At 52.3% G+C, this 57671-nt stretch carries 42 protein-coding genes and 1 pseudogene (2 of these 43 only partly in view); 19 read left to right on the forward strand and 24 right to left on the reverse strand.

Translation table 11 applies throughout. The features are described 5' to 3' along the window. From rfbA to HC248_RS05300, 14 genes are all read left to right on the forward strand, one after another. Positions 1-400, forward strand: the final stretch of a protein-coding gene (gene rfbA / locus HC248_RS05235; protein ID WP_168921584.1) for a glucose-1-phosphate thymidylyltransferase RfbA. It extends 500 nt beyond the left edge of the window; 400 of the gene's 900 nt are visible here — the last part of the coding sequence; its start codon lies off the left edge, out of view; it ends in the stop codon at positions 398-400. After that, entirely contained in the window at positions 397-942 is a 546-nt protein-coding gene (gene rfbC / locus HC248_RS05240; RefSeq protein WP_168921585.1) for a dTDP-4-dehydrorhamnose 3,5-epimerase, read from the forward strand. The genes rfbA and rfbC overlap by 4 nt, the downstream gene beginning before the upstream one ends. Positions 943-1224: 282 nt before the next feature. Further along, positions 1225-2667, forward strand: coding sequence for a flippase (locus tag HC248_RS05245; RefSeq protein ID WP_272953639.1), 1443 nt, complete (start codon positions 1225-1227; stop codon positions 2665-2667). After that, complete coding sequence (locus tag HC248_RS17790; RefSeq protein ID WP_168921587.1) at positions 2664-3275, forward strand: CatB-related O-acetyltransferase; 612 nt, start codon at positions 2664-2666, stop codon at positions 3273-3275. Before HC248_RS05245 ends, HC248_RS17790 begins: the two co-directional genes overlap by 4 nt. A gap of 56 nt (positions 3276-3331) precedes the next feature. Further along, positions 3332-4420, forward strand: coding sequence for a class I SAM-dependent methyltransferase (locus tag HC248_RS05255; protein ID WP_168921588.1), 1089 nt, complete (start codon positions 3332-3334; stop codon positions 4418-4420). 22 nt (positions 4421-4442) lie between these two features. Then, positions 4443-5483, forward strand: coding sequence for a glycosyltransferase (locus tag HC248_RS05260; RefSeq protein WP_168921589.1), 1041 nt, complete (start codon positions 4443-4445; stop codon positions 5481-5483). 13 nt (positions 5484-5496) lie between these two features. Next, the gene (locus tag HC248_RS05265; protein WP_168921590.1) at positions 5497-6483 is read left to right on the forward strand and encodes a glycosyltransferase family 2 protein; all 987 of its coding nucleotides are present in this window, start codon (positions 5497-5499) and stop codon (positions 6481-6483) included. Positions 6484-6553: 70 nt separating this feature from the next. Beyond that, positions 6554-7693: a glycosyltransferase gene (locus HC248_RS05270; protein WP_168921591.1), complete on the forward strand. Its 1140-nt coding sequence runs from the start codon at positions 6554-6556 to the stop codon at positions 7691-7693. Beyond that, positions 7690-8883, forward strand: a complete 1194-nt coding sequence (locus HC248_RS05275) for a glycosyltransferase (RefSeq protein ID WP_168921592.1) — start codon at positions 7690-7692, stop codon at positions 8881-8883. The genes HC248_RS05270 and HC248_RS05275 overlap by 4 nt, the downstream gene beginning before the upstream one ends. Then, positions 8864-9715: a class I SAM-dependent methyltransferase gene (locus tag HC248_RS05280; protein ID WP_168921593.1), complete on the forward strand. Its 852-nt coding sequence runs from the start codon at positions 8864-8866 to the stop codon at positions 9713-9715. The genes HC248_RS05275 and HC248_RS05280 overlap by 20 nt, the downstream gene beginning before the upstream one ends. Continuing rightward, on the forward strand, positions 9712-10770 hold the full coding sequence (locus HC248_RS05285) for a glycosyltransferase (RefSeq protein ID WP_168921594.1): 1059 nt from the start codon (positions 9712-9714) through the stop codon (positions 10768-10770). Before HC248_RS05280 ends, HC248_RS05285 begins: the two co-directional genes overlap by 4 nt. A gap of 4 nt (positions 10771-10774) precedes the next feature. After that, positions 10775-12808 (forward strand): asparagine synthase (glutamine-hydrolyzing), encoded by a 2034-nt coding sequence (asnB, locus tag HC248_RS05290; protein WP_168921595.1) that lies wholly within the window; start codon positions 10775-10777, stop codon positions 12806-12808. A 1-nt stretch (position 12809) separates the two neighbouring features. Further along, positions 12810-13889, forward strand: a complete 1080-nt coding sequence (locus tag HC248_RS05295; protein WP_168921596.1) for an EpsG family protein — start codon at positions 12810-12812, stop codon at positions 13887-13889. A gap of 11 nt (positions 13890-13900) precedes the next feature. After that, positions 13901-15025 (forward strand): glycosyltransferase family 4 protein, encoded by a 1125-nt coding sequence (locus tag HC248_RS05300; RefSeq protein ID WP_168921597.1) that lies wholly within the window; start codon positions 13901-13903, stop codon positions 15023-15025. Positions 15026-15141: 116 nt separating this feature from the next. On the opposite strand, the gene HC248_RS05305 is transcribed toward HC248_RS05300, so the two are convergent. Further along, positions 15142-15735, reverse strand: a complete 594-nt coding sequence (locus HC248_RS05305) for a YdcF family protein (RefSeq protein WP_168921598.1) — start codon at positions 15733-15735, stop codon at positions 15142-15144. 327 nt (positions 15736-16062) lie between these two features. Here HC248_RS05305 and galE point away from each other — a divergent pair. The 4 genes and pseudogenes from galE to HC248_RS05325 all read left to right on the forward strand — a co-directional run bounded on the left by galE (position 16063) and on the right by HC248_RS05325 (position 21406). Next, positions 16063-17072 (forward strand): annotated as a pseudogene (galE, locus tag HC248_RS05310) (UDP-glucose 4-epimerase GalE). 112 nt (positions 17073-17184) lie between these two features. Continuing rightward, positions 17185-19335 carry a YjbH domain-containing protein gene (locus tag HC248_RS05315; RefSeq protein ID WP_168921599.1) on the forward strand — a complete coding sequence of 717 codons (2151 nt, stop codon included), beginning with the start codon at positions 17185-17187 and terminating at the stop codon, positions 19333-19335. A gap of 125 nt (positions 19336-19460) precedes the next feature. Then, complete coding sequence (locus tag HC248_RS05320; RefSeq protein WP_168921600.1) at positions 19461-20174, forward strand: hypothetical protein; 714 nt, start codon at positions 19461-19463, stop codon at positions 20172-20174. A 662-nt stretch (positions 20175-20836) separates the two neighbouring features. Continuing rightward, entirely contained in the window at positions 20837-21406 is a 570-nt protein-coding gene (locus HC248_RS05325; RefSeq protein WP_238342727.1) for an alkaline phosphatase D family protein, read from the forward strand. Between the two features lie 587 nt (positions 21407-21993). On the opposite strand, the gene HC248_RS05330 is transcribed toward HC248_RS05325, so the two are convergent. The 13 genes from HC248_RS05330 to HC248_RS05390 form a co-directional block, all read right to left on the reverse strand. Beyond that, positions 21994-23091 carry an RHS repeat-associated core domain-containing protein gene (locus tag HC248_RS05330; protein ID WP_168921602.1) on the reverse strand — a complete coding sequence of 366 codons (1098 nt, stop codon included), beginning with the start codon at positions 23089-23091 and terminating at the stop codon, positions 21994-21996. 98 nt (positions 23092-23189) lie between these two features. Continuing rightward, complete coding sequence (locus tag HC248_RS05335; protein WP_168921603.1) at positions 23190-23690, reverse strand: hypothetical protein; 501 nt, start codon at positions 23688-23690, stop codon at positions 23190-23192. Next, complete coding sequence (locus HC248_RS17635) at positions 23687-24520, reverse strand: RHS repeat-associated core domain-containing protein (protein ID WP_238342728.1); 834 nt, start codon at positions 24518-24520, stop codon at positions 23687-23689. Before HC248_RS17635 ends, HC248_RS05335 begins: the two co-directional genes overlap by 4 nt. Then, on the reverse strand, positions 24483-24983 hold the full coding sequence (locus HC248_RS05350; RefSeq protein ID WP_168921604.1) for a hypothetical protein: 501 nt from the start codon (positions 24981-24983) through the stop codon (positions 24483-24485). Before HC248_RS05350 ends, HC248_RS17635 begins: the two co-directional genes overlap by 38 nt. Positions 24984-25154: 171 nt before the next feature. Beyond that, positions 25155-25685 (reverse strand): hypothetical protein, encoded by a 531-nt coding sequence (locus HC248_RS05355; RefSeq protein WP_168921605.1) that lies wholly within the window; start codon positions 25683-25685, stop codon positions 25155-25157. Continuing rightward, positions 25686-33812: an RHS repeat-associated core domain-containing protein gene (locus HC248_RS05360; protein WP_168921606.1), complete on the reverse strand. Its 8127-nt coding sequence runs from the start codon at positions 33810-33812 to the stop codon at positions 25686-25688. 684 nt (positions 33813-34496) lie between these two features. Then, the gene (locus HC248_RS05365) at positions 34497-36065 is read right to left on the reverse strand and encodes a tripartite tricarboxylate transporter permease (RefSeq protein WP_168921607.1); all 1569 of its coding nucleotides are present in this window, start codon (positions 36063-36065) and stop codon (positions 34497-34499) included. Then, on the reverse strand, positions 36062-36499 hold the full coding sequence (locus HC248_RS05370; protein WP_168923684.1) for a tripartite tricarboxylate transporter TctB family protein: 438 nt from the start codon (positions 36497-36499) through the stop codon (positions 36062-36064). The genes HC248_RS05365 and HC248_RS05370 overlap by 4 nt, the downstream gene beginning before the upstream one ends. A 408-nt stretch (positions 36500-36907) precedes the next feature. Beyond that, positions 36908-37594 carry an ATP-binding protein gene (locus HC248_RS17465; protein WP_202882422.1) on the reverse strand — a complete coding sequence of 229 codons (687 nt, stop codon included), beginning with the start codon at positions 37592-37594 and terminating at the stop codon, positions 36908-36910. Positions 37595-37729: 135 nt separating this feature from the next. Continuing rightward, a complete protein-coding gene (locus HC248_RS17470) occupies positions 37730-38149 on the reverse strand; it encodes an AAA family ATPase (protein ID WP_202882423.1) in 420 nt (139 codons plus the stop codon). 286 nt (positions 38150-38435) lie between these two features. Then, positions 38436-40136, reverse strand: coding sequence for a sensor histidine kinase (locus HC248_RS05380; protein WP_168921608.1), 1701 nt, complete (start codon positions 40134-40136; stop codon positions 38436-38438). Between the two features lie 54 nt (positions 40137-40190). After that, positions 40191-40904: a response regulator gene (locus HC248_RS05385; protein WP_168921609.1), complete on the reverse strand. Its 714-nt coding sequence runs from the start codon at positions 40902-40904 to the stop codon at positions 40191-40193. Positions 40905-40935: 31 nt separating this feature from the next. Then, complete coding sequence (locus tag HC248_RS05390; RefSeq protein WP_168921610.1) at positions 40936-42414, reverse strand: NAD-dependent succinate-semialdehyde dehydrogenase; 1479 nt, start codon at positions 42412-42414, stop codon at positions 40936-40938. A 356-nt stretch (positions 42415-42770) separates the two neighbouring features. On the opposite strand from HC248_RS05390, the gene alaS reads away from it, so the two are divergent. After that, on the forward strand, positions 42771-45407 hold the full coding sequence (alaS, locus tag HC248_RS05395) for an alanine--tRNA ligase (protein ID WP_168921611.1): 2637 nt from the start codon (positions 42771-42773) through the stop codon (positions 45405-45407). Positions 45408-45494: 87 nt separating this feature from the next. Here alaS and HC248_RS05400 read toward each other — a convergent pair whose 3' ends face one another. The 10 genes from HC248_RS05400 to HC248_RS05445 all read right to left on the reverse strand — a co-directional run. After that, positions 45495-47282 carry a hypothetical protein gene (locus HC248_RS05400; RefSeq protein WP_168921612.1) on the reverse strand — a complete coding sequence of 596 codons (1788 nt, stop codon included), beginning with the start codon at positions 47280-47282 and terminating at the stop codon, positions 45495-45497. A gap of 1356 nt (positions 47283-48638) precedes the next feature. Continuing rightward, positions 48639-49577, reverse strand: a complete 939-nt coding sequence (locus tag HC248_RS05405; RefSeq protein ID WP_168921613.1) for a hypothetical protein — start codon at positions 49575-49577, stop codon at positions 48639-48641. Then, the gene (locus HC248_RS05410) at positions 49561-50541 is read right to left on the reverse strand and encodes an IS30 family transposase (protein ID WP_168920958.1); all 981 of its coding nucleotides are present in this window, start codon (positions 50539-50541) and stop codon (positions 49561-49563) included. Before HC248_RS05410 ends, HC248_RS05405 begins: the two co-directional genes overlap by 17 nt. Positions 50542-50759: 218 nt before the next feature. Continuing rightward, a complete protein-coding gene (locus tag HC248_RS05415) occupies positions 50760-51479 on the reverse strand; it encodes a hypothetical protein (RefSeq protein ID WP_168921614.1) in 720 nt (239 codons plus the stop codon). Positions 51480-52390: 911 nt separating this feature from the next. Beyond that, positions 52391-53116 (reverse strand): arsenical resistance protein ArsH, encoded by a 726-nt coding sequence (gene arsH / locus HC248_RS05420; RefSeq protein ID WP_168921615.1) that lies wholly within the window; start codon positions 53114-53116, stop codon positions 52391-52393. Between the two features lie 46 nt (positions 53117-53162). Next, the gene (egtD, locus tag HC248_RS05425; RefSeq protein WP_420372013.1) at positions 53163-54128 is read right to left on the reverse strand and encodes an L-histidine N(alpha)-methyltransferase; all 966 of its coding nucleotides are present in this window, start codon (positions 54126-54128) and stop codon (positions 53163-53165) included. A gap of 219 nt (positions 54129-54347) precedes the next feature. Beyond that, complete coding sequence (locus tag HC248_RS05430; protein WP_168921617.1) at positions 54348-55253, reverse strand: RluA family pseudouridine synthase; 906 nt, start codon at positions 55251-55253, stop codon at positions 54348-54350. Positions 55254-55301: 48 nt separating this feature from the next. Further along, a complete protein-coding gene (trmB, locus tag HC248_RS05435) occupies positions 55302-56006 on the reverse strand; it encodes a tRNA (guanosine(46)-N7)-methyltransferase TrmB (RefSeq protein ID WP_168921618.1) in 705 nt (234 codons plus the stop codon). Beyond that, positions 55990-56904 carry a tRNA glutamyl-Q(34) synthetase GluQRS gene (gene gluQRS / locus HC248_RS05440; RefSeq protein WP_168921619.1) on the reverse strand — a complete coding sequence of 305 codons (915 nt, stop codon included), beginning with the start codon at positions 56902-56904 and terminating at the stop codon, positions 55990-55992. Before gluQRS ends, trmB begins: the two co-directional genes overlap by 17 nt. A gap of 47 nt (positions 56905-56951) precedes the next feature. Then, positions 56952-57671, reverse strand: the 3' portion of a protein-coding gene (locus HC248_RS05445) for an NAD(P)/FAD-dependent oxidoreductase (RefSeq protein ID WP_168921620.1). It continues 360 nt past the right edge of the window; the window shows 720 of its 1080 coding nt (coding positions 361-1080); its start codon lies beyond the right edge, outside the window — the gene reads right to left on this strand; its stop codon occupies positions 56952-56954.

Raw genomic sequence — 57671 nt, forward strand, 5'->3', positions numbered from 1 at the left:
ACCCCTCTTACCAAAATCAAACTATGCCGTGACCGGCCTGTATTTTTACGATAGCCAAGTCTGCGACATCGCCGCCAGCATCAAACCCTCAAACCGAGGCGAGCTTGAAATCACCGATGTGAACCGGGTTTACCTAGAACAAGGCGAGCTCAATGTAGAAATCATGGGCCGCGGCTACGCTTGGCTAGATACCGGCACGCACGACAGCCTTTTAGAAGCGGCCAGTTTCATTGCTACGCTGCAAAAACGTCAGGGTTTGCAAGTTGCTTGCCCCGAAGAAATTGCCTTTGGTCAAAAGTGGATAGACGCCGCCCAAATCCAAAAACTTGCCGCTCCTCTGGCTAAAAACGGCTATGGCCAATACCTGCTGCGCTTGCTTAAAGAGGGTGCCCAGTCATGAAGGTAACCCCCACAGCCATCCCAGAAGTACTAGTCATCGAACCCAAAGTGTTTGGTGATAACCGTGGTTTTTTCTTTGAAAGTTTTAATCAAAAAGCATTTAACGAAGCTTGCGGCCTCGACGTCAATTTTGTGCAAGACAATCACAGCCGCAGCGCTAAGGGCGTGCTGCGCGGTCTGCATTACCAAGTCCAGCAGCCGCAAGGCAAACTGGTGCGCGTGGTGCGCGGTGCGGTGTTTGATGTGGCGGTGGACATCCGTAAAGGGTCGCCCACATTCGGCCAGTGGGTCGGTATTGAGTTGAGCGAAGAAAACCACAAACAGCTTTGGATACCCGCAGGCTTTGCGCATGGTTTTATGGTGACCAGCGATTCCGCAGAATTTTTGTACAAGACCACCGACTACTACGCGCCCGAGCATGAGCGCTGCATTGCTTGGAATGATCCGGCCATTTGCATCAAATGGCCATTGAATGATGAAAAGCCCAGCCTGTCTGCCAAAGATCAGCAGGGGTTGGCGCTGTGTGAGGCTGTGGCGTTTTGAAGGCCATACTCGCTATGCAGGGCACAAAAATAATGACAAAAATAGGCTTTAGCTCATACGTTGTGGGTGCAATCAGCTATGAAAAAAATAGTTCGTCCAAACTTTCCCATTCATACAAACAACCTTGACCATGGCGCTATCAAATTACCGCTCCGACACAGACGGATTACATGCCTTGGCCGTTTGGTACGCCACATCAAGAACAATTCGATTTGATTTTATTCAAACGTTCGACTCTACGAATTCGTCAGCAAAATTGAAAAAATTAAGTCTGTACCGAGTATGAGCGTAGGACGTCACACGCTCTACAACCTTGGGGCGGCAGTATTTCCTATGGTGATTGCGATTGTGACCGTACCACTTTATCTGGGCTACATCGGTGCAGAACGTTATGGCGTGCTTGCAGTGATCTGGGCTTTGTTGGGTTACTTTGGCTTCTTTGATCTTGGATTTGGACGCGCAGTCACGCAGCGCATGGCTCGAATTTCCGATAGCGATGATTCTGAACGCAGCAAGCTTTTATGGACTGCGTTGCTGACTACATTTGCGCTGGGTATGCTTGCGAGTGTTCTGTTATGGCTTTTTGCCGAGTACATCCTGCTGAACAAGATAGACATGTCGGTTCATAGCCGAGCCGAGGTCACTGCCGCAGTCGCCTGGATGTTGCTGGCGCTGCCCGTCTTACTACCCACAACGGTTTTGCAAGGCGCTCTTCAAGCCCGTCTGCGATTTGGTGAGGTAAATGTCATACAACTGGCCTGCGGCATCATCAGTCAGCTACTGCCTCTCGCCGTGGCTGCTTCCGGATATGTTGAGCTAAGGATGCTGGTTCCTGCTGCACTTGCATCACGGATCCTCCTGGCGGCATTGCTATTTCAACAGAGCCGGCAACATGTTCCATTGATTGGCCAACCGGAAATTGACAGCGTCCATCTCAAAGCTATGCTGACTTACGGCGGTTGGGTATCAGTGATGACATTCCTGGGGCCGATGCTGGTAACTATCGACCGACTCCTCATTGCTACCTTGGGTGGCGCCAAAGCGGTAGCTTCCTATACGGTGCCGTTTGACTTGGTTTCACGCACAATGGTCATTTCGGGTAGCTTGTCCAGTGCGCTTTTCCCCCGCCTTGCATCGGCGAGTCCCGAACAGGCATTGCATCTTGCTGAGCGAGCCACTGCGGTTTTGATTGCCGTGATCACACCCGTTGTTATTGTCGGAACATTTTTGGCAGCCCCTTTTTTGAATGTCTGGATTGGCGAGACATTTGCAAATGCCAGCGCTGGAGTTGCGGAACTAATTCTGCTGGGTGTATGGACCAATGCACTGGTAATTCCTTATCACGCAAGACTGATGGCGATAGGCAAGCCGAGAACAGTCGTCATAATTTATTTGGTTCAAATACCTATCTACCTCATGATGTTATGGGTTGGTATCCGATTTTGGGGCGTTGTTGGCGCAGCAGGCGCTTGGTCCCTGCGTGTCTTGTTGGACACCTGCATGTTGCTGTATGTGAATGGCTCGTTAGCGAAAACACTACGCCTCGCTGCGCCATCTTCAGCATTGGTAGCACTGTCTGCCGCTGTTGTAATGCTCTTTAACTTGCAACCTATGTTTCATTGGAGTGCTGGGGCGTTTCTGGTTACTTTGTCATTGTTTATGAATCGCGATCAGTTGATTAATGTCTTCAACACATTTAAGCAGAGAGCTGGTGCGCCAACATGATGATTAAGTTCTTCCGGCGAATGGTCGGCAAAGTTTGGCGGTGTATTCGCCCACCGCTTAGAAGCACACTTGTTGAACGCTACCCGCAGTACCAGATTGGCCGTGGGTCATATGGCGACCTTTCCGTACATTCATGGGGTGAAGATGCCACGTTAACTATTGGCAATTACACGTCCATAGCGGCGGGGGTAAAGGTTTTTTTGGGCGGGGAACATCGATACGACTGGGTAACCACTTTTCCGTTCAGTGTTCTATGGGAATCAGCTCGTCAGCATGAAGGGCATCCAAAAACCAAAGGCAATGTACATATCGGTAACGATGTATGGATTGGCACTGAAGCGTTAATTTCCTCGGGTGTCACCATTGGTGATGGCGCGGTGGTCGGCGCCCGCGCTATGGTGACGCGCGATGTAGCACCCTACGCGGTTGTTGCCGGCAACCCTGCAAGAGTTGTGAAGTTCCGTTTTGATGCGCAGGTTGTCTCAAGACTGATCGAGCTGAAATGGTGGGATTGGCACGAACGTGAAATTGAAAAAGCTATGCCGGAATTGCTCAACAATCAAATTCAACTTTTCATTGAGAAAGCCGAACGCGGCGACTACTTATGAATCTTCTATTTTGTGGGAAAAGTTATTCTGCTCTTTCAGAAAGCGCGAGTTAAAGCATGTCAAAATTTATTGTCGATAAAACATCAAAATCTACGCCTCCTTGGCACTCACCATGGCCTGCTAATGAGTTGGAGCGCGTACCGGTCTGCCCTGTCTGCGGGAGCATCGCACGTGAAGTGCTTCACCAAGGCTTGATCGACAATGTCTTCTACTGCGCGCCTGGCAAGTGGACATCATGGCGCTGTTCGGATTGCCAGTGTTCTTATTTAGACCCACGTCCATCGCAAGCGTCAATCCATTTGGCGTACGGCACGTATTACACCCATCAAAAAGTACCACCGTCTAAGGCCCCCTATGCGACGCTTGCTTCGCTGCGTAAGTTTCGCCGCAGCTTGGTCAATGGCTACACAAACTGGCGTTTCTCGACCCGTGAAGTACCAGCTAACCGTCTCGGAGTGCTTGCGTTTCTTGCCGCATGGCCTTTAAAGCAACGGATAGATCGGGAGTATCGCCATCTTCCACGCTTACCAAATGATGGGACGCTACTGGATGTGGGGTGTGGCAACGGCGGATTTATGCAAATTGCCAACGCTTGCGGATGGGATGTTGTCGGCGTAGACCCCGATCCAAAAGCCGTGATCAATGGCCGTTGCTTGGGTTTGATTGTTTTAGAGGGGGGTATCGAATCGTTCGAGGGCCAAGAATCCATGTTTGACGTGATCACGCTTAATCACGTTATTGAGCATGTTCATGATCCTGTTTCTGTATTGAAAGCTTGTTATCGTCTGCTCAAACCAGCAGGTCGACTTTGGCTCGAGACACCCAATATTGACAGCATGGGCCACAGTCGTTATTTGAAAAATTGGCGGGGAATTGAATCGCCGCGCCATCTTGTATTGTTTAATCGTCAGTCGCTAAACAGGGCACTTAATAATTCAGGATTCTCTTCCTTGCATTTGAAGCCGGGTTCCAATCCTTTGGTTTCCATGACTCAGGTAAGCGAGGCCATTGAGCAAGGGTTACCAATTGATCATGATATTCAAATTACCACGAGAATAAAGTTACAGCTGATTAAGCAAAGATTGCTACAGACCTTTTCCCCATCGTGTAAAGAGTTTCTAACAATAGTTGCTATTAAAGAATAACTTGAACTGAGTCCGTTAATTTATGAATATTAATATCTCTGTGGCAATGGCTACATTTAATGGCGAAAAATATCTCCGCGAGCAACTTGATAGTATTTTGAATCAGACCTTTTTACCCTACGAAATGGTAATTTGTGATGATGGTTCGACGGATGGGACTATTGATATAGTCAAAGAATTTTCGAGGTCAGCACCTTTTCCAGTTTTTTTATATTTGAATGAAAATAATCTGGGATACGCGGATAATTTTCTAAAGTGTGCAGCATTATGTAAAGGTGACTGGATTGCATTTTCTGATCAGGACGATATATGGTTGTCCAACAAGTTCCAGAAAATATGTTGTGTTATTGAGAGCCATCCCGATGACGAACTTGTTTTAATTGGCCACACGTCAAAAATGGCTGATGGCAATCTAGAGTTAACTAAACAGAAAATACCTAACTTCAAAAAAGATGCGTATATCAAACGAGGTAGTAATTTTGGTTTTTACTGCATTGTCGGATTTTCGATGGTTTTTAGGTCTAATTTAATAACTAATATTGACACTGACCTACGACCCCGGCTCACTTCAAATTCTCGCAAACCACCAGGCCATGATCAGTGGATAGGTATGCTTGCCAATGCTGTCGGAGACATTGCTTATATTAGTGAGCCACTTGCCATCTGGAGAAGACACGATCTTTCACTTACTAATCCGCCCCCAGCGCATCAGACTTTTGCGGACGCGGCAAAAATATCAGTATCGGCTCTAAATCCAGATCCATATATATTGCTTGCTGACATGGCAAAAGAGAGTGCAGAATCTTTTGCAAAAATCAGTTTGAAATCGACAAGCCACAAAATACAAAAAAGAGCTTTCGCCGCATCGACAAATTTCGCAAAACTATCTCGTAATTTTCGATTGCGTGCCGAGCTCTACAAAATTTCTAAGAAAAATAAAAAAATTAAAATCCTCGCGCAAATGCTGCAATTAAATGCATATGGCGGACAGAAATTTTATGCTTTGGGCTGGAAGTCTTTTGCAAAAGACGTATTGGTCGTGTTTGGAATCATTAGTCGATAGACGAGATTGAAAAATGGATAATCAAAGACCGCTAATTTCAATTCTTACCCCAACTTGGAATCGGGTTAATTATCTCGATCGTGTTTGGGAAGGACTCAACAGTCAAACCTACAAACATATTGAGTGGATTGTTTCCGACGATGGCTCAACGGATGGCACGGATGTCAAATTAGCTGAACTCTGTGCCAAATCGATGTTTCCAGTGACTCTAATTAAGGCAAGTGTTCATATTGGTAAGGCACGTATGGACAACGAAGCGATTGCACAAGCACGTGGCGAATTTATTGTATGGAATGACTCGGACGATTACTTTCTGCCGCAAGCCATCGAAAGTTTGGTTAAAGCTTGGAATTCCATACCCGAATATGACCGGAAAAACTATGCTGGTATTACAGCACTTTGTGCTGATTGGCGCGGGGTAATTTCTACAGCGCTGCCGAAAGAGGGTATCTTTGATATTACTTGGAATGATTTAAGAGAAAAATTCAAGGTCGACGGGGATATGTTGTATTTTTCTAGAGCTGATTTAATAAAAAAATATAAATTTCCTGAAGTCGATTTTCTCGTCCCTGAGGGATTTATTTGGACTTCAATTGGAAAATCAAAGAAGGTTCGTTTACTTCCAGTGGCTTTAATGATGAAAGAATACGGCGCTGTAAATGCTATCTCATTTAGTGGAAAAATGAAATATTCAAGGGGTAGGGCACATGCACTCGCTGAATCAGTAAGAAATTTGAAATCCTATCCTAAGGCTCTTTTTGTAAAATTTTGGCGAGTAACTACATTTGTTCGGTATTGTGTGCATGGTGATTTGAGAGCAGCCGAAGCGGTGGAATTATGGAACAAAAATACGTCGAAATTTGTATTGTTTTCTGTGTTGCCGATTGCATTTTTGCTAGTAATAAAAGATCTGCTTCAGCGGAAAGTTCATAAAACTCATGTTGAGTTCGAAAAAGCAAAAAAAACTTGCAGAATATCTATTTTTAAAACTGACAAGTAAATATGAAACTAATAGTTAAGAAATTATCAGACTTTAATTTCAAGCTTAGTATTAATTTGAATATAGCTTTGTGTTCGCGCCTGTTTTGAAAATAAGTAATCATCTCTCTATTTTTTTACCCGACCTTCGCGGCGGCGGCGCTGAGCGTGTAGCGGTAAATCTGGCCAACAGCTTTATCCAACGTGGCTACGCTGTTGATATAGTTTTGTTGTCAGCAGAGGGCGACTTTCTGTCCGATCTTCACCCTAATGTGACGGTGGTTGATTTGCATGTTGACCGTTTGCGCTGGGTGTTATTCCCTCTGGTTCACTACTTGCGTCAAGCCCGCCCAGCAGTTGTTCTGGCCTGCATGTGGCCGCTGACGATTGCTGCGGTGGTGGCACGAGCTTTAAGCCGCGTACCGACCCGTCTGGTAGTGGCAGAGCACACAACCTGGTCGCGTTCTGAACTTCTCAAACGGCCAACAGTTGAGTGGCAGATTCGCAAAAGCATGCACTGGGTGTTTCCTGCCGCAGATGGCATCGTTGCGGTATCGCAGGGGGCTGCAGATGATCTGGCGCGGTTTGCCAATTTAGAGGCTCAATCCATTACCTGCATATACAACCCCGTAGTAGGTGACGGCAAGCCGCCGGCTCCAGAGCCGCTATCACCGTCAGGTTGGTGGACAGGACAGCATTGCAAGCTGCTGGCTGTGGGTACGCTGAAGGAAATCAAAGATTACGCGACGCTGCTGAACGCTTTTGCCCTTTTGCGACAGCGGGTGGATGCGCGCCTGTTGATTCTGGGTGAGGGTGAATGCCGTCCCGCGCTGGTGGCGCAAGTCCGGCAACTGGGTATAAAGGCCAGCGTTTTTATGCCTGGTTTTGTCAAAGACATTTCGCTGTATTACCAGCAGGCCGACTTGCATGTGCTGTCGTCCACGGGCGAGGGTTTCGGTAACGTGATTGTTGAGGCGTTGGCCGTCGGTACACCCGTGGTCAGCACAGATTGCCCGTCTGGGCCGCGTGAAATCCTTTGCGGCGGCCAGTTTGGCCGCTTGGTGCCTATGGGTAATGCAGCAGCGCTGGCAGATGCCATGGCCGAGTCGCTGGCAGCCACGCACGACACCGCCGCGCTCATAGCGCGCGCGCAGGATTTTTCAATCGACAAGGCGACAGACAGGTACTTGGAACTTCTGTTTCCGCAAACAACTACAAGCGCAAATTCATGATGCCGGGCGTTCTCTATATTTCATACGACGGCATGCTGGAACCCTTGGGTCAGTCCCAGGTGCTGGCTTATCTCAAGCGCTTGGCGGTTGATAGGCCGGTTCACCTCATCAGTTTTGAAAAAATGGACGATTGGGCCAATGTGGCCGAGCGCGAGCGTCTGGCGCATGACATTGCGGCATCTAGCATCGTTTGGCACCCGCTGCGCTACCACAAGCGGCCCACAGCAGTAGCGACAGCATGGGATATTGCAAAGGGCACGCGCTTGGGCTTGTGGCTGGTGTTGCGCCATCGTCTGCGGATCGTGCATGCGCGCAGTTATGTGTCGTCGGTGATGGCGCTTGCTATTAAGAGCATCACTGGAATCAAGTATCTGTTTGACATGCGCGGCTTTTGGGCTGACGAGCGGGTGGACGGCAACTTGTGGCCGCGCACGGGCCGCATGTACCGCGTTGCCAAGTGGTTTGAGCGGCGCTTTCTGCTGGGGGCGGATCACGTGGTGTCTCTGACTCATGCGGCGGTGACTGAAATGCAGCGCTTCTCCTACTTGCAGGGGCACATGCCACCCGTCACGGTCATTCCCACTTGTGCAGACTTAGCACGTTTCAAACCGATGGCGCGCGAGTCAAAAACTGCGGGTTTTGTGTTGGGCTATGTGGGTTCTGCCGGCACTTGGTATTTGTTTGACGAAGTGGTGGCGTGTTTTGCAGAACTGCTGCGCTTGCGGCCTGATGCCCGCTTTTTGATTGTGAACCGGGGTGAGCACGCTTACATTCGCGAGCGTTTGTCTGCTGCGGGCATCCTTGAGGGTGTTGTGGAGTTGAGAGCCGCCACCCATGCCGAAGTGCCGCAGCAAATTGCGCGCATGGACGCAGGTATCTTTTTCATTCGTCCGGTGTTTTCTAAGCAGGCATCGGCACCCACCAAACTGGCTGAATTGCTAGGCTGCGGCGTACCTTGTTTGGGCAATGCGGGCGTTGGCGATATGGCAGAAGTGCTGGAAGGCGAGGGCGTCGGCGTGGCGCTCAAGGCGTTTGACCAAGCTTCTCTGGAGGCCGGGCTGGCGCAGTTGCTGGCGCTTGTGGCCGACCCATCCACCGCAGCGCGCTGCGTAGCGGCGGCGCAGAAGCATTTTTCGCTGGACGAAGGTGTAACTAGGTATCGGAGTATTTATGAACGTATCGGCGGCTAAGCCAGTGAAGAAGAACCTTGATATTGACACTGTCAACAGTTTTGGTGATGAGTGGTCTCGATTCGACCAGACAGCGCTTTCCGAGGAGGAGGCTCGCAGGATATTCGATGAATATTTCGCGGTGTTTCCTTGGGAATCGCTGCCTAAGGACGCGATAGGTTTCGACATGGGCTGCGGCTCAGGACGTTGGGCAAAGCTGATGGCACCCCGCGTCGGGCATCTTCATTGCATTGATCCTTCGTCGGCTTTAGTGGTCGCCAAGGTGGCTTTATCGAATGCTGATAATGTTTCGTTTCATCTTGCTTCTGTCGATGACCATCCGTTGCCGCCTGATAGTAAGGACTTTGGATATTCCTTGGGTGTTCTGCACCACGTTCCTGACACAGCAGATGCCATTAAAGCCTGCGTTGCCATGCTCAAGCCGGGCGCGCCATTTCAGGTGTACCTCTACTACGCGTTTGACAACCGGTCGGCAACGTTCAAGCTGGCTTGGCGTTGCTCTGATTTGCTGCGACGCGCCATCTGCAAGTTGCCCGCAAAGTTAAAGCATTTAATGACGGACGTATTGGCTGCGGCGCTGTATTACCCGCTGGCGCGGTTTGCCTTGCTGGCGGAGCGTGTCGGTTTTGGTGTGGCGGGCATTCCACTGTCTTATTACAGGAGCCATAGCTTCTACACCATGCGCACGGATTCGCGCGATCGCTTTGGCACGCCACTGGAGCAACGTTTCAGCCGTAAACAAGTGGGCATTATGCTGGAAGCCGCTGGGCTGCGTGATGTACGGTTTTCAGACCGCGCGCCATATTGGTGTGCTGTTGGCATCAAACAATGATCAAGGTGCTGGGCTTGGCGCTGTATGGACCGTTGGCAGCAAGCACACGCTACCGGCTTGGTCAGTATGTGCCCGGGCTGGCAAGCCAAGGCATTGACCTGCAGATATGCCATTTGCTGGGCGACGATTATTTGCGGCGTCGCTTCAGGGGTAGCGCGCCGCCCATTGTGGCGATGCTGCAGGCTGGTTTGGCACGTTTTGCTGATCTACGGCGCCAGGAGAAATATGACGCTGCAATCTTGCATTGTGAGTTGTTTCCCTTGATGCCTGGGTGGCTGGAGTGTGCGCTGATTCGCCAGCCCTACATTTACGACTTTGACGATGCTTTCTACCTCAAATATCGCAGTGGGCGTTTAGGCATTGCGAAGCCGCTGCTTGGCAACAAGTTTGATACGGTCATGGCAGGCGCCGCCGCAGTGACGGCGGGCAACCAAGTGCTTGGTGAATACGCAAGGCAATACAACACCAATACGAACTATCTGCCAACGGTAGTAGATACCGCACGCTATCTGCCAGCGCGTAATGGGCGCAACGACATGTTTACTGTGGGTTGGATAGGGTCCCCATCTACTGCCCCCTATCTGGCTGCGCTTGTCGGACCGCTCTCTACGCTTGGCGTGGAAGGGCCTGTGCAATTGCTTGTGATAGGCGGCAAGGCTCCTGTCATACCCAATGTGACCGTGGTTGAAATTGACTGGCAAGAGCAGACCGAGGTTGAACTCATTAACACTTTCGATGTTGGGGTGATGCCATTGCCAGACGACGATTGGGCACGTGGCAAGTGCGCATTCAAGTTGATTCAATACATGGCGTGTGCCGTACCGGTTATTGCATCGCGGGTGGGTGCGAATGTTGATGTAGTTAACGATGAGTGTGGTTTGTTGGCAGGTACGTCGGATGAATGGGTAGAGGCATTACGAATGTTGCGAGACCGTTCGGGTAAACGTACTGAGATGGGGCAAGCGGGTCGTGAGCGGGTGGTGCAGCACTATTCGCTGAGTCGAAACTTGCCCCTGTTAGAAGCGGTGATTCGCAAAGTGACGAATAAAGGCTGAACGTATGTGCGGATTTGCAGGATTTTTGCTGGGGCAACCCGGTGGCCTTGATGGCCTGGAGACATTAGCTACCCACATGGCAAACGCCATTGCGCATCGGGGCCCTGACGACCTTGGTGCCTGGGCTGATGCGCAGGCTGGCGTTGCGCTAGGCCACCGCCGCCTGTCCATCGTGGATTTGTCGCCTGCGGGGCATCAGCCCATGGCGTCTCGCAGTGGGCGCTTTGTGATGGCATTCAATGGCGAGATTTACAACCATTTGGAAATGCGGGCGGAGTTACAGTCCGCTGGCGTTGCACCAGCTTGGCGCGGACATTCGGATACTGAAACACTGCTGGCCTGCTTTGAGCAGTGGGGCATTGAGGCCACGCAGGCCAAAACCGTGGGCATGTTTGCCATTGCCTTGTGGGATGTGCAGGCGCGCACGCTGCACCTGGCGCGTGACCGCTTTGGTGAAAAGCCGCTGTATTACGGCTGGGCGGGTAGCGGGGCCGGGCGGGCTTTTGTGTTTGGTTCTGAACTCAAGGCCTTACGTGCCTTTCCGGGTTTTGCCAACCCGGTGTGCCGGCAGGCGCTAGCGCAGTACATGCGTTTTATGGCTGTCCCTGCGCCGCGCAGTATTTACCAGGGCATTTACAAGCTGGAGCCGGGTTGTGTGCTGACCATTACCGGTGCGCCGCCAGCAGAAGCGCCTGCGCAGCCCTTACGCCCGCCCGCTGTATTTGGAACCTTGTCGTTGCGGCGCTGGTGGTCACTGGCCGATGTGGTGCAGGCCGGCGCTAAAAATCAACTAACTGACGAGGTCGAAGCGGTGCAACTGCTAGAGCAGCGCTTGCTTGACGCCGTGCGTTTGCAGTCGCTGGCCGATGTGCCCTTAGGCGCTTTTTTATCGGGTGGGGTGGATTCTTCTGCCATCGTGGCCCTGATGCAGCAGCAGGCCTCGCGCCCTGTAAAGACTTTCACAGTGGGTTTTGAAGAAGCCGGGTTTGACGAGTCGCCATATGCAAAGGCCGTGGCCAAACACTTGGGCACCGACCATACCGAACTGTTTGTGACAGCGGTTGAGGCGCAGGCTGTGATTGCCCAGTTGTCAGCTATGTACGACGAGCCGTTTGCTGATTCGTCGCAGATTCCCACGCACTTGGTGTGCAAGGCCGCGCGCCAGCACGTCACGGTGGCGTTGTCGGGTGATGCGGGCGACGAATTGTTTGGCGGCTACAACCGCTACTTTTGGGGGCCGCGCATCTGGGCCAAACTGGCTTGGCTGCCTTACTCGGTGCGTCAGGCGCTGGGCGCGGCTATCAGCGCTATGCCGGTTGCAGGATGGGACGCAATGAGCCGCCCAGTAAATGCCTTGCTGGCCGGGGGCAAGGGCATAGTGCAGGCGGGCGACAAGGCGCACAAGCTGGCGGCGCGTTTGCGCGGTGTGCGTGATCTGGATGATTTGTACCTGAGTCTGGTCTCTGAATGGCAGGACCCGGCAGCCGTGGTGAGCGGTGACCACGGTGCTGCCTTGGTGGAGCCGACTAGTCTGCTGGCCGATCCGCTGCCCGAAGCCGATTTGGCCGGTGTGGCCAACAGCCCTCTGCGCATGATGTACCGCGACAGCATGACCTACCTGCCCGATGACATTTTGTGCAAGGTGGACCGCGCAGCCATGGCCACCAGCCTTGAGACACGCGTTCCTTTTCTGGACCACCGCGTGGCCGAACTGGCGTGGCAGTTGCCGATTGGCATGAAGATTCGTGTTGGGCAGGGTAAGTGGGCGTTGCGCCAAGTGCTTTACAAGCATGTGCCGCGTGAACTGATTGACCGGCCCAAGTCGGGCTTTGGTATTCCCGTGGGGCAATGGCTGTGTGGGCCGTTACGGCCCTGGGCTGAAAGCTTGTTGAACGAGGCGCGCTTGCAGCAGGAAGGCTATTTTTACCCTGCACCGATTCGCAAAAAGTGGGCTGAGCACCTGGCGGGCCAGCGCGACCACACGGCCAGCCTGTGGGCGGTGTTGATGTTTCAAGCATGGCTGGAAAGTGTGAGTTGATATGGAGCCTTATTGGTTTTTATTCTTGGTGCCGGCATGGCTGGCCGTGACGCGTTTACGGCCTGCCGCCACTGGGGTCAGCCAGTCCAAGCGCTGGCCTGCTTGGTGGCGCGTGGTGTTTGTGCTGCTGGTGCTGATGATTGGTTTGCGGCACGAGGTGGGGGGTGACTGGTTAACTTATATAGAACACATCAGTTCGGCTAATTACCAGACTCTGTCGGTTGCGGTGGGCCAGGGCGACCCGGCCTATAGCCTGCTGAACTGGGTGGCTGCCAAGACGGGGCTGGGGCCTTATTTTGTGAACACGGTGTGCGCGGCGATCTTCAGCTGGGGGCTGGTGGTGTTTTGCCGCGCCCAGCCGCGCCCTTGGCTGGCGCTGGTCGTGGCTGTGCCATACCTTGTCACGGTGGTGGCCATGGGCTATACGCGTCAGGGCACGGCCATTGGCTTGGCCATGCTGGGGCTGGTGGCCTTGTCAGAGCGCAAGCTGTTGCGCTTTGCGGTGTTTGTGGTGTTGGCGGCCCTGTTTCACAAGACAGCCATCCTGTTGTTGCCACTGGCTGCGTTGGCGGGAACCAAGCACCGGGGATGGACCTTGGTGTGGGTGGCGATTGTCTCGGTTGTTTTTTATGTGCTGTTGCTGCAAGAGTCGGTGGCCGCGCTCAATGCGGGTTACATCACGGCGCAATACCAGTCGCAGGGGGCTGCCATTCGGGTGGCCATGAATGCTGTGCCAGCGGTGATTTTTTTATGGCTTCGCCGCCGTTTTGTTATGCCGCAGGCAGACCGCTCGTTTTGGGTCTGGATGTCGCTGGGCGCACTGGGCTTTGTCGGGTGGCTGGCGGTTTCGCCTTCGTCCACGGCGGTGGACCGTGTGGCTTTGTACTGGATTCCGCTGCAGTTGTTTGTCTTCTCGCGCCTGCCCAATGCATTGGGTAAGCCTAATGGTCGCAATGGCGTATTGGTGCGCTGGGTAGTTTTCTACAGTGCTTGCGTGTTATTTGTCTGGCTGGTGTTCGCTCAGACGGCCTTTGCCTGGCTGCCCTACCAGTTTTATCCGTGGGTCGCGTTGTGGAATTAGACAGGGCCAAGATGTGCATTGCTGTTGTCTCCAATACCTGCTGGTATTTGTTCAATTTCCGTCTCAATCTGATGCTGGCCTTGCAGGCAGCCGGCCACACGGTTGTGGCTGTCGCGCCTGACGATGCCTACGCCCAACGCATCCGCAATGCGGGCATTGCGTTTGAGGCGGTGCCGATTTCAGGTGGCGGCACGCATCCGCTGCGCGAGTTGCAGTCGGTACTGCGCTTGGGTGCGGTGTTTCGCCGGCACCGGGTGGGCTTGGTGCTGAGCTACACGCCCAAGGGCAATCTGTATTCGGCACTGGCGTCTATAGCGCTGCGCGTTGCGTTTGTGCCGAATGTGTCGGGGCTGGGCCGGGCGTTTATTCGCAAGTCGCTGGTCACACAAATAGCCAAGACGCTGTACCGCCTAACCTTTGGCCGCGCGCACCGGGTGTTTTTTCAGAACCTGGACGACATGGCGGTGTTTGTTGATAGCGGGCTGGTGCGGGCCGGGCAGGCTGAGCGCTTGCCGGGTTCGGGCGTTGAACTGAGTCGCTTTTTGCCTACGCCGCCTGTCGTGCGGCCGGCTGATGCGCCGGTTTTTTTGCTGGTGGCCCGCATGTTGTGGGACAAGGGTGTGGGCGAGTATGTAGACTCTGCGCGCAAGGTGCGGGCACTGCACCCCGGCGCACGCTTTCAGTTACTGGGCTTTTTGGATGTGGCCAATCCTTCTGCTATTGCCCGCACGCAGGTAGAAGCTTGGGTGGCTGAAGGCGTGGTCGATTATCTGGGGCCAACTGACGACGTGCGGCCTTTCTTGGTGCAGGCTGATTGCGTGGTGTTGCCGTCTTACCGTGAGGGCGTGCCACGTACTTTGCTAGAAGCCGCTGCCACGGCCCGCCCGGTTATCACAACCGATGCGCCGGGTTGCCGTGACACGGTGCTTGATGGTGAAACCGGCTTTTTGTGCCGACCGGCCGATGCGCTAGATTTGACGGAAAAGCTGCTGCGTTTTATTGCCCTTGCGCCTGAAGTGCGTCAAGCCATGGGTCAGCGTGGGCGTGCATTTGTTGAGCAGAACTTTGATGAACGGCTGGTGATTGAGCGGTATCTGTCGGTGGTGGCTGAGGTTGCAGCGGGAAGGGCTTCTTAGCGCATTGGGTGATTGGTTGGCGTGGTGAGCATGTGATGAATGAGCCGTAGATTTAGTCCGGTTCGGCAGATTCGGAGCTTGGTGCAGCGGAAGGGCAAGCTCGTCTAGCGGTCAGTTCAAGCAACGATCTGGCGAATTCTGAACCATGCCAAACCGACAATTTCATGCAGCGCGGATTGCGTTAATTTTCGGCCTTCGGCGCTTGGTAGAAAATCGCGCCATTCAAGCGCTGTATGGCTTGTGTAATCCGTGGCAGCGGGAATCACATCCAAGCCCTGGTCTAAAAACATCATTCGAGCGCGTCGCATATGCAGCGCGTGGGTCACCAGGATGATGCTTTGAATGTTTTCTTTTGCCAAGATTTCCGCTGAGAACATGGCGTTTTGTTCGGTGTTGAGCGAGTTCTCTTCCGTCCATTTGACGGGGACGTGGAACTCGGTTTCAAGCTGCTCTTTTATTCTGGCGGCTTCACCATCCCCTCCGGATGTGAGCACTGGCAATCCTGTCTGACGGTACTGCCGTGCTGCTTCTTGGGTTCGCAAGTCGCCACCCGTCAGTACAACAATGGCTTGCGCCGCTTTACCGGCTGGTGCGTCAATTGGCGTAGCCGATTGCTCGATGCAAGCCGTAAGCAAAACACCACCCGCTTTGCTGCTAAAGAAAACGACGCAAGCCAGCACCAAGATCGTCATAAGCGTCAGGATTGTCATAAAGGTTTTGAAATGGACTGAGAGCTTCATTCGTCGTTGAAGTTCTGCTTTTTGATTCATTTTTCTTGCTAATCCTTTTGCTTGGGTTTGATTTTTTTTCTGCGCAATTTATTGGTGCTGCATGCCTTGCGCTATGAAATTTTTAGCGACTAACCGGGCGGCGATTCAAGTCCCAGTCAATTCAAGTACCCGTCAATATACCGCGCTCTCGCACAGCAGCGCGTTGATAAAATAAGTGCATGGGCTTGAGCAATCTTGTTGCCCACGTAGACCCGGTTCAGCACACATTGCTGGTTTATCTTTTTACTAGTTTTGGTTGTCAGTTGTATGAACATTCTCTTGACCGACGGTGCTGGATACATCGGCAGCCACACTTGCGTGGCGCTGATACAAGCAGGCTTCACGCCGGTCATTGTTGATGACTTTTCTAATAGCGACCCGGCAGTACTGCTGCGTTTAAAAAAATCACCGGGCAAGTTGTTATTTGTGAGCAGGGTGATGTTGCAGACACAGCTTTGATGGTCTACGTGCTGCGTCGCTACGATATTGCGGCGGTGATGCACTTTGCGGGCTACAAGGCGGTGGGTGAGAGCGTTGCAAATCCGCTTAAGTACTATCGCAACAATTTGGACAGCACTTTGGGTTTGCTAGAAGCTATGACGACAGTGGGTTGCCAAAAGTTAGTTTTTTCTAGCAGCGCAACCGTTTATGGTGACCCGGCAACCGTGCCTATCACTGAAGATTTTCCACGCCAACATACCAACCCCTACGGTCATACCAAGTTAATGATTGAAGACATGCTGGCTGCAAGCTGCGCTGCAAATCCGGCTTGGGCCGTGGCAGTGCTGCGTTACTTTAATCCGGTAGGTGCGCACCCCAGTGGTTTGATTGGGGAGAGTCCAAACGGCATTCCTAACAATCTCATGCCCTACATCACTCAAGTGGCAGCTGGTCAGCGACCGCAGCTGCAAGTGTTTGGTGATGACTACGACACACCCGACGGCACTGGTGTGCGTGATTACATTCATGTATTGGATTTGGCTGAAGGCCATGTCGCAGCGCTTAATGCTTTGCTACAGAGCGGGCAAAGCCTGACTGTTAATTTAGGCAGTGGACGGGGTCACAGCGTATTAGATGTAGTGCGTGCATTTGAATTAACCAGTGGTTGTGCAGTGCCTTACCAAATCATGCCGCGCCGCCCTGGCGATGTTGCGCAGTGCTATGCCAACCCAGGTTTGACTTATCAGTTATTGGGTTGGACGGCGCACCGTACTTTGGAAGAGATGTGTGGTGACGCTTGGCGTTGGCAAGGGCTAAATCCGAATGGTTACCAATAACCACTAGGTTTGGATTTTGAATTTTTCTTTATATTTGCTGTTAGCGTGTTGTCTTTAGCAAATTGTTATGTGGTCTTATTAATTTTTTAAACCTTGAATTTGGTTGCATCTTTTGAAAACAAAAAATAAAAAAAATATTGCGCATCCATTAAATCAATTAGCTACCGCATTGTTTGGCATAGCTTTGCTTCAAGCTTCTGCGGCCCAAGCACAAGGCGTTGGTATAGCCAGCATGGGCGCTACTGGTGGTTTGCAAATACCATCAGCCTACGTTCTTGGTTCTGGTGAAATGGCGCTTAGTTTTGGTGACTATCAGAATCCAAAATTGGGTGACTTTAGTCGTCATCAAAACTTCACCTTGGGCTTTGGTGTATTGCCGGGGGTGGAGTTGTTTGGTCGTTTTGCGGAATACACCAACCCCAACAAAGACGCAGATGGTGCACGCAATGCTAACGGCCCACGGGATATATCTGCCAACATTAAATGGCAACTGCCGATTGATTTACCTGGGCTGCCAAAACTAGCGATTGGTGCTTCTGATTTGAGTGGCGGTGCAGTTTATTTCAAATCTCAATATGCGGTTGCCAGTGATCAATACGGTCCTTTGCGTTGGTCGCTGGGTTATGCCCGCGGTACCCCTTCGTTGGGTCGTATTGGTAACCCCAAAGTGCTTGATGGGTTGTTTGGTGGTGGTGAATTAAAACTGGGTACTAGCCGCGCTACCTTGTTGGCTGAAAGCGATGGCACGCAGCGCCATGCGGGTTTGCGTTATTACTCAGATCAAATATCTTGGTTGGGCGATAGCCAGTTGGTGGGCACTGTTCAGCGCTCGTTTGGTGCGACTACTTTTAGTGGGCAGGCGGCAGATTCAACTAATTTTAATGTCTCGCTTATTTTGCCAATGGGTACGTCTGACGCTAAGCGTCAAGCCAAAGCGAATGCGTCAAAACCATTGCCCGCATTATCCGTATTACCCGCAATGTCAGATCTAAGCACTGCTGATGCCGGTATGTCTGCGACTGCTGCAGACCGTATGGATGATTTGGCGCGTCTACTTCGCAGCATTGGATTGGACCGTATTCGCATCGGTATGCTGGGTCAGCAGTTGGTGGTCGAATATGAAAACTACCGTTATCTGCATAACGAGGCAGATGCCTTAGGGCTTGTTCTCGGCCTTGCTGTGGAGACTGCTCCTGCGGGTACTAGTCGCGTTCATGCGATTACCCGTAAGGTCGGCCAGATTGTGCTGGAAACCTCGGTTGATGCATTGGCTTATCAAGCATTTTTACGTGATGGTGATGCGTCTTTAGTGCGCAGCAGCATGGGTTCTGGTCGTCTGCCGGGGTATGACGATAGTGGCGTGCAGTGGGCGCAGGGCAATGCGGGTGCGGGTTCGCGCAAGAGCTGGTTGCGGTTGCAGATACGGCCACTGCTTAACTACACGCTAGGCACTGAATACGGAGCGTTTGATTACTCGCTTGCAGCGCAATTGCGCAGCACGGTTGGTTTGTGGCGTGGCGCTGAGCTTTATACCGATGTGGTGCAGCGCGTGTCTAACAGCCGCAACGTGGAACCCGCTGGCATTTTTGCCAGTTCACGCCAAACCAATGGTTTGCAGACTGTTGCGCTACAGCAGTCTTTTTGGTTGGGTGAACGTAGTTTTACCAGTGTCGGTGCAGGTCGCTACAACTATACCGATCGTGGTGCCGAAGGCGAGTCGATATTGTTTTTACCGTGGAATGATGACAGCTTGCACGTACGCGGCAGTTATATGCAGCACCAAGCTGATGTGTTGCCGCGTGTGCTTGAAGCTTATTCAGGCTCTTACCGCTGGCGCATGAATACGACCACTTGGTTAGAAGCCGGTTATCAGCAATACACCGATAGATCAACCGGCCCTTCTGTGGCTTTTACCCGTTGGTTTGGTGACGTAGCTTTGCAGCTGTTTGCGCGCAAGGGCGGCAGCGCTACGTTTGTAGGTTTATCCCTGACTGTGCCGCTTACCCCGCGTGAGGGTATGGGCGCTGGCCTTATACAAGTGAGCGGTAATCCAAGTTATACCCAGTCGATTCGCACACAAAGAACCAGCGCTCTTGTGACTGGTAATTTCATTGCCAATGATGCGGTAAGACCGGTGGCGCTTAACTATCAGCCGGAAGTAGAGCTACTCAATTCGGGTCGGATCGCGCCAAGCTATATCAAAGATCAGTTGCAGCGTATGCGTGAGTCTTTTTATCTGTTTGGGCGTGACAAACTTAATTAAGTTCTAAGCTTTTGACCGTGTAATTTTTTTGATTTCAGATTTTTTAGATTGAAATTTAATTCTCAATCTAAAATTTTTTGGATTGTGCTCGTCGGTTTTTTTTGTTTTTTTTAAAGGGGTATCAAATGCGATTGAATAAAATTTCTCTGGCCGCCATGGTTATTGGTAGCGGTTTGTTGCTTGCCGCTTGCGGTGGCGGCGGTAGTGGTGGTTCTACTGCCAATCTTTCTATATCTGGCACCGCAGCTGTAGGTGTGGCGATTGAAGGGACGGCAGTTGCGACTTGCAAGTCTGGTACGGGTACTGCTGTTTCAAACGCCACAACGGGTAATTACACCGTTAATGTCGCGGGCGGTGTTGGCCCATGTTTGCTTAAACTAACGCCTACTAATCCTGACAGAGTATTGTTCCCTGTTTTGTATTCGGTTAGCAGTGGCGTTGGCGCAAGTCAGACATCTAACATCACGCCTTTGACCAGCCTGCTAGTAACTTATTTAAGCAGCGTGCCCGGCATTACTGCTGCATCACCTGAGGCGTGGTTTTCCTCCCCTTCGACGGTTGCTTTGCTCAGTAATCCAACCGCACTTAACTTGCGCATCACTAGAGACTTTATTCCAGCAATTAAAATTTTAGTGCCCAGCTTAAACTTGGCTGGTTCTGAATTTTTAGGTACTGCGTTTGTTACAAATCCAAATTCAAGTACTACTGATAAAGATCTCGAATCTTTGAAGTTGGCAATAACCAACAATACGATTACCTTAAGTGGTCTGATTAATAATTTAAAGAGTAATGCTGCAGCAACTCCAGCAGTGACTGCTGCTACTGGTGCTGCTAGCTGATACGTTTAGATTTAATTAAAAAAATCCGCTTTATGCGGATTTTTTTTGCAATATCCCTTATTTTTTTGATAGTGATTTACCATCCTAAGGACGAAAATTAGTAGCCTCAAGCGCTAGCGTCGCTTAATTTTAATATTGATTAAGCTTTATTTTTTTTCAAGAACTAGCGATTAAAAATTAACCATTAGGGCCAAACTTAAGCCCAACTCTTTTGTTGCGCGCAGTCATTTTCATCACAACGGCCTTTACATAACTCAAGCAAGTAACAATGCATTGAGTACTAATTTTTGTTCGCGTATTGAGTTTTTGCAGACAATGATTTTGATGTTGTATTTTATTGCTTGTGTCACGCCGGAGCCCAGTATTGATTAACTCAAGCCTGCTGCGACACCAACTCTAAATAATATTTAGCAATTTAAGGTGTCTATTTTTTTTAATGGTTTGATTTCAATTCACTGACTTAAGTCCCCAAAAAAAACCACTAAGGGCTTGCGCGCTTAGTGGTTTTTTTAGTTTTAGCGTTGACTTTTTTTAGTCTTCGCTGAGCTTCATATTCGCTGGCATTTCCAGAATTGGGTCGGGCAGTGCCAACGCTTTAGCGAGGCGACCGCGCCTGCTGGCCAAAAATGCAGACATACTGACATCGACACGCATTAATGTGGATGTCCCTTTTGTTTTGCCCACAAATTGACTGGTTGCTACAAGGTTTAAAAAAATCAAAAGCGGTATGGAAAGTGATTGCGTCGGACATGCCACTAGGCCTACAGGTAAGCGATGGCAAAGACGCAGCCGGCAATTCGAAGTGGGAAGCCGTCGCCAACGGCGACCATAACGCACCACTTGGGCGAGAGCTCGAAGTCGCCAGATTGCTCAGAGAGATCAAACGCGCTGGTATTAAAAATGTGGTCTGGTTAACCGCAGATGTGCATTACACCGCAGCGCATTATTTCGACCCTGCCAAAGCCCAGTTCAGCGACTTCTCACCGTTCTGGGAATTCGTCTCCGGCCCATTCAATTCAGGCAGCTTTGGCCCCGGTAAAACAGATGGTACTTTTGGCATGCAAGTGTTCTACCAAAAATTTCCAGCCGTTCAAAACACCGCACCCACCGAAGGTCTGCAGTTTTTTGGTCAAGTCGACATTGATGCTAAAACCAAAGCCATGACGGTTACTTTAAAAGACTTAACCGGCGCGGCACTCTACGCAAAAACGCTGGCACCGCAGCGGGTGTGAAGATCAAACGGCTATGCTTTAAACCGGCTTTTACTTACTCATCAGACAGGCTTTTTTGAATTTTTTGAGGTGGTAATAAAAGCCGTTTGAGTGATGCGGTTAGCGGCGTCGTATTCGGTGGAGTTGACGCTGCTTAGGCCCTTCACTTCGCTCAAGCGCCCTACTGTGTCGTACTCAAAGCTGATGGTTTTGTCGGGTGTGGTGAGGCTGCTGCTGGGGCGGCCTAGGGCGTCGGTGCTGAGGCGCGTGTCGTTGCTTTCTCGGTTGGTTACATTAATGTGGATGTTCCTTTATTTCTGATGATTTTTGATGCCCCTTTTATTTGTTCTTTTTATCCCGACCCGTGTAGAAGAGACCACCTAGAGAACGATCTTCAATCTCGGCAATCAGGCTATTTAGCAACAAGGCAACAGCAGCAATGCAGAACCCCATCCAAAAGCTGATGTTGAGGAACTTTATGCCAAGGAGTCCGAGCAGCCCGCAGATCGCGAGTCAAGCCACCGTATAGATCAACCAAGATTTCATGGGCAACCACAGGTCACAGTGTTCGATGCACCACCTGCACCCGCGTCGATACCGAGCGCATTTCAGCCTCGACTGGTACGGCCAGCAGCAGCCTTTACAGTCGCGTCGCTGCCTTTTTTGGCCAACATTTGTTCATACGAGTACATGCGGTAGTTCGAACCGGCAAAGGGGCCTCGGAATAACCGCTTCATGCTGTTGCGGATAACTGATGCTTCGCGACCTGTAAGGCTGGGGGCCAAAGACACGGCCTTCGCTGTTCCCGCGTGCGCCATTCGACCAAGCCCAAGACCAAGAGTTCCATACTGCCCCGCCTTATATGCTGTAGAGCATCTATCTACGCCACCATCAACGTCAAGGAGGTCACGGGCAAGAGGGCCTAAGCCGAATGACACGTCATCGGCTATACCCGTACCAAAGTCAAGTGCAGGTTGAGGAATTGCCGGCATATCGGCCCAGCCGAACAAACCCAGCGGGTCCGCATACAGCAGCGGTGACCCGTTGGCGTATAGGTAGGTATTTATCCCCCCCGCCAACCCAATCGGATCACTAGACACAAACCGCTTCAACACCGGGTCGTAATACCGCGCCCGATAGTAATAAAGCCCCGTGTTGTCGTTTTCTCTGCTGGTGTATTGGTTCGGATTGTTAGCGCTGTCTGGCCCCACTGTCTGGCTCTGGCCGTAGGGGCTGTAGGCGTAGCTGTTTTGAATATTCGCGTTGTCATCATCAGCCAATTGCGCGATCACGCTATTGAGCGCATCGGTCAAATAAATACGACTGTTAGCGGCCTCTTTATTGCCGTCGGCGTTGATGGCGATTCTGGCTATCGTCTCGTCCAAACTCAAACCGGTGAGCAGTCGGTGGCTTAGCTTGCCGTCTCTGATTTCACCTAATGCTTGCGCGCCTTCGTAGAGGTATTGCACGGTGGTGGGGGCTTGGGTGCCTTGTGTGATGGTGCTTTGGATTCTTCGGCCGAAGGCGTCGTAGCTGAAACTGGCGCTTAGTACGGTGGTGCTGGTGTTGCCAGTATTGCTGCTAATGGTCTTGCTTTGATTCATCTGGATCAGACGGTTGTTTGCGTCCCAAGCGTAGGTGGTTTTGTCTTGGCGACCTAGGGCGTCGGTGCTGAGGCGGGTGTTGTTGCCTTCTCGGTTGGTCACGTTAATGTGGAGGTCACATTAACGTGGATGTCCTTTTTGCCTTTGATGTCCTTTTTGCCTGTGGATGTCCCTTTTATTCAGCACTTTTGTTGGCCGTGTCAATAGTTCAAATGATTGAAAGAGAAAGTTGTTTCCTCCCACACCTCCTCGGGAAACTCACCGCTTACAACCCTTCTTCGAGAAATTTCGTTGCTCTTAAAATCGAGCATCGCACTATACGAGCCAGCCGCATCTCCTCCGCTAATAAGCAATCGAAATCCGTGAGCAGGAAGTTTTAGTAAAGAAATTTTGCTAGGATTTCCAAGGTCCGCATACGCGGAGAGCGGAATAAAAAAATTCTGACCGTTCCTAAAAACTGTAATTGCCTTGATGATTTTTTTGGGTGGTGACGTCTCATCACCACCCCACATATACGCTTTGCTGTGGGCATAGTCGTTAGTTGGCTCAATTGTTTCAACTGCGACGTTCACCAAATCTGAAGTTCCTAAAGCGATACTGTCTTTTGCGACACCATCTTTAAAATTTATCTCTAACGCAAACGTTGACTCAACAAATAACGAGAGCATCAGGGCAAGAATAAATACCAATGATTTATTCACGGCACCACTCGCAATACACGATCAGCACTATTGTTAATTTGATTTCTTATATTGGGGCCAAGAATTACGCAACCGTGCGATGCATCATTCGCAGCATTATTTCCATGAATACGAAATAGATCGCGCCCAAGGGTGTCTGTACCAGGCTTTGGCGTCAAATTCATTGTGTTTGGCCCTGTGTTGGAGCTGTAATGACCGGCACCTATATCGTATGTTCCTCGAGGAAGTGGGCCTACATTTGAAACATTTTGCATCGCTGGATTATTTCTTCCATTACTGGTTCCCGCATAGCCAGTGCCAACATTCGCACTATTACCATTTGAATCTACGTGCGTCGTTTGCCCCGTTGACTGGCTATACACCCAGTCAAGTCCACGCGGATCAACATAACTTAGCGGATTACCCCCCACATACTGGTAAGTATTGAGGCCCCCCGCCAACCCAATCGGATCACTAGACACAAACCTCTTCAACACCGGGTCGTAATACCGCGCCCGATAGTAATAAAGCTCCGTGTTGTCGTTTTCTCTGCTGGTGTATTGGTTCGGATTATTTGCGCTGTCTGGGCCAACCGTCTGGCTTTGGCCATAAGGGCTATAGCCATAACTGTTTTGAATATTCGCGTTGTCATCATCAGCCAATTGCGCGATCACGCTGTTGAGCGCGTCGGTTAGGTAAAGGCGGTTATTCGCTGCGTCTTTATTGCCGTCGGCATTGATAGCGATTCTGGCTATCGTCTCGTCCAAACTCAAACCGGTGAGCAGTCGGTGGCTTAGCTTGCCGTCTCTGATTTCACCCAAGGCTTGCGCGCCTTCGTAGAGGTATTGCACGGTGTTGGGGGCTTGGCTGCCTTGTGTGATGGTGCTTTGGATTCTTCGGCCAAAGGCCGTCGTAGCTGAAGCTGGTGCTTAGTACTGTAGTGCTGGTGCTGGAACTGGTGTTGCCAGTAGTTCCAGTGGTGCCGGTATTGCTACTAATAGTTTTGCTTTGATTCATCTGGATCAGACGGTTGTTTGCGTCCCAAGCGTAGGTGGTTTTGTCGTTGGGTTCAAGCTGGTTTTGCTTTTGCGTTAGGTTGCCGTTTTGATCGTAGCTTAGGCTGTAGCTTATGTCGCTGCTGCCTGCGTTCGCGCTGGTGCCAGTGCCGGTGAAGGTAATGCTGCGCATGCGATTAGCGGCGTCGAAGCTGGCGCGCATTGGGGTGTCTTGGCTGCCTGTGCCGTTGCCGTTCAAGGTGGTTTTGGCGATGCGCTGGCCTGCGGCGTCGTACTGGTAGTCGATTTGTTCTATCAATTGCTCGTTGGCCGTGCCTTGTGCACATTAACGTGGATGTCCCTTTTGTTTTTGTGAGGTTGCCGTTTTGATCGTGGCTTAGGATCAAGTGCGCGGCATCAACTGCGTGACTTGCAACGTGAATTCGCTAATGTGGATGTCCCTTTTATTCCCTTTTATTCGCATCAACAACTAATCGCTCATCCAAGTCCTTACAAAAGAGTTAGAGCGCTTGTTCCACCAAAAATAAGAACTTGCGCTTTCTTTCTTGAAATAACTTACTGCATCATTCGAAATTTTAATTTCAGATAACTCTCCATCTTTGCAATTCCAATAACCTTTCCCACATGCAGTTTTATACTTACCCGCGGAAACTTTATTTAGCCCCGTGACCTGTAAAAATGACTTGTCTTTTATTTCATCCAGTTTATAAACCTTCTCAGTTTTTTTTATTTGAGACAAAAAAACAAAAAGACCTAAGCGATTGCCTCGATCCGATACAAGTATCATCGCTTGATCAAGGAACCCATCCCCATTGAAATCGCCTTTTACTGCTGCGAATCTTTGTAGGTCATCGTTACGCCAAGCGTCACTCAGCTCTAAATTGGTAGGTAGACGCCAGCCAGTCGGCAAATCTGCACTTTCAGCGAATCCAGATTGCACACCAAACAAAAGTACAACACCAATTAGTATGAGTTTAATATTGACTTCGATCGAAACCATTCAATGCACCCCCGGTATAAATCCAGTGCTACCGCTGGCTGAGGGACGTGTCTGCATGTGGTAATGGTTACGTTCTTCTTGCCCCCAACTGCTAGATGCTGGAAAACATTGTTTAAAGCATTGTTCAGTTTTTGAACGCGTTAAATTAGGATTAGAGTTTTTGCCCACATCGCATGCTTGGCCTGTTTCATGCGCACTTCCTCGGCTATGACCGCCTTCTTGACCAGCAGTAACGGTTACACCAGGCCCAGGATTTGCTCCTCCAACGCATATCGAAAAACATGTCAGCGCAGTACCTGTTGTGTCGTCTACCGGTTTTCCTGCTTTTTGTGTGTATCGATAATTAGCCGATGTATCACCCCATCTGTCAAACCCCAATGGATCCAAATAATTCACAGGATCCCCCTCCACATAGCTGTAGCTATTCATCCCCCCAGCCAACCCAATCGGATCACTAGACACAAACCGCTTCATCACCGGGTCGTAGTACCGCGCCCGATAGTAATAAAGCCCCGTGTTGTCGTTTTCTCTGCTGGTGTATTGGTTCGGATTATTGGCGCTGTCTGGGCCAACCGTCTGGCTTTGGCCGTAAGGGCTGTAGGCGTAGCTGTTTTGAATATTCGCGTTGTCATCATCAGCCAATTGCGCGATCACGCTATTGAGGGCGTCGGTTAAGTAAAGGCGGCTATTCGCTGCGTCTTTGTTGCCGTCTCCATTGACGGCGATTCTGGCTATTGTTTCGTCCAAACTCAAACCTGTCAGCAACCTATGGCTTAGCTTGCCATCTCTGATTTCACCCAAGGCTTGCGCGCCTTCGTACAGGTATTGGACTGTGGTGGGGGCTTGGGTGCCTTGCGTGATGGTGCTTTGGATTCTTCGGCCGAAGGCGTCGTAGCTGAAGCTGGCGCTTAGTACTGTGGTGCTGGTGCTGGAACTGGTATTGCCAGTAGTTCCAGTGGTTCCAGCGGTGCCGATATTGCTGCTGATGGTCTTGCTTTGATTCATCTGGATCAGGCGGTTGTTTGCGTCCCAAGCGTAGGTGGTTTTGTCGTTGGGTTCAAGCTGGTTTTGCTTTTGCGTTAGGTTGCCGTTTTGATCGTAGCTTAGGCTGTAGCTTGTGTCGCTGCTGCCTGTGCTTGTACCAGTACCAGTACCGGTGAAAGTAATGCTGCGCATGCGATTGGCGGCGTCGAAGCTGGCGCGCATTGGGGTGTCTTGGCTGCCTGTGCCGTTGCCGTTCAAGGTGGTTTTGGCGATGCGCTGGCCTGCGGCGTCGTACTGGTAGTCGATTTGTTCTATCAATTGCTCGCTGGCTGTGCCTTGGGCTTTGAGGTATTTGATTTGACTTAAGCGCTCTAAACCGTCGTAGCCGTAGGCTTGGGTGATGAGGTCTTGCTGGTTGCCGGCTTGGACTTTTCTGGTGGCTAGGCGGCCGGCGCTGTCGTAGGTGTAGCTGGTGCTGTGGACTTGGGTGCCTGTGCCTGTGCCTGCTCCTGCTCCCGTGCCCGTTCCCGTGCCTACGCCAAAGCTGCTGCTGTGGCCCAGCAGTCGGTCTGCTGCGTCCCAGCTGTAGGTGGTGACTTCTGGCTTGATGATGCCGCTGCCGCTGAGCGTTCGGGTGCTGACTCTGCCTAAGCTGTCGTACTGGTATTGCAGGCGGTGGCTGCCGGCGGCTGTGGTGCTGTCGGTTTGGGTGATGCGGTTGGCGGCGTCGTATTTGGTGGTGTTGACGCTGCTGGGGTCTCTCACTTCACTCAAGCGCCCGACTGTGTCGTACTCAAAGCTGATGGTTTTGTCGGGCGTGGTGATGCTGGCAACTTGACCGCGCTCGTTATAGCTGCGGGTTGTGACTTGGCCTTTGCGGTCTGTGGTTTTGATTGGGCGACTGAAACTGCCCCACTCAAACGTGTCGCTCTGGTTTAGGGCGTCGGTTTTGCTGATTACGCGGCCTTGGCTGTCGTAGCTGTAGCGCTCAATTTGCACGCCGGCGGTGTTGGTGACGGCTGTGATTCGCCCTGCGGGGTCGTAGCTCAGCTGGCTGGTTTGACCTAGTGGGTTGGTGCTGGTCGTTAACTGGTCGATTACGTTGTACTCCGTCTGGCTGGTGTAGCCGAGCGGGTTGGTGCTGCTGCTGGGACGGCCTAGGGCGTCGGTGCCGAGGCGCGTGTCGTTGCCTTCTCGGTCGGTGATGAGGCTTAAGTCGCCTGCGTTGCTGTAGCTCAAGCTGATCTGGCGGGCTGCTGGGGCGATGCTGCTGGCAACGCCTGCGCTGACGACGGGCACGCTGGGGCTGTTAATTTGTGCGGCCAGTGTTGCGCTGCTGAGCAGGCCTTGGGCGCTGTAGCTAAGGCGGGTTTGCAGGCCGACTTCGTTAATGGTTTGCGTCAGATTGCCTTTGCTGTCGTAGCTAGCGCTAGAAAAAATCGGTGTGTAGCTCAGCGCTACGCCGCCTTGGGTGCTGGGCTTTTCTAGCCAGAAACGGGTGGTTTGGCTGGGTTTGTTGCTGGCCGTAAACAGGGTTTCGGTGCGGTGGCCTAGGGGGTCAATCGTGGCGGTGCGGTTGCCGAGGGCGTCGTATTCAAACTTCGTCTCGCGGCCCAAGGGGTCTATGCTTTTGGTGAGTTGCTGTTTCGGGTCATAGATGAACTGGCTGCGCTGACCCAACTCGTCAGCAAACGCGGTGATCACGCCGCGGGCGTTGAAGGTGGAGCGGGTGGTGGTGGCGTCGGGCTGGGTCACGACGGCTTCTTGCACCGTGCCGCCGTAGAAACGCCAGCCTGCGGCGCGGTTGTCTTCAGAGTCGGTGTCGGGGCAGGTGCCGACTTCTGGCGCTGTGCAGGTGCCGCCACTGCAGGTTCGGCTGGCCAATGACTGGCCGGCGCGGCAGCTGTAATCCCAGACTTTGGCGGGCAGGCTTTGGCCGCTTAGCTTGACTACGCAGGCGCCGGTGCGGCGGTAAGCAAACTGCCAGGTCTCGCCGGTGGCGGTGGTTTGTTTGAGGATGCGGTCGGTGCCGTAGCTGTTGCGTGTGGGCGTAGTCGAGCTGGGGTAGAGGACGGAGGTGATGCCTTGGTGATTGTTGTCGATGATCTCGGCGCTACAGGCGGTTGCGCCGTCAGGGTTGGTGAATGTGGGCAGGCTTTGGTAGCTGTACTGGGTCACCCGGCCTTGGGGGTCGGTGATCTGGTTTACCCGGCCATCGGCGGTGTAGCCGTAGTCTTGGTGGCGGCCGGTGTGGTCGGCTAGGCGCGAGACAAAACCGTTGCTGCCATAGCTGGCGCTGATGCCGCGCCCGTCCAGCCCGCTAATGCTTTGAATGCGGCCATTGCTTTGGCGGCTGATGCTGGTGGCAACACCGTTGCTGTCGATGATTTTGGTGACGAACAGCGGTGGGCCGCCGCGAATTAGGCCGGGGATGCCGGGAAAGGGTTCGAACTGCCAGCGCGTGCCGTCTTTGAGCACCACTTCCCAGCGCTCGGCGCTGAGCATCTGGGCGTAGGCGCCGCTGTAGCGTGGGTCGTTTACTGGGCGGTATTTGGTGTTGTTACCGGTGCCTGTGCCTGTGTTATCGGCCACCATGTTGACGAACTGACCACCCGGCATCACCAAGCGTTTTTGCTCGCCGCTCATGGGCCAAAAGCTAATGTCGTAGCCAAACGTCCAGCCATAGCCAAAGCTGGTCACCGTACCGGCGCGGTTGTTAAAGGCGTCGACTGGGTTGTAGTGCAGAGTAGTTTGTACCGGCGCCAGACCGCCAATCGATAAGCCGCTGCTGCGCGCCAGCGCTTGGCCGGTGAACAAGCTCACCGGGTTGCCGGCGTCGTTGGCCGGCGTGCCGTCTTGGCCACCGCAGGTGGGGCAAGGCTGGGGCGGCGTTGGGTTGGGCGGACAACTCAGGCTGAACAAGCCGCAGACACCGCAAAAGCGGGTAATGCCTACGCCGGGGTCGCTGGAGACGGTTTTACCGTCCGCGCTGACAGTGCCTAGGCCGGCCATTTTCCACTCGCCGGTGCCGCCCATGGGGCTGCCATCAAACCACCAGATGTCGACCTTCTCGCCGGGCTCTTTCTCGGCGACGTTGGGCAGTGTGACAGGAATCGGCGCGCTGGGGATGCCGCCCATGGGTGTGCCAAAGTAGAGCTGATAAGCCTCTTTCATGGGGAATGGCGGTGCGCCCACGGGGAGCTTGTCGGGGTCGATTCTTTGCACCGCGATGCGGGGTTTTTTGACGCCATCCCAGCCGACAATGCTCACGCCAGCGGGCATGGTCACGGCAAAGCCGGGGTAGCGATCGTCGGTGATTTGCTGGTCTTGGACGGCGTTATCAATTTGTTTGAATTGCTCGTCGGTGGGCGGTGCGTTGATGACCCAATCGGTGAGGGTTAAGACTTGATTGGCGGCTAACGTCACATTAAACGGCCAGATCGGGTAGAGCGGATTAGCGGGCGTGGCATCAAAGCGCAGCGTGGTGACACCGGGGGCCAGGCCAGTGAGGGTGAAGTTACCGGCCGCATCGGTGACGACTTGGTTGGTTGTGATGTCTTGGCGGGCGATGATGCCGGCAATGCCTGCGCCAGCAGGTGTGACAAAGCGGCCTTTGACACCGGTGAGCCCCTCTTTGCTGACCACGCGCACGCTGATGCTGCTTTGGCGTACCCACGGCAGGCCGTTTAAAGTGGCTTGGGCTGTGAGGGTGACGTTGGCACTGGCATTGGCATTGGCGTTGGGACTAGTTAATGCCGCGCGGCTATCGGCTAGCAAAGTCAGGCGGCCGGTTTGGTAGGCGCTTAGCGATGGGGGATCGAACTGCGCGGTCACGCCGGCTGGCAGGCCAGTGGCGGTGAGTTTGGCCAAACCTTGAAAATTATTCGTGCCCACGCTGGCCAAGTTGAGCACCACGCTGGCGCTGGTGCCTTGAATCACATCCAGCATAGACGGGCTGGCTTGGAAGCTGAAGTCTTGCTCGCGCAGCACAGTGAACGGCGCGCTTTGGGCTGAGCCCAAGCTGTTGCTAACGGTGATGGGGCCGGACTGCGCCGCGTCAGGCACTTTAACCACCAACTCTGCCGTGCTGGCTGACTGCACCACAGCTGGCACGTTGCCGGCAAAGGTGACGGTGTTGCTGTTATTACTGTTGCTATTGTTGCCATTGACTGGTGCGGTAAAGCCAATGCCGCTGAGCGTGACCAGAGAGCCGACTGCGCCAGCGTTGGGTGAGACGGCGGTGATAGTGATGCTGGTGGGGGCGGGGTCGGTCACGCTAAAGCTGAGCTGCCCAGACGCGAATGGCGTGGTGTTGGTGTTGGCGTTGGCGTTGGCGTTGGCATTAGCGCTGGCACTGGCAGTCAGCACTACGCTGCCGGCGCTAGTGGCTTTGAGGTTGACATTAACGCTGCTCAGACCGGGGTTGATGCTCACGCTGCTGGGGTATTGCAGGGCGGCGGTGCCGTTGCTAGAGAGAATAATCACAAAAGCTTGTGCGCCAGCAGCATACGGCGCACTGATGCTGACCGCGACGCTCTCACCCGTGGTCAGCGCCGTTTTAATCGCCGAGAGGGCCAAAGGCAATGGACTGCCAACTGTGATGCTAGCTTGCCCGACCACTGCGCTAGGCGTGGGGTTGCCGTAGGTGGGCAACACGGTTTGGCTGGCGCTTAGCAGCGTCTCGCCGGTGGCCAGGCCCGTCACGCGGCCTTCTGCGCTGACCGTGGCGGTGGCCGGCGCAGCGCTAGTCCAAGCCGTGCCTTGGCTGGCGGTGATGTCTTGGGTGCTGCCGTCCGAGTAAGTGCCCATGGCTTGGACTTGCGTGCTTTGGCCGGGCGAGACCGACACGGCAGCCGGGGTGAGCGCAATGCCCACGATCTCAGGGGCGACGACGGTGACCACTGCGTTGACAGCGCTGCCGTTGAGGGCGGCGCTCAGATAGGCTTGGCCTAGGCTTAGCGCCGTCATGGGAATGTCTACGCTGAGCTGGCCCGCAGGAATCGTGACCTGCGCGGGTAGGCCCAAGGCGGCGCTGTTGCTGTTGACCAGGCTCACTAAGGCCGGCGCTTGGGGGGCGCGGTCTAGGGTGAGCCGCAGTTGGCCGAGCTTGCCTTTGGGCAGGTCTTGCGTAGCCGGCTCTAGCGCCGCAATGCGCGGCGGCGGCAGCGTGATGTTGACCGCCACCGAAAGGCTTGCGCCATTCAGGCCGACAGTGAGTTGGGTGCTGCCAGCAGCCAGCGCCTGCACGCTGACCGCCTGCGACACCACGCCAGCGGGTATCACAAATGTCGCAGGCGCCCTCAGCAAGCTGGGGTTGGCGGCGACTAAATTGATAGTCACAGCACTGCTTTGCACCGCGTTGAGCCGCACCGTGAAGTTGCCGCTAGCGCCCTCTTGCAAAGCCAAGGGACTGGGCGACACCTCGGCAATCGCAGCCGGCAGGGGCGAGACCAGCACGCCGGCGCGCTGGGTCGAACCATTCAAGGTGGCCACTACATCCGCCCGGCCCACGGCCAGTGCGGTGACGGTGAGGTTGACTTGCGTTTGCCCCGCTGGCACCAGCACCGTGGCGGGCAATTGCACAATGCCCGAAGGCGCTGCGGCTAAGGCCACGGTGGTGACGCTGCTTTGGGCGTTATTGAGCTGGAGCAGCAACTGGCCATTGGCACCGACGATCAAGCTGCTGCTGGCTGGCGTGAGACCGGCTAGCGCTGCCGGCACGGGCGTGACCTGCACAGCGGACTCTACGCTGCTGCTGCTGCTGCTGAGGCTGAGCCTGGCAGCTATCAAGCTGTTGCCAACATCCAGAGCGCTGACATTAAAGCCGACTTGGCTGGCACCGGCGGGCACCACCACGCTGGCGGGCAGGCTGACGATGCCGCTGGTGCGCGTGAGCAAAGCCACCGTGGTGTCGCTGCTTTGCGCCGCCGAGAGCTTGACCACCAACTGCGCGGTGCTGCCCTTTTGCAAAACCAAGGTGACCGGCAAAACCGACACCACCGTCGGCGGCACCGGCACCGGCACCACTTGCACTTGAGCCGAGGCGCTGGAAAGGCCTGCAGCATTGTTCAGGCTGGCGCTTATCTGGGCGTTGCCCACAGCCAAGCCTTGGGCGGCAAAGCTGGCCGTGGTTTGACCCGCGGGGATGGTGACGCTCGCCTGCACGCTGACCTTGGTGCTGTCAGAACTCAGCAAGGCTACCCGCGTGTCTTGCGATTGATTCGGTGCAATGCTCAGTTGCATTTGGCCAGAGGCGCCCTGCTGCAGCGTGCTTTGGATAGGCAGCAAGCCCATGAGCTTGGGCGCTGCGGGGGAGACATTGACGTTGGCAATTGCGTTGGAACTGGTGCTGGAACTTGCGCTGGAACTGGTACTGGAACTTGCGCTGCCACCGTTAAGACTAGCCGTCACGCTAGCTGTGCCTACCGCTTGAGCTTGCACGGAAATAGCGACACTGGTCTGGCCAGCGCTAAAAGCGACGCTATTAGGCAGCGTGAGCACAGCAGTATTGCTAGAGACCAAATCAATGCTGCCAGCACTGCTGGGCGCGGGCGTAAGGGTGGCAGTCAACACCGCGCTGCTGCCATTGGTCAACGCCAAGGGATTCGGGACAAGTAGGCTAATGCTGGCAGGCGGCAGCGGCGCCGCGCCGGCCACGATCTTGTAAGTAAAGCGCACCGGCGTGTTGCCCAGCACTTTGACCATCACCAAATTACGCAGCGGGCGGGCATTAATCGGTTTTTGAAAACTAGCCAGCGCCACACCATTGGGCGAGAAAAAGTCGCTGCTTGAGGCGACTTTGACCAAGTTATGCCAAATTTCGATGCGCACCTGCTTGCCGTTGGGCAGGTTGGCGGACGAGTTTTCAATAACCAAGGTAAAAGGGCCCGCGGTGTCGCGGCCGGGGGAGTAAACATCGATATCCGCAAAAGCCATGGAGCCCACGCTTTTAGCGTTGGGGCTGATGCTGGCCGTCTTGGGGCCAAAGACTGTGCTTTGCGCGGCATGTGCGGCTTGAAGCGGCAGCAGCGCAAATATCAGCGTCAACATCAGTGTCAATACCAGCGCCTGCACCAACGCCACAAGAAAACCCCAGCCGCCCAGCACGCTTGTCACACCTGTCACACCTGTCAATAAGCGCAAAAACCCAAGCGCATGGCGCCCCGCAAAGCGGCTGCGGGCTGGCGTTAATTCTTGTGACTGGGCGAGCCGTGACAGTATTTGCTGTCTTTTTTTAGGCCATATAACTTGAACAGCCGTCTGCACATTCGATGCAAGTTGACGAAACAGCGATAAAAGAAACAGCGATACAAAACTGTTCTTCGATTTGTTGAATATCCAAGCCACAAGCCACTCCGGTTAAATCCGAGTGGAAATTATTAACTTCTTTCGTCTCTAAAATCGAATCAATATAGAACACTTACTTTTTTAAACAGCAAAGTAACAAGGTGGAATAAAGCCTCTTTACTTTTAGATGTGTGCCTACGTGCCAAGTCCCTAGGCGTCTGTATATATACGGACAGCATTCACATTTGATTGAAAATTTTTAGCATTATTGAATGCGAAATTAAACTTAGTGAACTAGGCATTGTTCAGTTAAATAAAGATCTGGCAGCAGCTTTACTACTGAAGTTACGCATTGCGTGTAGACCATTAGAAATACTGCTTAGACGACTAAACCTCGGGCGACACTGACTTTGAAATACGCTGTTATTGATGGTGTTTATTTTTCATAGATTAATTCCTGCACACTTATTTATGCATCAATAAAAAACCACTAAGGGCTTGCGCGCTTAGTGGTTTTTTTAGTTTTAGCGTTGACTTTTTTTAGTCTTCGCTGAGCTTCATATTCGCTGGCATACCCAGACTAGGGTCTGGCAGTGCCATCGCTTTAGCTAGTCGGCCGCGCCTGCTGGCTAGGAAGGCAGACAGACTCACGCCGACTAACAACAACACGCAAAAGCCTATGAAAGTAGCGCTAATGGGCCGAGTGACAAACACCGTCATATCGCCGCGTGACAGCAGCAGCGCGCGGCGGAAATTTTCTTCCACCATGGGGCCGAGTACAAAGCCTAGCAATATCGGCGCTACCGGAAACTCCAGCACCAATAGCAGTGCGCCTATGACACCAAAAGCCAGTACTTCCCAAATACCAAACAAACTGTTTTGCGTGCTGTAGACACCCATGGCGATGAAAAACAGCGCCGACGGTAACAGGTATTTGTATGGCACTTGCAGCATCTTGACCCAGACACCAATCATTGGCACGTTCAAGATGATGAGAATGACATTGCCAATCCAGAAGCTGGCAATCAAGCCCCAAAACAGATCCGGGTGTTCTGTGATGAGTTGTGGTCCTGGCTGAATGCCTTGGATCAGTAGTGCGCCCAAAATCAAAGCCATTACCGCGTCGCCGGGTATGCCCAGGCTCATGGTGGGGATGAAGTCAACTTGCGTTTTGGAGTGCGATGACGCTTCTGGTGCGGCTACGCCGGCAATCATGCCGGTGCCAAACTTCTCTGGTGTTTTAGAGATTTTTTGCTCTAATGCGTAAGCAATGAAAGTTGTGATGGTCGGGCCTGTGCCCGGCATGGCGCCGAACAAAGTGCCCACCAGTGTGCCGCGCACCATTGGCCAGAAAGCGATTTTGAGTTCTGCCATGCTGGGGCGCATGTCGCGAAAACTGAGCTTGGCATTGCTGGTGACAATCGTCATACGATTGATGTTGATCAAAAAATCAGCTACGCCAAACAATCCCATTGAGATGGCGACAAGCTCTAAACCGTCACCTAACTCGGTCACGCCAAAACTAAAGCGCAAGCTGCCGCTGTTAACGTCAGTACCCACCGCGCCGCAGAGCAGACCGAAAAGTGTCATGGCAATGCCTTTAAGGGGCGAGCCGCGTGACATGGTCGAGCCTGCTAGCAGGCCTAAGAGCATGATGGAAAATAATTCTGTCGGACCAAACTTAAACGAGATGGCGACCAGTAATGGAGAGGCAAAAACCATCACCAAAATACCAAACGATGCGGCAAAAAATGACGAGATCATGGTGATGCCCAAGGCCGTACCGCCCTTGCCGGCACGGGTCATGGGATAGCCGTCCAGACAGGTCACTGCATGTGGTGGGTGCGATGGCAAGTTAAGCAAAATCGCACCAATCGCGCCGCCGTATTGCGAGCCATAAAAAATACCCGCCAACATCAAAATGGCTGGCACTGGGTGCATGGCATAAGTCAGCGGCAGCAGCATGGAAATAGCTGACATAGCACCCATGCCCGGCAGTACGCCGATCAAGTTTCCTATTAACACGCCAAAAAATGACCACATCAAATTGTGGCCTTCAAAGGCAACACCAAAGCCGAACCAGAGGTCGTGAAGCGATTGTGAAATCATTTGAATTCCCAGCTAAATAAAGGCATTTGCATGTGAAGCGCCCATGAGAAGACGACAGCGGCAACAACCACCATGGCCAGTGATATCAGTGCGGATTGCTTGAGCGTGTTGTTTCTGTCGCCGAGTGCAGAGATGAAGGTGATGGCAAAAGCTGCTGGTACCAAGCCGCAGTAGTGACCTAAAAACAAAAAGGCCAGAATCGCAACAACGATGCAAATACCGCCGCGCATATCGGGAATGCCCGCTGCGTGACCGGGAATAACGGGGCCAGCCGGTTTGCCTGCGTCGGTGCGTGCAGACGCTGCAATCATCAAACCAATTAAGGCTAAAAGCACGCCTAATGCTGTGGGGAAAAATCCCGGACCCATGCGGCCCAGAGTGCCTAGCTTGTAGCCGGTTGCAGCATAAGCCGCCGAGCAACCGACAAAAACCATTAGCGCGCCGCCGTAATAGTCTTTTTTGAATTTTGCGTTTATTTTGGCTGCGTCGGCAGCGGCTGGATGATGAGTGGTCGTTGCGGTCGTGTTCATTGGGTTTTACCCCGCATGCCGCTAAAGCTGCATAGTTTGAAATTTTTCATTTTTATTCGCTCCTGGTGTTGGCCTTTTCTTGGTCGTGAAAAAGGCGAAAACCGATCTTAAAAATTCAAACTTTCAAGCCGCTTTCTTATTTGTTTTTTAGCTTCAAAATACGTGTAATTACTAACCCTAAAGCACTGCAATTCAAGGGTTTGTACGGAGTTTTTCTGTGATTTAAAGAAATTTTTTTGGCTGTTAAGCTGCCGAATTTAAGGCGGAAAATCTTATTCTTTAGTATTTTTTAAACCGACGTAGCGCATGTCTTTATTTGCGCTGCTCGCCCCAAAGAGTCGCCAAAGGCGCTGCCCAAATACCGCCGCCTAGCGGTAAAGTCTCAGTTCCGTCGTAGAGCAGTACGCCCAGCTTGAACTGCTTACCCGCCATGCTGGCGAGTTTTCGCAAACCCCGCAGGTCTGCTGCGTTGACGCTGGCAGACGCTTTGACATCTATGCCGAGAATATGGCCGGCGGCGTTTTCTATCACCACATCAACTTCAAACTTGTCTGCATCTCGGTAATACAACAAGCGGTAGTCACCATCCGCGGTGCTGCTGTGCTTTAGTAATTCTGCGTAGACAAAACTCTCTAGCAAATTGCCAAAGCGAGTTCTGTTGTGAGCAATTTCGCCGCTGCTCAAGTCAACTAATGCTGCCAGCAGACCAGAGTCTAAAAATTGCAGCTTGGGTGTTTTTACCACGCGACTGAGCCGATTCGGCGCCCAAACATCAATCCGTTTGAGTAAATAGAGTTGCTCAAAAATACCGATGTAGCGGGAGACTGTTTTGCCATCCAGACCGAGTTGCGCACCTAGCTGCGTGTAGTTGCACATTTGGCCGGCGGTCTGCGCTAGTGCGCGTAAAAAACGCGGCATTTTGGCTAGGTTGGCAATCTCAGCTAATTCGCTGACGTCGCGCTGAACTATCGCATCAATATATTGCCGCGCCCAGGTCACACGGCGTTTGGCTGAGGCACGCGTAAGCGCTTCTGGATAGCCGCCGCGTAAGACGCGCTCAACCAGATTTAGACCTGTATCAGCGACGCTTGCACTGAGAATTTGACCGGCAAAAGCGCTGTCAATCCAGTTGGCTTAGCGGGACTCGATTTCGCTTTGCGACAAGGGCATTAGCAGCAATGTTTCCATGCGGCCAGCCAGTGAATCGGCGACTGTTGGCAGCAGCATTAAATTGGTTGAGCCGGTCAGAAGAAATCGACCGGGTCGGCGGTCTTCATCAACACTTTTTTTAATCGCCAGCAATAACTGGGGTGCGCGTTGAACCTCATCTATCACTGCCCGGTCCAGGCTGCGAATCATGCCTGCGGGATCTTGTCGCGCGGATAGCAGCGTCAACTCGTCGTCCAATGTCAGGTAGTGCATGGTTTGCCCGGCCGTCTGGCGCACCAGTGTCGTTTTGCCAGTCTGTCTGGGCCCGGCTAGCAAAACTACCGGTGTGTCCAGCATGGCTTGGGCGATACGCGAGCTGATGTGCCGTGTGTATATGGGTGGCAAGTTCATCGCCAGATAGTACAAGAATCTCGGAATCTGACACCATAAATTTCGGAGTTTATGGGTGTGTATCTCGGAATTTCAGGGCTTAAATCTCGGAATATAGGGGCGTAAATGTCGGAGTGAAAGGGCGTAAATCTCGGCAGATTAAGCCGTAAATATCGGAGTATAGGGGCGTAAATACTGGATTTAAAAGACGTAAATTTCGGAATGAAGGGGCGTAAATCTCGGAATATTCAGACTTATATTGCGCCATCGCATGCCCAAAATAGAAGAATTTAAAGGCCTTTTATACGGACAGTTTTTCAGCCGGCAGACACAGTCTGGCGCGCAAGCCGCAGCCGCCTTCTGGCCGGTTTTCTCCGTCGCTAAGCACGATCTCGCCGCCGCTATGCCGGGCATAAGCTCGTGCAATCGCCATGCCCAGTCCGGCGCCGTGGCGGGCCGATTGACCGGGTGCGGGTTGCAGCGGTTTGCCGGCGAGTTGGGCGAAGCGCTCAAACACGGCTTCACGTCTGTCGGGCGCAATGCCGGGCCCGCTGTCAGACACTTCTATGCAAGCCATGCCATCTGTCACAAAAGCCGATACCGTGATGCTGCCGCCTTTTGGTGTGTAGGCGATGGCGTTGTGGATGAGGTTTGACAGGGCTTCATGCAATTGCGCCTCATGTGCGTTGGCGGGAACTGCCATGCTGCTCGCGCTGACTGAATCTACTGTCGATTGGGCTGTGTCGTTTTGAGCGGCATTGCTTGGCAGGGCAGGGTTAAGCTCATGGCCTAGTGCAGCTTCACAATCGGTCTGAAAGTTTTCTTCAAATTGATCTTCAAAGTTGTCTTCAAAATCAATCTCGCCGGCGTCTTCTCCGCGTGCATCAACCCAGCCTAAATCTTGATTTTTTTCATGGGCTAAGGGCAGATATTGCAGCACTACCCGGCGCGCTAGCAGGTTAAGGTCTAACAAGATTGGCAGATTAGCTTCCTGTGGCTCGCTGGCGTGGGCCAGTGCCAGCAGTTGCTCAGACAGCCGCCGGCTGCGCGATAACTGCGTAATCATGGCGCGCAGACTTTCTTGCATGTGGCCGATGTCGGTTTGGCGTAATGCATAAGCGGCCTGGGTTTGCATTATGGCCAAAGGGGTGCGCAGTTGATGTGATGCATCAGCGAGAAATTCAGCTTGGCGCGCTAAAACCTTTCTATGGCTGAACATATGATGATTGATCGCTTCGACCAGCGGCGCAACTTCGTGCGGCACGGCGCTAGCGTCTAGCGGTTCCAAGTCCTCAGGTGGGCTGGCCAATACTTGTTGGCGCAGCTGCTTGAGAGGACGCAAGGACCAAGCCACTCCTAGGCCTATGAGTAAAACCACCAACACCAGCATGCGCGCATCGCGCAGTAACTCTTGGCGCAAAGAGTCATCGCTCGCCTGTTGGCGTAGGCCTGTGCTTTCTGCTGCTTGAATCAATACATGCCAGGGCTTGGCATTGCCGTCCAGCACGACGCGCTCTAAGGCTACTACGCGTACTGGGTAACCGCGGTACTGACTGTCGTACCAGACGGGCGGGCTTTGTACTGGGTTAGCTGGATCGCTTCCTTTTAGGTCTGTGCGCATGGCCAGTGGTATCGGCGGTAAATCGCTCACACCTATTAATGTGACGCGGTTTGTTGCCGTGCTGTCAGCGCTTAAATGATAGGGTTGTAGACCAACATGCAGGTGTTTGTGCTGGGTCCGAATTTCTTCAAACATAGACTGCACATCAAAAGCTGCTTGCACGCGTATGGATCCGTTGGCGGCTAAACCTATGCTGCTCTCTAATGCGCTAATGGGCTCTAGCAGCGCTTGATCGTAAGCGTCTTGTACGATTTTTTTCAACGCGCTGTAATCGTTCCAGCTATCAAAAGCCAGCATGGCCAACATGCCGGGCACTAACAAAATTAACAGGCGAGCCCGCAGACCAAAGCCGAGTTTGGTTTTCTCAAGCCGCGGTGACATTGACTGAATTTGCTGGAGGGTTAAAAAAGCAGTGTGATGTTTACGCTGTCACAACTAAGCAATTGCCGCGGGCTGGGTGACTGTGTTGCTGTCGGTATTTTGGGGTACTGCTTCAAGCATATAGCCCAGTCCCCTGACGGTGACTATGCGTACGTCGCTGTCGGCGAGCTTGCGCCGCAGTCTATGCAGCACCAGCTCTATGGCGTCTGGCCCGGCGTGGCTAGCTTGCGGAAAGACTTTGCTAGAGAGTTGTGATTTGCCGACCGGAGAGCCACTGCGCGCTAGCAGCGCCGCCAGCGCAGCGCTTTCGCGCGGCGTGACTTGCAGCAAGTTGCCGCCCAATGTGAAAGCGCGGTTTTCAAGCTCAAACGAGAGCGATGCGCAGCTGAGTGGCGCATGCGGTCGGCCACGGCTGCGACGCATCAAAGCGCCTAGTCGGGCTTCGAGTTCTTCGAGCTCAAAAGGTTTACTCAAGAAATCATCCGCACCGACATTGAGTCCGCGTACCTTGTCTTGCAGCGAGCCCTGAGCCGTCAGCACCAACACCGGTGTGCGCTTACCGGCCTTGCGCATATCCGCCAGCAAGTCCAGACCATGCCGATCAGGCAAACGCAAATCGAGCACTACCGCGTCGTAGTCGGTACTGGCCATCAACGTTTCTGCTGTTGCGGCGTCACCCGCATGATCGGGCACAAAGCCGCTTTGCTTGAGCGCGCGCATCAGCCATGCGGCCATTTCTTGTTCATCTTCTACTAAAAGTATGCGCATTTTGAGTACCCGGTGAAAGTGATAAGTATGCTTATTTATTAATATCGCCTAGGCAGAGGTACTTCATTTCGATGTACTCCTCCATGCCGTGGCTAGAGCCTTCGCGGCCCAGACCGGACTGCTTGACGCCGCCGAACGGTACATGCTCAGTGGCGATCACGCCGACGTTAATGCCCACCATGCCGTATTCCAAGGCTTCGGCCACGCGGTAGATGCGGCCAATGTCGCGGCTGTAAAAATAGCTGGCCAGACCGAACTCGGTGTTGTTGGCCGCGTCGATCGCTTCTTGCTCGGCCTTGAATCTAAACACTGGCGCGAACGGGCCAAAGGTTTCTTCCTTGGCGCAAAGCATGTCTGGCGTGGCGTCTGAGATCACTGTGGGCTCAAAGAATTGACCGGCTAAGCGTTTACCGCCAGCTTGCAGTTTGCCGCCTTTAGCGAGTGCATCGGCCACGTGCTTGGCAACTTTTTCAAGTGCCGCTTCTTCGATCAGCGGGCCTTGCGAGACGCCGTCTTCAAAACCATTACCAACTTTAAGCAATTTGACCTTGGCGCTGAACTTGGCGACGAATTGATCGTAAACAGCGTCCTGCACATAAATGCGGTTGGCGCAAACGCAGGTCTGGCCGGCGTTGCGGTATTTGCTGGCCATCGCGCCTTCGACGGCGGAGTCGACATCGGCATCATCAAACACGATGAAGGGCGCATTGCCGCCCAACTCTAAGGAGAGCTTTTTCACCGATGGCGCGCTTTGCGCCATCAATATGCGGCCGACTTCGGTGGAACCGGTAAAGCTCAGGTGGCGCACGATGTCGCTGTCGCAAATAACTTTGCCAATCGCAATCGAGTTATCGTCGTCAGCGCTAAGTATGTTGAGCACGCCGGCTGGAATGCCCGCGCGAACCGCCAGTTCAGCCGCGGCCAGCGCGGTTAGCGGTGTCAGTTCTGCGGGCTTAATCACTACCGTGCAACCAGCAGCCAGTGCTGGTGCGACTTTGCGCGTGATCATGGCGAGTGGGAAATTCCACGGCGTGATAGCGGCGCAAACGCCTATCGGTTGCTTAATGACCATCAGGCGGCGGCTGTTGTCGAACTGGGGCAGGGTTTCGCCATTGACGCGTTTGGCTTCTTCAGCAAACCACTCGACGAAGCTCGCACCGTAGGCGATTTCGCCCTTGGCTTCGGCAAACGGTTTGCCTTGTTCGGCGGTCATGATGCGGGCCAAATCATCTTGGTTGGCCATGAGAAGGGCAAACCATTTCATCAAAATCGCATGCCGCTCTTTGCCGGTCTTGTTGCGCCAAGCTGGCCAAGCCGCATTCGCCGCATCGATGGCGATGGTTGCATCGGCTGCGGTGAGGTTGGCGACGTCGGCCAACTTGTGGCCGGTGGCTGGGTCCAGCACATCAAAACGTGAACTGCTACTAATCCATTTGCCACTAATTAACGCGTCAGTCTTAAACAGGCTGGGGTCTTTGAGTTGGGCCAGGGGAGAGGTTTTCATGTCCATGAGAAGTCCTTTAATAGTTGATGTGCTGAGTCGGTTTAGGGTCTATTTCGACTGCTTTGGCATTGCTTTTTTATCTCATACTTCAAAGGTCGAGCATAGCGCCTATCTGCTTGGCGTGAATTTCTCAAGCGTTTGCGTCCCTATGATCCAAGGACTGGTGAGAAGGCTTTGCGCTAAGCATATGCACGGACCAAGTGATCAAGCACGGCACAAACTTATAATCAATCACATTCCAAAATCAGCTAAGCGCCACCCCAAAGGCCGGCCGGCTTTTCATGGTTCCCCTTTAAAGCACCCAAGCACGGCTTGCGGCACTGGTGTTGACCGGTATCGCAAAGTGTCCTAACTGGCAAAACATGAGCACTCTGAACAGCACCCCCGTGACCTCGGTCGCCGAGATCCGCAAAACCTTTCTGGATTTTTTCGCCTCTAAAGGACACACCGTCGTGCCCACCAGCTCGCTGGTACCCGGCAATGATCCGACCTTGATGTTTACCAACTCCGGCATGGTGCAGTTCAAGGATGTGTTTTTAGGCTCAGACAAGCGCCCGTATGTCAGAGCCGCCTCGGTACAAGCTTGCCTGCGCGCCGGTGGCAAACACAATGACTTAGAAAACGTCGGCTACACCGCACGCCATCACACTTTTTTCGAGATGCTGGGCAACTGGAGTTTTGGCGATTACTTCAAGCGCGAATCCCTCAAGTGGGCTTGGGAATTGCTGACCGAAGTGTATAAATTGCCCGCCGAAAAACTCTGGGCCACCGTCTATATAGACGATGACGAGGCCTACGATATTTGGACCAAAGAAATCGGCCTGCCGCCTGAGCGCGTGGTGCGCATCGGCGACAACAAGGGCGCGAAATACGCCAGCGATAACTTCTGGATGATGGCCGATACCGGCCCCTGCGGTCCGTGCAGCGAGATATTTTTTGACCACGGCCCCGCGATTGCCGGCGGCCCACCGGGCTCGCCCGAACAAGACGGTGATCGCTACATTGAGATTTGGAATAACGTCTTCATGCAGTTCGATATGCAGCCAGACGGCTCGATCAAACCACTGCCTGCGCCTTGCGTGGATACCGGCATGGGCTTGGAGCGTTTAGCCGCCATCTTGCAACACGTGCATAGCAACTATGAGATCGATATTTTTGACGCCTTGATCAAAGCCGCCTCGCGCGAAACTGGCGAGCAAGACTTAAACAACAAGTCTTTGCGCGTGATCGCTGACCACATCCGCGCCACCGCCTTTTTGGTGTGTGACGGCGTGAATCCGTCGAATGAAGGCCGCGGCTATGTGCAGCGCCGCATCATTCGCCGCGCCATTCGCCACGGCTATAAGCTAGGCAAAAAAACACCGTTTTTTCACAAACTTGTGCCCGATTTAGTAGCCCTGATGGGCGACGCCTACCCACGCCTAGCCGCGCAAGGCGCGCGCATCACCGACGTGCTGCGCGTCGAAGAAGAACGCTTTTTTGAAACGCTTGAAATTGGCATGCAAATTCTCGACGCGGCCTTAGCGGGTGGTGCTGTTGTGCTGCCGGGCGAAGTCGCTTTCAAGCTGCACGACACCTACGGCTTTCCGTTAGATTTGTCGGCCGATGTTTGCCGCGAGCGCGGCTTAGAAGTCGACGAAGCCGGTTTTCATGCCGCCATGGACAGGCAGAAAAACCAAGCCCGCGCCGCCGGAAAATTCAAAATGGACAGGGCGCTGGAATACACCGGCGCAGGCCACGCTTTTACCGGTTATGAGCGGCTAGCCGAGCCGGCCACTGTGGTCGCCCTGTATGCCGACGGCCTAGCGGTTGAGCAATTAATCACCGGACAAAACGGCGTCGTGGTTTTAAGCACCACACCGTTTTATGCTGAGAGCGGCGGTCAAATCGGCGACCAAGGTCGGTTGACTGCGCCAGGGATTAGCTTTTCTGTTGATGACACTTTAAAGATCAAAGCCGATGTGTTTGGCCACCACGGCGTGCAGCAAGAAGGCACGCTTAAAGTCGGCGACGCCATCACCGCCCAAGTCAACACGCAACTGCGCGCAGCCACGGTTCGCAACCACAGCGCCACGCATTTAATGCACAAGGCCTTGCGCGAAGTACTCGGCGAGCATGTGCAGCAAAAAGGCAGCTTGGTAAACGCCGATCGCACGCGTTTTGACTTTGCGCATAACTCGCCAGTCACCGACGAGCAGATTCGTGAAATCGAAGCCCGCGTGAACGCCGAAGTGTTGGCCAACGTGGCGACCGATGCGACCGAGATGGACATGGAGTCCGCACAAAAATCTGGCGCCATGATGCTGTTTGGTGAAAAGTATGGTGAAACCGTACGTGTACTTAGCATTGGGTCTAGCAAAGAGTTGTGCGGTGGTATTCACGTCGGCCGTACCGGAGACATTGGTTTATTCAAAATAGTTGCTGAAAGCGGTGTCGCCGCCGGTGTGCGCCGTGTTGAGGCAGTGACGGGTGAGAATGCTTTGGCTTATTTGCAGTCGCTAGAAGCCACCGTACAAAGCGCTGCCGGCTCACTCAAAGCCAACCCCGCTGATTTGTTGCAGCGCATCGGCCAAGTGCAAGACCAAGTTCGCAGTTTAGAAAAAGAAGTCAGCGCGCTAAAAGGCAAACTGGCATCTGCGCAAGGCGATGAATTGATGACGCAAGCCGTAGACATCAATGGCCTTAAAGTGCTGGCCGCACGTCTTGAAGGCGCAGATGCCAAGACGCTGCGCGACACCATGGACAAGCTCAAAGACAAACTCAAAACCGCAGTCATAGTGCTGGCAGCAGTCGATGGCGACAAGGTTCAAGTCGCCGCCGGCGTGACCAGCGACAGCGTGGCTAAATTCAAGGCTGGCGAGTTAGTCAATTTTGTAGCCCAGCAAGTCGGTGGCAAAGGCGGCGGTAAGGCGGATATGGCCATGGCGGGCGGCAACGATGCGTCTAAATTGGCGCAGGCTTTGGATTCAGTGTTGGCTTGGGTTCAACAGCGGGCTTGATTATTTGTCACACTGAGCGCCCTTGCCATTGCGATTTCGATTTCGATTTCGATTTCGATGCTTAGGCGCTCATTTTTGTCTGCGGGTCTATTTAGATTCATTCTTGCTGTCAAATTGACGATCGTCTTTAACACCGGTATTGGTCCCCACAGTCGAAAGAAACTGCCGTAATTGAAAGATAAGAGTTTCGCCAAAATCCCGCGGTATTTCTTCAGCTGTAACTCGCAGATTGATCTGCGCAATTTCTTCCTGAATAAAATCATGCGTCATATGTGTGCCAAAGTTTTGATAAAGAGAGAGGTATTGCTGGCGTTGTTCTGCCAGTGCGTAGATTTGCTCATCCGTTATGTCGCCAAGAGTTTCTGGATTCGTAAAGACTGTGTGCGTATCGGTTTCGAATTCGCCTTTAAGCCAAGTCAGGATTTCTTTAAATTGAGTGCTGCTTGCTTGTCCGTGATTAAGGATAAGTCCTATTACTTGCAGCTTGAAATCGCGTGAAGTATTAGGCATTAACCGTATCTTCGACAACTCTTGCTGCGCTAGTTGAGCGCTTAAAAATCCGCGAGAAGAATAAAGAGTTTCTAAGAGTTGCAGCTTTTCTGGTACCGATAAAACGGGACTTTCGAGCACTGTATATGTATTGCCGCAAGCAGCATCGAGCCCTAAACGCATACGTTGTCTATACGGCTCTGGATCAATTCCTTCCGCCATGGGTATGGCCAACAGTTGGTTGCGCAGTGCTTCGCGCACATCGCGTGGGTGATTCCTTATATCTATTCCACTCATGACGGCAGTCGTAAATACGGCCATTTTTTGCGCTGTGGTGTTGGCTTGAACAATGCCTGTTAATAACGCCAATCGCTCTGGCAGATCGTGGCTAACTTCTCTACCCCACAAACGAAGCGCAGCTATTGTGTTGTGCATAGAAATAGTTGGGGGGGCAACGATTAACGCGTTTAATGCTTGGCGGGCCCTGTAAATGTTTCCTTGAATTTGATTGAATAAAAACCTGCTGGCTTTTTGCTCAACATTTGGCAATTGACTAACGGCCCACAGCTGCGCAAGCCGTGGCTGCAACAAGGGCCAAATTTCGGCTTTGATTTCAGGGATTTCTTGCCAAAAATTCATCAATTCAAGAGCTCTTAAGACGATTTTTGGTTCCCCTACAGTTGTAGCCGCGTTGATGAGACCTTCTCGATCTTGCGCCCCAAGAGTTCCCCATAGTTCAATTGCTCTGCTTTGAGTTCTAGCAGTTAGATGGCTCAACAAAAACAGGGCTGACTCGGCCACATCGGGTTGTGAGGGATTCGTTGCAGCGGTGACGACAGCTGTGCGTCCAGCGGCCCCCAAGGTAGACCAGATTTTAGTTGTTCTGTCGTCAGTTGCGCGCCCAAGGGCCCCCAAGAAAGACCAGCTTTTAGTTGTTCTGTCGTCAGAGTAGTTTGATAGGCTGGCCAACAAACGCATGGCTTGCCTTGCCAGTGCTTGTTCTGCGGAGCTTGTTGCCGTGTTCACGACAGCAGCCCTACCAGCGGCCCCTAAGGTGGCCCAAAGCTCAGATCTTCTGCCATCAGAGTCGAGAGTTAGATTGATCAATAAACCCAGAGCTAGCTTCGCAATTGCTGGTTTTGCGGAGTTCGTTGCAGCGGTCACGACAGCAGCCCGACCAGCGGCACCTAAGCTTGCCCAAAGTTCAGCACTTATGACGCCAGAGTCCAGACTTAGATTGAACAACAAACCCAGAGCTATCTTCGCAACTGCTGGTTCTGCGGTGCTTGTTGCAGCGGTCACGACAGCAGCCCGACCAGCGGCTCCTAAGGTGGCCCAAAGTTCAGCTCTTTTGACGCCAGAGTCCTGACTTAGATTGAACAACAAACCCAGAGCTATCTTCGCAACTGCTGGTTCTGCGGAGCTTGTTGCAGCGGTCACGACAGCAGCCCGACCAGCGGCTCCTAAGGTGGCCCAAAGTTCAGCTCTTATGACGTCAGAGTCATGGGTTAGATTGAACAACAAATACAGAGCTGTGCTCGCTATTTCTGGTTGTGCGGGGTTCGTTGTAGTTGCAGCGTTAATTACTTCAGACATTCGCCCCTGAAGTTCGCGAAACACAGCGACTTTTTCTTCTTCACTAATAAGCGAGCGACTGAGTAATTTCATCAACTCTTCTTGATGAATCTGAGTGCCCTGATGGGCTTTATCTAAAGGGGAAGGTGAAGAACTGGAAGAACTAGCGCTGCTGATTATTCTGGTGGGAGGGCTGTAGCTACTAAAGCTACCGTAGCTATTAAAGCTACTAGAGCTACTGGAGCTACTGGCGATACTAGACCTACTCGCTTTAGCCTCAGTGCGTTCTACCGCGACTGGTGTGACCAAATAGCTTGATAGGCTTCTTGGAGGAAAGAGACTGGCTTGGTGCGTGGGTAACTGGCTCGCAAGGCTAATCTGACCTTCAACGCTGACCTGAACAACTGAGTCTGAAAGCGGTAGGTTTTTTCTATCTAGTCCTTGATGAGAAGTAACGGTATTGGTTGCTGTTTTATTTATGGGATTCATGTGTCGTTACCAGTTGATGTGAATAACTGTTGAGTAGTATGAATAGAAGAGGTTTAAAAAAACTAATGAACTTCGGTGACTTTTGATGGCGTTTATAGCGCTGATTGATTAGACGTGCAAGCGCGAAAACACTGGTTTTTTGTTTCTTAAGAAAAGATTAAAAACCTTGTTTTGCGCATTGAGTGCTGCACCAGTGCGTTGTTTTTTTGATGGTGTTTAAACGCAAAATTAAACGACAAAGTCATTGTTAGATTGTGCTTAAAACGATGGGTGTAAAAATAATAATTACTAGAAAATTTATGCGTATTTTATCTTAGATGAATTGATTTATTGGCACTGTCCAAAAACCAAAAACCAAAAACCAAAAACCAAAAACCAAAAACCAAAAACCAAAAACTAAAAACTAAAAACTAAAAACTAAAAACTAAAAACTAAAAACTAAAAACTAAAAGCCCAGCGCTGGTCAGGCTCGACGATTTTGTTTCACGTTACGCAATAATTGTCCACGTACTGCTAAAAAAAGTGCAGGACGCAGGGTACATTGATCACTTTTTTCAAACCATTTACCTGTGTCGTAAAAATATGCACAACGCACAACGCACAACGCACAACGCACAACGCATAACTGTAAGGCGTGTGTCCAACATGAATGAATCACTTTTTCGTTGACTAAAAAATCTATTTAGAGTCTCTCTTCCTATCGAATTGACGATAGTCTTTAATACCGGTATCAATCACCGCAGGCGAAAGAAACTGTCGTAATTGAAAGATAAGAGTAGCGCCAAAATCCTCTGGTATTTCTTCTGCCGCAACTTGGCGATTAATCTGTGCGATTTCTAACTGAATAAAATCGCGCGTCATATGTGGTCGAAAATTTTGGTAGAGCGCGAGGTATTGCTGGCGCTGGTCTGCTAGTGCGTAGATTGCCTCATCCCCAATATCTCCAATAGCAGCTGGATTGGTAAAGACCGTTTGCGTATCTGTTTTGAATTCGCGTTTAAGCCAAGTCAGGATTGCTTTAAATTGAAAGTAGCTTGGTTTCCCGTGATGGAAGATAAGTCCTATCGCCTGCAACTTGAAGTCGCGTGTAGTCTTAGGTGTCAACAATACCTTGGACAAGTGTTCATGCGTTGCTTGAGCGTTCGTAACTGCTGAAGAAATATAAAGAATTTCTAAGAGTTGTAGCTTTTCTGGTGCTGTTAAAACTGGGCTTTTGAGTACTGCTGATGTGTTGCCGCAAGCTGCATCAAACCCTAGGCGTAGGCATTGTCTATACAGCGTCGGGTCAATACGTTCAGCTGTGGGTATGGCCAAAAGTTGCTCGTGGAGTGCTTCGCGCCATTCTTGTGGACGTTGCCTGAGATTTATTCCACTCATCACGGCAGCCATAAACACAGCCATTTTTTGCGAAGAGGTGTTGGCTTGAACTATGCCTGTTAGTAACGCTAATCGTTCTGGCTCATGGCGGCTATCTCGTTCACCCCACATGCGCAGTGTGGCTATGGTGTGGCGAATAGAAATAGTTGGTGTGGCTGAATTCAGCGCGTTTAATGCCTGGCGGATTTTCTGTGCGTTGCCTCGAATTTGATCGAAGGCGGATTCAAGCTTGAAGTGCAACCGTATGCTGATAGGACTCTAACTGTTCCATAAAAACCTGATGCGGCGTTCGATACCCTAAACATTTTCTAGGACGATGATTGAGCCTGTGCATCGCTAAAGCAATGTCATCGTCGGTGATGCAATTAAAGCGCATCCCCTTTGGGAAAAACTGGCGAATCAAACCGTTCATATTCTCGTTTGCCCCACGCTCCCACGAGGCGTATGGATGGGCGAAAAAGAAATCTGCACTCAGCGCAGAAGCTATTCGTTCATGCTGAGAAAATTCCTTGCCGTTATCTGTCGTGAGTGTGTGCACGCAATGAGCGAATGGTTTAAGTAAAGTGATTAACGCGTCCCCTACGGCTTGCGCTGTTTTGAATGGCACGTGGAAAATTATTGAATACCGAGAGACACGCTCGTTAATCGTCACTAGGGCTTGCTTCTGCCCGGCACCAATCACCAGATCAGCCTCCCAGTCGCCAAAGCGCGCACGCTCAAGCACGATGGCGGGTCGCAGTTCTATTGAGACCTGGCGAGAGATGGTGCCGCGCCGTTCACGGCCGCTGCTGCGTTTTTTTCGCGTCTTCTGGCAACGCAGTGTTTTATGCAAGCTGCCGCCCGCGCGTTTGTCAGCGTAGATGTACTGGTAAATGCTCTCATAGCTAACACCGGGTTGGCATCGAGCTTCGAGGTGGCCGCTGATTTGTTCGGGGCTCCAAGCCTCAGCCAACTTTTCCTCCACTACAGCCCATGTCGAGTCAGCAACTCTAGGACTGTTGGCGCAGGCAAGTCTACGTTCTTGGGCTTTGTCATTTGCCTGCTTAGGGCGATAGCCTCGTAGACCGCGGTTACGACGCAACTCACGGCTGATGCTCGATTTATCACGGTCCATCATTTTTGCAATTTCACTTTGATTGAAGTTTGCTTTGACGAGGATTGCAATCTGGTAACGTTCGTCACGGGTGAGGTGTGTGTAAATCATTCTGGGCAACTTTGACTTGGTAGTCGGGAAGCTTGGATGCTCTCACATCTCACCCACCCGTACGGTTAATTTCAAAGTTGCACTTCAGACTTGAATCCGCGGAATAAAAAACGGCTAGCTATTCGCGTTATATCTGGCCGCAGAGTAACTGCCCACAGCTGCGCAAGCCGTGGCTGCAACAAGGGCCAAATTGCGGCGTTGATGTGATTGTTCCCTTTTTAAATAATCAGCAATATAAGAGCTAGTTTGGCAACTTCTGGTTCCCCGGCAGTTGTTGCCGTAACGATCAGGCTTTCGCGCCCAGCCGCTCCCAAGGTGGCCCATAGTTCAACTTTTCTCACGTCAGAGTTGAACGTTAGACTGATCAATAATCCCAGGGCACGCCCGGCCATTGCTGGTTCTGAGGAGGTCGTTGCCGCAGTAATGACAGCAGCGCGTCCAGAAGCTCCCAAGCTAGCCCATAGCTCAGCTGTTCTGACGTCCGAGCTGGCAATTAAATTGACTAACAAACGCAGGGCTTGGTTGGCCACTGCCGATTCTGCGGGAGTCATTGCAGCGGTGGCGATAGCTGTGCGCACAGCGGCCCCCATGCTGGCCCATAGTTCAGCTTTTCTGACGTCAGAGTTGATAGTTAGATGGACTAACAAACTCAGGGCTTTCTCGTCCACTGCGGGTTGTGCGGGGGTCGTTGTCGCTAAGAGGATAGCTGCGCGCCCAGCTGCACCTAAGCTGGCCCAGAGTTCAGCTTTTCTGACCTCAGAGTTGGCAGCTAGATTGGACAACAAACCCAGCGCTTTCTCGGCTACTGCTGGTTGTACGGGTGGCGTTGAGATTGCAGCGTTAACGACTTCAGACATTCGTCCCTCAAGTTCGCGATACACCGCGGCTTGTTCTTCTTCACCAATACGCGAGCGATTGAGTAATTTTTCTAATTCCAAGGGGTGAATCTGCGCGCCTTGATGGGCTTTAACTAAATGTGAGAGGGAAGAATTTGCGTTGCTGATTGTCCTGGTGAGACGGCTGGAGCTACTAGAGCTACTAAGGCTACTCGCTTTAGTCTGAGTGCTTTCTACCGGTACTGGTGTGACCGAATAGTTCGATAAGCTTCTTTGAGAAACGCGACTGCTCTGGTGCGTGGGTATTTGGCTTGCAAGGCTGCTCTGAATGGCTGGGCTTGGAATAGTCGGTATTTTTCTTTCTGCTTCTAGACGCAAGCTAGGATTTATGACGGTCGTTCTATGTGAGGGATTCATCTGTCGTTACCGGTCAAGTAATATGAACGTAAGAATAATTAATAAAAAAGATTAATTAAATTTGACGATTTATCCAGACATTCACAGCGTTGATTGGCTGCGCGTGCAGACACGAAAATGATAGTTTTTTATTGCTCAAAAAAGACTAAAAATTTTGATAAATCTTGTAGTGCGTATTGAGTACTACTTCCGTAAATTTGTATTTTTGATGGCGTATAAATACAAAAATTAAACGAGAAAGTATTGGATAGACAGCGCTCACAGTGTTGAACGATCGAATGTATTTGCTCACTAAATTTATACTTATTTAGTGTTGGATTAATTGCTTTATTGGCGTTGGCTAAAAGCCAAAAGCTAAGCGCTGATGACTATCAACGGTCTCGTTTCACGCTATTTAATAATTGCCCACCTAACGTTTAAAACGGCGTGGGCCGTAGGGCAGGCATTAATAACTTATTTCAAACTATTCGCATATTGCATGCGAATAATCACAACTCACAATTGAATCCACAGTAGCTACTTAAGTGCCGTTAATGAGGCAGTCAGGCGTGTTTTATGATGCCAGTCGTTGGTTTTATTTACGCGTCTTTTTGCGCTCAAATCGCCCGTTGATTAACCCGTTTTGACAAAGCCTCAGCACTTTCTTTGCGTTCGCTATAACGGTCTACCAAGTGAGCCGAGACATCCCGCGTGAGCAGTGTGAACTTGACTAACTCTTCCATTACATCGACCACGCGGTCGTAGCAAGATGACGGCTTCATGCGGCCGGCTTCGTCAAACTCTAGAAAAGCTTTGGGTACTGATGACTGATTGGGTATCGTGATCATGCGCATCCAGCGGCCCAAAATTCGCATTTGATTGACCGCGTTAAACGATTGTGAGCCGCCTGAGACTTCCATCACTGCCAGTGTTTTGCCTTGCGTTGGCCGCACGGCGCCCAAGCTCAGCGGTAGCCAGTCGATTTGGGATTTGAGAATGCCGGTCATGGCGCCGTGGCGTTCCGGTGATGTCCAAACCATGCCTTCGGCCCACGCTGCGAGGGATCGCAACTCTTGCACTTTTGGGTGGTCATCGGGTTCAGCGTCAGGCTGCGGCAAACCGGTGGGGTTGTAGATTTGGGTTTCTGCACCCATGGCTTGCAGCAGCCTTGCTGCTTCTTCGGTGAGCAAGCGGCTAAATGAGCGTTCGCGCAGCGAGCCGTAGAGCAGCAATATGCGCGGCGCGTGGGTGGATGGCGACGGGTTGGTTATGGTTTGTTGGTTGGGTACTATAAATAAATCGTGCGCCAAATTAGGCATATCTGCGGTGCTGGCGTTTTGCATTTTTTTGTAATTTTGTAATTTTAGATTTGGCTATAAATTTTAAAATTCAGACTTCTGCCCAAAAGACTGCAAACCATTGCTGCGAGTCTGTCCAATGCTTTATGTTTTTAAAGCCGGCTTGTTGGAGTAGTTCGGTCATGCTGTCCAGCGTGTATTTGTACGAGTATTCGGTCAACATGCGCTCGCCGCTTTTGAAGTCTCTTTGTTGGCCAGGCCAGCTAACGGTGAGGTCTTGCTTGGCTTCTAAGTGCATTTCAATACGCGACTGTTCGCGGTTGAACAAAGCCACGTGTTGCCACTGACGCAAATTAAAATCGCTGGCCATTAGGCTATTGGCATTGAGCAGCAAGTTTTTGTTAAATGCGCCGGTGACACCTAATGCATCGTCGTAGGCGGCTTCTAGTGTGGCGCTGTCTTTGACTAAATCTATGCCAATCAATAAGCCACTTGCATTGCCTTGCGCGGGATTGGCGATAAGACTTAAAAAGTCTAATGCTTGTGCGGGTTCAAAGTTACCTAAGCTAGAGCCGGGGTAGAAAAACACGCGGTCATGGGTTTGCACTTGTGGCGGTAGTTCTAGCTGACTCGAAAAATCCATGCCCAAACCGATGATGTCTAAGGCGGGAAAATTTTGCTGCAACTGCTCTGCGGCGTCTTCTAAAAAATCGGTAGAAATATCTATCGGCACATATTGGTGCGGCAAGATGTGTGGAATCAGTGTGGCGGCTTTAGCGCAATTGCCCGCACCCAAATCAATCAAGCAAGGCTGTGAAATACCCGTTTGTGAAATGGCTTGGGCAATTTGGCTGTGATTGGCTTGAAAAATAGCCGCTTCGGTGCGCGTTGGGTAGTACTCGTCAAGCTGGGTAATTGCCTCAAATAGTTTGGAGCCCAGTGCGTTATAAAAATATTTGGGACTGGCACTGGCCGCTGCTGCACTAATGCTTTGTGCCAGTTCACTGGCTGGGCTCTGGACGTTTTGACGGGTAGTTTTGCCGTCATACAGATTGATAAATTGCGGGGATTTGGCGGCTGACTGTTGGGTTGTCTCAGTCGCTAAGAGATCAGGTGCTTGGGTGTCGAACTCAGATGTCAAAATTTTTTTCGCCTGTAAATGGTGATGCCCTTGCGGGTGAACTTCTGGCGGTCTACAGTGTATTTTTTTCTGCCGCTACTAGTGAAGAACTGTAGCGCGTTGCGCTATGCCGTGCTACGTCGCTTGACTGCAAGCTTACGCAGCACTGAGGTTTTGCAGTTTGAGTTGGCTCTCAAACGCTCTGGCTTGACCGGTAATCGGGTCGGTAAATGCAATGCCCTTGGCCAGTAATTGCAGGGGGAAATTAAAGTCGTCACCCGGCGTATCGAGCACTGGCGGGTACATACGGTCATTGTCAATCGCCAAGCCTAGTGCATACATATGCACCCGTAACTGGTGTTTTTTGCCGGTCACTGGGTTTAATTTGTAACGGGCTTTGTTACCTACGACTGCGATGACATCTATCTCGGTTTCGCTGTTCGGTGGGCCGTCAATTTCACGCTGACGAAAAAACGGCTCGCCTTCAACGATGCGGCTTTTGCGCGTGAGTGGAAAGGCAATCTCTGCGCGCCACGGCGCAATCGCTTCATAGTGTTTGCGCATTTGGTGGCGACGAAACAAGTCTTGGTAGGCGTTGCGGTCTTGCGGGCGTTTAGAAAAAAGCACCAGTCCTGCGGTCTCGCGGTCGATTCGGTGCAGCGGCACCAAGCAATCTATGCCTAGGCGTTTTTTTAGCCTTACTAGCAGCGTTTCTTGCAGATAGCTACCTGAAGGTGTGACGGGTAAAAAATGCGGTTTATCGGCGACCACCAAATACTCGTCTTGAAACAGCAGGCTTTCTTCAAACGGAATACGAACTTCTTGCGCTAAAGCACGGTAGTAGTAAATACGGATGTGACCTTGGTAGGGCCGCTCAGCGTCAACTGGCACACCAAACTCATCGACCATCAGGCCTTGCGCCATGCGCTCTAACCAAGTCTGGGCGGAGATGGCGGGAAAGCGTTCAAAGAAAAAATCCGCCATGGTCGGCCAGTTGCCCGCTGGCAGGCTTACGCAACTGGGGGTGACGCCATCGCGACTGGGTAGGCCGTGATTACTCATGTTTTATCGCCATGAAATTTGCACTGACGCAACTTCTATTCCCACCACTCATACCCGTTCAAACACGATATCCCAGACACCGTGGCCTAGCTTGATGCCGCGGTTTTCAAACTTGGTGAGTGGCCGGTAGGCGGGCTTTTCGGCGTAGTCGCTGGCAGTATTTTTAAGTGTTGGCTCGGCGCTGAGAACTTCTAATATTTGTTCTGCATACGGTTGCCAGTCAGTAGCGCAGTGCAGGTAGCCACCGGGTTTGAGTCGGGCTACAAGCTTTTTGATCAGCGGTGCTTGAATCAAGCGGCGCTTGTTATGCCGTTTCTTGTGCCAAGGATCGGGGAAAAAAATATGCGCACCGTCCAAACTATCGGCGGCCAGCATATGGTCTATGACTTGCACGGCATCGTGCTGAAGTATGCGGATGTTGCTTAAATTTTGTTCGCTAATGCGTTTGAGTAAAGCACCAACGCCGGGTGTGTGGACTTCGCAGCAAAGAAAGTTTTTCTCTGCCAGCGTGGCGGCTATATGGGCTGTGGCTTCACCCATGCCGAAACCGATTTCAAGAACAGTCGGAGCAGACCGGCCAAAAGTGGCCTCAAGGTCTAAACGTTCTGGCTTGTAGGGCACTAAAAATTGCGGCCCTACAGCTTCAAAAGCTCTGGCTTGGCCGGCGGTTGTGCGGCCGGTGCGCAGTACAAAGCTGCGTATGGGGCGCTCAAGGGGGGAAGGGGTAGTGACGGGTTCAGGTTGTTCGCTCATGGCTTGATTGTCCCTGATTGCAGACGAGACTTTCCCAGTTGGTGACGGCTTTTGCCAGCCAGTCGGGGAGGCTGCTAGCCGTCGTCTGATCGGCCAGGCCTAAGACCCTGCCAGCGGCTTGTAAACAGGTCAGCGGTGAGCGCAAATCCAGCGCTTGCGCACCGTTTTGTTTGGAGAGTTTTTCGCCGTTCTCGCCCAGCACCAGCGGCACATGCCTATAAATCGGCGTGGGCAAATTCAATGCGCGTTGCAACAAAATTTGCCTGGCAGTGTTGTCAGCCAAGTCTTGGCCGCGCACGATGTGGCTAATGCCTTGGGCGCCATCGTCAACCACCACGGCTAACTGGTATGCCCATAAACCATCGGCGCGTTTGAGCACAAAGTCGCCAACTTCAGCGGCCACGTCTTGTGATTGATGGCCTAGGCGGCGATCGTGCCAGTGGGTTTTCTCAAGGTTGCTCGGGCAAAGCAAGCGCCACGCTCTGGCCGGTTTGCCATGCAAGCCGTCTCTACAAGTGCCGGGATAGATTAATTCTGCATGGCGTTCACGGCTTTGCGCGCTACTGGCTTGGGCGATGTCTTTTCTGCTGCAGCCGCAGGGGTAGGCCGCTTTGCTTTCTATCAAATGCTCTAAGGCTTGGTTGTAAAGATGGCCGCGCTGTGATTGATAGCTAGGTGCTTGGTCTGGTATCAAGCCGCAGCAGGCCAGTTGCTTGATGATGGTTTGGTCAGCGCCAGCGATGCAACGCGCTGTGTCAATGTCTTCTATGCGCAGCAACCACTGGCCCTTGTGGGCACGCGCATCCAGCCAGCTCGCCAGTGCGGTGGCTAAGGAGCCCGGATGCAGCGGACCAGTGGGGGAGGGGGCGAAGCGGCCTATGTAATTGCTGTCGTGCAATTGTTTGATGTGCCGTTTTTTTAAGATTTAATTTTCAGCAATTGGCCTTAAATCACAGCCAGTGCTAATTCCAGTCCGGAGATAAATCCGTTTTCAACTCTATGCCCCAAACACCAGTCGCCGCAAACACCTATATTTGTTTTGGCATCCCACAGATGGCTTTTGCCCAACGGCTCTGTGGTTTGGGCATAGCGCCAGCGATGCACTTGCGCAAACGGCGGCTCTACCCGTATGCCGGTCACTTCGGTGAAAGCTTTAAGCAGTTTGGCTTTAACCCGCTCGGCGTCGTCTTCTAAATGGCGTTCTGACCAGTCGGGGCTGGCTTGCACAGTCCAGCGTTCTAACTGGCTGCGGCCGGGTTTGGACGACTCTCTGGCTAGCCACGCGATGCGGTGGTGCGTGCTGCGCGCTGCATTCCACTGCGGGCCCAGATGTGCCAGGTTGGGTTGTGCGGCTTGCGGAAAAGCCAGCATCAAAGTCCAGCAAGGTGCAACACTGACTTTTTTGATCGCTGTTTGCATGGGTTTTGCCAATTGCGAAGACAACAGCAACCCCTGTGCTTGGGGTGAGGGCACGGCCAGCAACACGCTGTCAAAGCCGGACTGCACGCTTGCAGTAGCGCCTTCGCCTTCGGTATGGAGTTGCCAGCGTTTGGGCGAGAGCCGGTCGGGCTCAATCCGTGTGACGGCGGTGCTGAGTTTGAGCTTGCCGGCAGAAGCGATGGGTTCGGCCCAATGCCGCACCAGCGCATTCATGCCGGGTGCTGC

The sequence above is a fragment of the Polaromonas vacuolata genome, assembly GCF_012584515.1.
GTDB classification, from domain to species: domain Bacteria; phylum Pseudomonadota; class Gammaproteobacteria; order Burkholderiales; family Burkholderiaceae_C; genus Polaromonas; species Polaromonas vacuolata.

Coding starts and splice junctions, on each gene's coding strand:
- HC248_RS05320 (WP_168921600.1), top strand. CDS start 19,461: ATGCGATTGAATAAAATTTCTCTGGCCGCCATGGTTATTGGTAGCGGT.
- HC248_RS05385 (WP_168921609.1), bottom strand. CDS start 40,904: ATGCGCATACTTTTAGTAGAAGATGAACAAGAAATGGCCGCATGGCTG.
- alaS (WP_168921611.1), top strand. CDS start 42,771: ATGAGCACTCTGAACAGCACCCCCGTGACCTCGGTCGCCGAGATCCGC.
- HC248_RS05265 (WP_168921590.1), top strand. CDS start 5,497: ATGGATAATCAAAGACCGCTAATTTCAATTCTTACCCCAACTTGGAAT.
- HC248_RS05275 (WP_168921592.1), top strand. CDS start 7,690: ATGATGCCGGGCGTTCTCTATATTTCATACGACGGCATGCTGGAACCC.
- HC248_RS05365 (WP_168921607.1), bottom strand. CDS start 36,065: ATGATTTCACAATCGCTTCACGACCTCTGGTTCGGCTTTGGTGTTGCC.
- HC248_RS17790 (WP_168921587.1), top strand. CDS start 2,664: ATGATGATTAAGTTCTTCCGGCGAATGGTCGGCAAAGTTTGGCGGTGT.
- HC248_RS05410 (WP_168920958.1), bottom strand. CDS start 50,541: ATGATTTACACACACCTCACCCGTGACGAACGTTACCAGATTGCAATC.
- HC248_RS05380 (WP_168921608.1), bottom strand. CDS start 40,136: ATGTCACCGCGGCTTGAGAAAACCAAACTCGGCTTTGGTCTGCGGGCT.
- HC248_RS05245 (WP_272953639.1), top strand. CDS start 1,225: ATGAGCGTAGGACGTCACACGCTCTACAACCTTGGGGCGGCAGTATTT.
- HC248_RS05305 (WP_168921598.1), bottom strand. CDS start 15,735: ATGACAATCCTGACGCTTATGACGATCTTGGTGCTGGCTTGCGTCGTT.
- trmB (WP_168921618.1), bottom strand. CDS start 56,006: ATGAGCGAACAACCTGAACCCGTCACTACCCCTTCCCCCCTTGAGCGC.
- HC248_RS05255 (WP_168921588.1), top strand. CDS start 3,332: ATGTCAAAATTTATTGTCGATAAAACATCAAAATCTACGCCTCCTTGG.
- arsH (WP_168921615.1), bottom strand. CDS start 53,116: ATGCAAAACGCCAGCACCGCAGATATGCCTAATTTGGCGCACGATTTA.
- rfbC (WP_168921585.1), top strand. CDS start 397: ATGAAGGTAACCCCCACAGCCATCCCAGAAGTACTAGTCATCGAACCC.
- HC248_RS05285 (WP_168921594.1), top strand. CDS start 9,712: ATGATCAAGGTGCTGGGCTTGGCGCTGTATGGACCGTTGGCAGCAAGC.
- HC248_RS05325 (WP_238342727.1), top strand. CDS start 20,837: ATGTCCCTTTTGTTTTGCCCACAAATTGACTGGTTGCTACAAGGTTTA.
- HC248_RS05370 (WP_168923684.1), bottom strand. CDS start 36,499: ATGGTTTTTGTCGGTTGCTCGGCGGCTTATGCTGCAACCGGCTACAAG.
- asnB (WP_168921595.1), top strand. CDS start 10,775: ATGTGCGGATTTGCAGGATTTTTGCTGGGGCAACCCGGTGGCCTTGAT.
- HC248_RS05355 (WP_168921605.1), bottom strand. CDS start 25,685: ATGGTTTCGATCGAAGTCAATATTAAACTCATACTAATTGGTGTTGTA.
- HC248_RS05295 (WP_168921596.1), top strand. CDS start 12,810: ATGGAGCCTTATTGGTTTTTATTCTTGGTGCCGGCATGGCTGGCCGTG.
- HC248_RS05390 (WP_168921610.1), bottom strand. CDS start 42,414: ATGGACATGAAAACCTCTCCCCTGGCCCAACTCAAAGACCCCAGCCTG.
- HC248_RS05300 (WP_168921597.1), top strand. CDS start 13,901: ATGTGCATTGCTGTTGTCTCCAATACCTGCTGGTATTTGTTCAATTTC.
- HC248_RS05260 (WP_168921589.1), top strand. CDS start 4,443: ATGAATATTAATATCTCTGTGGCAATGGCTACATTTAATGGCGAAAAA.
- HC248_RS05430 (WP_168921617.1), bottom strand. CDS start 55,253: ATGAGTAATCACGGCCTACCCAGTCGCGATGGCGTCACCCCCAGTTGC.
- HC248_RS05280 (WP_168921593.1), top strand. CDS start 8,864: ATGAACGTATCGGCGGCTAAGCCAGTGAAGAAGAACCTTGATATTGAC.